This is a genomic window from Collinsella aerofaciens (assembly GCF_015554145.1).
Lineage (GTDB): Bacteria > Actinomycetota > Coriobacteriia > Coriobacteriales > Coriobacteriaceae > Collinsella > Collinsella aerofaciens_AA.
This window is the reverse complement of the sequence record NZ_JADNHZ010000002.1, coordinates 1-57,671: the sequence shown is the minus strand read 5'-3', so window position 1 is coordinate 57,671 and position 57,671 is coordinate 1. Positions and strand designations below refer to the sequence as shown.

Genomic DNA, 57,671 nt, shown 5'->3' with positions numbered 1-57,671 from the left:
CCGAGGACAAGTTCTCCGCCTGCCAGGTCGACGCCATTGCCGACCAGGTTTGGGCCGAGGGCGAAGTCGAGCGCCAGTACACCGAGCTCAAGCAGGCTCTGGTCGACGCCGCCGCTCCCCAGGACGTTGAGCCTGGCGCCGCCAAGTTCGACGACGAGACGCACGTGAACCAAATCGTGTAGTCCCGTTCTCGTTGGCTTTTTGGGCCGGGCGTCCCGTACGTTCGGGAGCCCGGCCCGTTATTTTGAAAGGAAGTGGGGATGAACCGCTTCATCGACATCAACCCGGAGAGGTGCATCGGCTGCGGAACATGTCAGTCCGCCTGTGCCGACGCCCACCGGATGCAGGGTCTTCAGGATACGCCGCGCCTGGCGCTCGTGAAGACCGGCGGTATTTCGGCCGCCCTTGCCTGCCACCATTGCGAGGGTGCCCCCTGCGCCGAGGTCTGCCCGGTGAATGCCATCGAGCACGATGGCGATCGCATCCACGTCAAGGAGCAGGAGTGCATCGGGTGCAGGCTGTGCGCCATCGCGTGCCCCTTCGGAGCCATCCACCCCGATGGCACGTCTATCGCCGGTGTCGCAGGCATGTGCGACCCGACGCCTTCGTATCCTAAGTCCCTGAGCAGCCTTCTTACGTGGGCTCCCGGCCAGTACACCTGCGCTGTCAAGTGCGACCTGTGCGCCTTCGATCCGGACGGCCCGCATTGTGTGGCGGCGTGCCCCACCAAGGCGCTGACCGTCATGGGCGGCGCGGCCGATCGCGAGCTCGACGAGGCCAAGCGCCTGCGCTCGATCGAAAACGGTCCGGTCGTCGACGTTACCGCTGTGGCCCAGGGCCTGTCCGAGAAAGCAGAAGGGAGCGTAAACAATGGATAGCATGACGCTGTTTATCGCATCGCTTGCCGTCTCGTGCATCGGTGCGCTCGCCTCGGTTCTGCTGATCAAGGCCGATAACGCCGCCAAGACCGCCGGCTGCCTTATCGGCGCCGTCGCCGCGGTGCTTTCGTTCATCGCGGGCCTCGAGGCCGTGCTTGGCGACGTTTCGTCCCTCAACACGGTCTTCTTCTTCCCGTTCGCCCGTCTCGAGCTCTTGCTCAACGGCCTTGCGGGCCTGATCGTGGTCCTCATCTCGATTCTCGCCTTTGCGGGCTTCATCTACGGTCTGTCCTACTTCGACGAGTACCCGGGCAAGGTCGGGCGCGCCGGCTTCTTTATGAACACCTTCGTCGCCTCGATGATGCTCGTCATCACCGCCGACAACGTGTTCTGGTTCCTGGTCGCCTTTGAGCTCATGTCCCTTACGAGCTACTTCCTTGTCGTTATCGAGGAGAACAAGAACTCCATTAGGGGCGGTTGGCTCTACTTCGTCATCGCGCACGTGGGCTTCGTTCTCATCATGGCGAGCTTCCTGCTCATGACCAACGGCGTGGGCGGTTCCTTCAGCTTCAGTGATTTCCGTACGCATGACTTTGGACCCGCCGTCTCCTCCGCGTGCTTCGTCCTCGCGTTCTTCGGATTTGGCGCGAAGGCCGGTATCATCCCGCTGCACTCCTGGCTGCCCCAGGCGCACCCCGAGGCGCCGTCCAACGTGTCCGCCCTCATGTCCGGCGGCATGATCAAGATCGGCATCCTGGGAATCCTCAAGGTCGGTCTCGACCTGCTCGCGGGTTCGGGCGTCCAGCTCTGGTGGGGCCTCATGGTCCTGGTCTTCGGATCCATCTCGTCGGTCCTGGGTGTCGTCTACGCCCTCCACGAGCACGACATCAAGCGCCTGCTTGCCTATCACTCCGTCGAGAACATCGGCATCATCTTGCTCGGTGTCGGCGCGTCCATGACGGCGCACGCCCTGGGCAACGACGTCATCGCGACGATCGCGCTCATGGCCGCCCTCTACCACACGCTCAACCACGCCATGTTCAAGGGCGAGCTGTTCCTCGGCGCGGGCTCCCTGCTCTATGCCACGGGTACGCGCAACATGGAGAAGATGGGCGGTCTGTTCCGCCGCATGCCGGTCACGGCCGTCTGCTTCCTCATCGGTGCCCTTGCCATCTCGGCCATCCCGCCGCTCAACGGCTTCGTTTCCGAGTGGTTCACCTACCAGTCCCTGTTCAACATCTCGACGCTCTCCGACCCGGTCGTCATGGTGTTCGCCGTCGCCTCCGCGGCCGCCCTCGCCATCACCGGTGCCCTGGCCGTCACGTGCTTCGTGAAGGCCTACGGCGTCTCGTTCGCGAGCAGCCCTCGTTCCCAGGAGGCCGCGAACGCCAAGGAGTCCCCGGCTCCGATGTTGTTCTCGCAGATGCTCCTCGCGGCCATCTGCGTGGTACTGGGAATCGGCTCCCCGGTCATCGCCCCGGTTCTGGGCGACGTCGCCCAGAGCGTGCTTGCCGGCTCCGCCGTCACAGCCACCTCGGGCGTGTCTCTCGTGAACGAGATTTCCGGTGCCGCCACCTCCACCCCCGCGATCGCCATCGCGCTCGTGGTCCTCACCGACCTCGCGTTCGCGCTGAGGTCCTGCCTCGGCGCCAAGGCCCCCGCTAAGAAGACCGACCCTTGGGCGTGCGGCTACGAGCCCAACGAGCACATGCCCGTCGTCGCCACGAGCTTCGCGTCCGACGTCGAACTCTTCATGGGCCCGCTCTACACCCTGCGCGAGGTATGCACCAAGATCTGCTGGTCCATCGCGCACGTGTTCCAGAAGCTCACCGGTGTCGCCCAGGGCGTCGAGCCCCTGCCCGACCGTTTCCTGGTCGATGCACCGAGCGAGGGTGCCGACAAGCTGGCCGGCCTCGCCTCCAAGATCGAGGGCGGCAACTACTCCGTATACATCTGCTACATCGTCGCGGCGCTCGTGGTCTTCCTCGTGCTCGCCGTGGTCATGGTCTAGAGAGGGGAGAGGATATTATGAACATCGTTCTTGCGATGGCGCAGGGCCTCGTGGTCATGCTGGTCGCGCCCTTCTTCTCCGGCCTCGCCCGTGTGATTCGCGCGAAGATGCACAATCGCCGCGGTCCGTCCATCCTTCAGGATTACCGGGACCTCGCGAAGCTCATGGCGCGTCCCGAGTCCGTGAGTTCCGACTCGAGCTTCGTGCTGCGCATCATGCCGCCGCTGTTCCTCGCGGTGTCGTTTATGCTCGCCATGGGCCTGCCCATGTTCACGCTCCAGAGCCCCATGCCCGTCTTTGGTGACGCCATCACCATCATGTACGCGCTCGCGCTGTCCCGCTTCTTCTTCGCGCTGTCCGGCGTGGATTCCTCCAACGCCTACGCGGGCTTCGGCGGTATCCGCGAGCTCCTCATGAGCGTGCTCATCGAGCCGTCCATGCTCATCGCGCTGTTCACCGTCGCCATCGTGTGCGGCTCCACGGACATTGCGACCATGGGTCAGCACATCGTTACGGGCAACGTCTCGAGCGTCGTCGCCGTTATCCTCGCCGGCGTCGCCTTCGCGGCCGCCTGTTACATGGAGCTCGGCAAGCTTCCGTTCGATCAGGCCGAAGCCGAGCAGGAGCTCCAGGAGGGCCCGCTCGCCGAGCTCTCCGGCCCGTCCCTGGCCATGATGAAGCTCGCCATGGGCATGAAGCAGGTCGTGGTCGTCGCTTGGTTCACCTCCATCTTCATCCCCTGGGGAGAGCCCGCGACCATCGGCGTCACCGCTCTCGTGGGCGCCGTCGTCTTCCTCGTCAAGTGCCTGGTCGATTTCGTCGTCTGCGGCGTGCTCGAGAACTCCGTTTCCCGTTCGCGCTTCAAGGTGCTCGGTAACCAGACCTGGGCCGTCGTCGGCATCGCGGTCCTCGCGTTCGTCTTCGTCGTCGTAGGCGTGTAGGGAGAAGGGAGAAACTATGTCAATCGAATCGAGCTTGTCCCTCTTTGCCATGGTGGCGATCGCCGTCCCCATGCTGGGCTCCCTGCTCATCGTCATGCTGCCGCGTCCCTACGCTAAATGGATCTGCGCCTTTGCCGGCGGCATCGCCACGGTCGCTTCCGTTGGCTTGGCCGCGACGTTTGCCGGAAACGGCATGAACGCGGTCGATGTAACCTGGGCGAGTATGGGCCAGACCTTGGTCATGGGCTTCATATTCGACCGGATGAGCACGCTGCTCGCACCCGCGTTCGTCGCTATCGGCCTGCTCGTCGTCATCTATTCGTTCCCGTACATGAGCGATAAGAATAAGGAGCATCCCGACGCGCCCCGTCGTCGCTTCTACGTGTACTTCTCCACGTTCATCGGCGCCATGGCCGGTCTCGCCTACAGCTCCACCATCGTCGGCCAGCTCGTTTTCTTCGAGATCACCGGTGTGTGCTCCTGGGGCCTCATCAGCTACTACATGACGCCCACGGCCAAGAAGGCCGGTATGAAGGCGCTCATCATCACCCATATCGGCGCTCTGGGACTCTACATCGGCGCGGCCTTCCTGTTCGCCGGAACCGGCACGTTCGCGCTGAGCGCGATCTCCCAGCTCGATTCCGGTATGAAGACCGTCGTGCTGCTGCTCATCCTGTTCGCTGCTTGGGCCAAGTCCGCCCAGTTCCCGCTCTACATGTGGCTGCCCTCCGCAATGGAGGCCCCCACGCCCGTTTCCGCCTACCTTCATGGCGCGTCCATGGTTAAGGTCGGCGTGTGCGTGTTCGCCCGCGCTCTTGCGAGCGCCGGCGATATCCCCGAGATCGTCGGTTGGGTCGCCATCATCGACGCCGTCGTGACCATGCTCTTCGGCTTCCTCATGTACCTGCCCCAGAAGGATATGAAGCGCCTGCTCGCCTTCTCGACGATCGCGCAGCTCGCCTACGTGTTCTTTGGCCTGGGCCTCTCCGTGTTCGGAAGCCAGATGGCGTTTAACGGCGCCGTCGAGCACATCTTCAACCACGCGTTCACCAAGACCCTGTTCTTCCTCATCGCTGGCTCTCTCAGCTTCACGCTGGGAACCCGTATGCTGCCCAAGATCCAGGGCCTCATGAAGAAGTACCCGGTCACGGGCGTGGGCTTTGCGGTCGCCGCGACCGCTATCGCCGGCGTGCCCCCCATGAGCACGTTCTTTTCCAAGTTCCAGATCATTTCCGGTGGCTTCGCGGTTGGTGCTACCAACACGGTCATCTTTGTCCTCGTGTGCGTCATGGTCGTCGAGACCGTCGCCACCTTCGCATGGTTCCTGCGTTGGATGGGTAAGGTCCTGCCCGGTGAGCCGAGCGAGACCGTGGCCGCCGGCCAGCCCCTTCCGCGCGCCATGGCGTTCGTGTTCGTCGTCCTCATGATCATGGTCGTCGTCGCCGGTCCTCTGTCCTCTAGTTGGATGGGTTAGGAGGTAGGACATGGGTTATTCGTTAGTCAATATCCTGGCCGGTCTTCTGATCGTGACCTCCACCATGGTGGTCGTCTCGAAGACCATCCCGTCCGCCATCAAGTGGTACGCGATCCAGTCGGTTGTCCTGGTGGGCGTGCTGCTCACCCTGGGCCTCACCACCGGTGCCACCGAGCTTCTCATGTGGGCCGCGTCGGCCTTCGTCACCAAGGTGATCCTCGTTCCGTTCATTCTCAACCGTGCCTACAAGAAGATGGGTTCGCCTGCCGATAGCACGCTGACCTCCTCCATCAAGCCGGCCTGGACCATCATCCTCACCGGTCTGGAGGTGGCCGTCTGCTTCGCGGTGGTCACGCGCCTGAGCCTGCCCACCGCCGAGGTGGCCACTCCGGCCCTCGCCATCAGCTTCGCGCACTTCTTCGTCGGCCTCACGTGCATCATCTCCCAGCGCAACATCCTCAAGCAGATCTTCGGGTACTGCCTTATGGAGAACGGTAGCCACGTGACGCTCGCTCTGCTCGCGCCCACGGCCCCCGAGATCATCGAGATCGGCATCGCCACCGACGCCATCTTCGCCGTCATCATCATGTCCGCCGTCGTCGTGAGGATTTGGAACGACACCAAGTCGCTCGACTCCCACGACCTGACCGAATTGAAAGGGTAGGCCATGGATGTTTCAATGCTGACGGTCGCCCTGCTCGCTTGTCCTCTCGTGTTCTCCCTGATTATGGCTGCGCTCCCCAAGACGACGTCCTACAACGTCTTCGCGGGGCTCAACACCATCTCCGTCGCGGCGACCCTTGTCCTTTCGGTCGTCACCGCGGGAACCATGCTCTCGAGCGGGCAGAATATCGACGCTTTGGGCCTGTGGCTCCATCTCGATTCGCTCTCGTCGATCTTCGTCCTTCTGGTAGGCATCATCGGGTTCATCACCGGCGTGTACTCCATCTCCTATATCAAGATCGATATCGAGGAGAAGACCATGCCGGCCGAGCGCACCAAGCAGTACTACGCGCTGTTCAGCCTGTTCGTCTTCACGATGCTGCTCGCCTGCCTGTCCAACAACATCATCCTCACCTGGGCGGCGGTCGAGGCCACTACGCTGTCGACCGTGTTCCTCGTGGGCATCTACAAGAACAAGCAGGCGCTCGAGGCGTCTTGGAAGTACGCGATGGTCTGCACCGCCGGTGTGGCCTTCGGCCTGTTCGGCACGCTGCTCATCTACGCGAACGCCGCCGATATCATGCCCAACGCGCATGAGGCCGCCTTCCTCACCTCCATCATGCCCTACGCCGACCAGTTCGACCCGATGCTCGTGCGCCTCGCGTTCGCGTTCATTGTCATCGGCTTCGGCACCAAGGCGGGCCTGTTCCCCATGCACACTTGGCTGCCCGATGCCCACTCCCAGGCCCCGAGCCCTGTCTCGGCCCTGCTCTCGGGCGTGCTGCTTAAGTGCGCCATGCTTGTGATCATGCGCTTCTACGGCTTTACTATCCAAGCCGTTGGCGCCGAGTATCCGCAACTTTTGCTGCTGATCGTCGGCACGCTGTCCATTTTGGTGGCGGCACTTTCGATGTTTCGCCAGGACGACCTCAAGCGCCGCTTTGCGTACTCGTCTGTGGAGAACGTGGGCGTTATCGCCCTGTGCCTGGGTATCGGTGGCCCGCTGGGTATCGCCGCGGCCCTGCTGCACTGCGTGTTCCACGGCTTTACCAAGACGCTTGCCTTCTGCGTGTCCGGCAACATCCAGCACGCCTTTGGCACGCGTAGCCTGGCCAAGATCCAGGGCGTCGTCGAGGTTGCTCCCGCAACCGCCGCGCTCGCCATCCTGGCGCTGCTCGGTCTTGCAGCCTTCCCGCCCTTTGGCATGTTTATCTCCGAGTTCCTGACTTTTGTCGCCGGTGTTACCGCCGGTCCCATGTGGCTGGTCGTCGTGGTCGCCCTCGGTCTTACCGTGGCCATCTCCGCGCTCACCCGCATCGCACTCAAGTCGGTATTCGGCCATGCGCCCCAGGGCATGGGCAAGCATGAGGCCCCGGCGCTCATGCTTATCCCCGAAATCATCCTGGCTGTCATGATCTTGTGGTTTGGCATCGCCACCCCGCTGCCTCTCGTGCACGGTGTGGAGACCGCGACCGGCATCGTGCTCGAGCAGAGCACCGAGGAACTTCACGCGACGCCGATGTACCGCGCTGTGTTCGGTACCGAGACCGCTCAGAGCGAGGTGGAGTAACGAATGATTGAAACTGAGAACAAGGTGTATGCCCGTCGCTGCGAGAGCCATGTCGAGGCCCTGCGCCGCGCCGTTCCGGGCTGCATCGAGAAGGTCGAGTGGCAGTGCGAGGACCAGCTGACGATTACCGTCAAGCAGGACAAGCTACCCGAGGCCGTCCACTACCTGTACTACGAGCGCTACGGCTGGATCCCCGTGATCGTCGGCAACGATGAGCGCAGCCTGTGCGGCCGTTACGCCGTGTACTACGTCATCTCCATGGAGGGGGAGGACCCCGGCTGGGTGACCGTGCGCACCGAGGTCGATCCCGCCAAGATGACGTTCCCGTCCGTGACGCCGTTCGTCCCCGCCTGCGTGTGGGGCGAGCGCGAGCTTCGCGACATGTTCGGCCTGATTCCCGAGGGCCTGCCCGACCGTCGCCGCCTGGTGCTGCCCGATGATTGGCCCAGCGGCCTGTACCCGCTGCGCAAGGACTCCATGGACTACCGCTTCCGTCCCGCTCCCGCGAGCGACATGGAAAACTACGAGTTCTTGGCCGATACCAAGGGCAAGGAGACCACACTCGTCCCCATGGGCCCGTTGCACATCACCTCTGACGAGCCCGGCCACTTCCGCCTGTTCGTTGAGGGCGAGACGATCGTCGACGCCGACTACCGTCTGTTCTACGTGCACCGCGGCATGGAGAAGGTTGCCGAGACGCGCCTGAACTATGACGCCGTGACGTTCCTCGCCGACCGCATCTGCGGCATCTGCGGCTGCGCCCACTCGGTGGCCTATGCCGAGGCCGTCGAGCGCGCCCAGGGCATTCATGTTCCGCCGCGCGCCCAATACATCCGCGCCATCATGCTCGAGGTCGAGCGTCTGCACTCGCATCTGCTCAATATTGGCCTCGCATCGCACTACACGGGCTTCGACTCCGGCTTCCAACAGTTCTTCCGCGTCCGCGAGAAGTCCATGGACCTGGCCGAGAAGCTCTCCGGTCACCGCAAGACCTACGGTCTCAATGTGATCGGTGGCGTGCGTCGCGATATCCTGGCCGAGCAGAAGCTTTCCACGCTCACGACCATCCACCAGCTGCGCTCCGAGGTCACCGAGCTCGTCGACGTCTTGCTCTCCACGCCCAACTTTATTGAGCGTACGAGTGGCATCGGCATCTTGGATCGCAAGATCGCACGCGACTTCTCGCCGGTTGGCCCGCTCATGCGTGGCTCGGGTTATGCTCGCGACGTGCGCTTTGACCATCCCTTCGACGGCTACGCCGATCCGGACATCCAAAAGATGCATGCCGCCACGGCCGACACCTGCGATGCCTTCGGCCGTACCGCCGTCCGCATTCAGGAGGTCTACGATTCGATCGACATGATCGAGACCATGCTCGAGAACTGCCCGTCGGGCCCCATCCTCACCACGGATTGGGAGTACACCCCGCACAAGTACGCCATTGGTGCCACCGAGGCGCCGCGCGGCGAGGACGTACACTGGGCCATGCTCGGCAACAACCAGAAGTGCTACCGCTGGCGCGCCAAGGCAGCTACGTACAGCAACTGGCCGGTCCTGCGCTACATGTTCCGCGGCAACACCGTGGGCGATGCGGCGCTGATCGTCGGCTCGCTCGACCCGTGCTACTCCTGCACCGACCGCGTGACGGTGACCGACGTCGCCGCCAAGCGCGACCATGTGCTCGACAAGGAGCAGTTCGAGAACGTCTGGCGCGACAAGTCGCCGCTTGCGGGCGAGGGCACCATGGCCGCCCCGCTCGATGAGGAGGCGCTCTAATATGCTGAAGCTTTGGAAGATTAACGCCAAGGCCGGCGACGCGACGGTCAAGTACCCGTTTGCGCCGTTCCCCACCAACAAGGACATGCGCGGCAAGCCCGAGCACAATGCCGAGCTCTGCATCGCCTGCGGTGCCTGCGGCGTGGCGTGCCCGGCCGATGCCATTCGCATGGACACCGACCTTGCGGCCGATACCATCACCTGGTCGATCGACTACGGTCGCTGCATCTTTTGCGGCCGCTGCGAGGAAGCCTGCCCCATGGAGGCCATCAAGCTCACCGAGGAGTTTGAGCTGGCCGTCATGAGTAAGGACGACCTCACCAGCAAGAGCGTCTACACGCTCGAGCACTGCTCGCGTTGCGGCAAGCCGTTTGCCCCGCACAAGGAGATCGACTACGCCAAGCGCCTGCTGCAAAAGGCCGGCGGCATGGAGGCCGAGCAGGCCGCCCGTACCGTCGGCATGTGCCAGGAGTGCAAGCGCGAGCTCGACGCTCTGCGCGCCGCCTCGGCCGTCAAGACCGGCAACGCGCGCGGCATGGCTGCCAACGAGACGCTTGCGTCCGGTGAGCCCCAGGGCCCCGGCATGGAGTATCTGGGCGGCCACGGCGTGAACCCGGAGTATATCGACCGCGAGCTCAACCCCGATGCGCCCGAGATTCCCGCCGGTCCTGCACCGGTCGAGGGCATCATCATGGATTTTGATACGAAGGAGGAGTAACCATGGCCGAACCCACGCTTTTGCCCGAGCGGCTTCAGTACCGCCCGACCAAAATCGAGCTCGACGAGAGCATCGAGAAGGCCAAGGCGACCCTTCTTAAGAAGATCAAGCGCTCGGTGTACGTCTACCGTGTTGACTGCGGCGGCTGCAACGGCTGCGAGATCGAGATCTTTGGTTCCATCACGCCCGTCTTCGACGTCGAGCGCTTTGGCATCAAGGTCGTGCCCTCGCCCCGTTACGCCGATGTGCTGCTGTACACCGGCGCCGTGACGCGTGCCATGCGCATGCCGGCCCTGCGCGCCTTTGAGGCCGCACCCGATCCCAAGATCGTGGTGTCCTATGGCGCGTGCGGCTGCACCGGTGGCATCTTCTACGACAACTACTGCGTCTGGGGCGGCACGGACAAGATTCTGCCGGTCGATGTCTACATCCCCGGCTGCCCGCCCAGCCCCGCGCAGACCGTCTACGGCTTTGCCATGGCACTTGGCCTGCTGGACCAAAAGCTCCATGCCGAGACCACGGTGGAGGCTACCGGCGAGCAGGCCGATATCCTGCACCCCGGCGTGCCGTACAAGCTGCGTGTTGCCATTGAGCGCGAGGCTCGCGCCATGAGCGGCTACCGTTACGGCCGCGACCTGGCCAACGAGTTTATGGATACGCTCGAGGGCGCACCCAAGGGCGATATTCGCGGTGCCATGGCGCTGCTCATCGACAAGCAGGACGATCCGCGCCGCGTTGAGGTCTACTCGGCGCTGCAGGATCTGGTGCTGGCCGGAGGTCGCTAGATGGAGCTCACGGACCGCTCTGGTTACTTTGCGGGCCCCGGCATGCTCGGCGGCTCTTTTGGCGATGCCTCGCGCGCAAGCGACGAGGCTGCCGAGGGCGTCGCCGACCCCTGTCTGGGCCATGCGCCCGGTCAGGTGGTCTTTTACGAGCTCACGCGTAAGTTTGTGGAGACCGAGGAAGACGTTCCCCAGGAGGCCTGCGACGTGCTGTACTACACGCTCGCCGTGGGCCACCACACCGGCGTGCTCGACTGCTTTGAGCCGCGCCTGTCGGTGCCGGTGAACGTCTTCTATTCGCTCGTCGACGCGCTGCCGGAGGGGGAGACCAAAACCAAGTTTGAGGCCATCCGCTCCTTTGGCGAGTGCCAGCTCGACAAGGCGGCGGTGCCGTCGCTGCTCGAGGCCTGCGATGCGTTGCTCGACGAGCGCGGTTTTCGCGGCTCGGCCAAGGCCGGCATCTCGGTGTTCGACGACGACTTTGGCCTGCATGCCCAGCAGGTCGCGTTTTTGATGAAGTTCCGCGATCTGGTTGAGCGCGTGCGCGATGTGTCGGGCGTGTATCTGACGGGAAGGTTGCAGTAATGGGTCGCGTTGTGGATGGACGTGTGAACGGCGCCCCGTTTGCGGGTATCGTGCTCACGGCGGGAAGCGTGCTGCGTGCCGACGATGCCGCCGGCCCCGTGCTCTCCAAAAAGATGGAAGACGCACCCATCGCCGGTTGGTACACCATCGACGGCGGCCAAACGCCCGAGGACGACATCATCGAGGTCAAGCGCGAGCGTCCGCCGCGCCTGGTCTTGGTCGATGCCGCCGACATGGCGCTGCCCGTCGGGTCCATCCGTTTGCTCGACAAACGCGATGTGGCCCGCAAGTCGATGTTCACCACGCATTCGCTTCCCTTGTCGATTCTGATCGAAGAGATTGAGCAATCGTGCGATGATATCGTCTTCGTCGGGATTCAGCCGGGCGACACGGAGTTCTACAACCCCATGTCCCCGGAAGTCTTTGACGCCGTCGACGCCGTGTACGACGCCGTGGCCGCCAACGACTTTTCCCACTTTGTCCGCTTGGGGCAAGAGCAGTAGGAGCACTTGTTCCATTTTGTTAGGAAAGAAGTGATTGACATGGCAGATTCCAAGGTGGATTACCCCGCTCCCGATTGCCTGGCGCCCGCCGCGATCGAGGCCAAGACCGAGGCCGCCGGCGTGACCAAGGCCAACCTGCCGGTCGCTAAGGCCTTTCTGTTGGCAATGTTCGACGGTGCGTTCATCGCCTTCGGCGGCCTGTTCTTTACGGTTTTCTTGAGCGATAGCACACTCGGCTGGGGCGCTCAGCGCGTCGTGGGTGGCCTGTGCTTTTGCCTGGGTCTGGTGCTCGTGTTGGTGTGCGGCGCCGAGTTGTTCACCGGCAATTCGCTTATGGTCTGCGCGCTCAAGAGCAAAAAGATCACCCCGGCTCAGATGCTCAAGGCCTGGGTCGTCGTATGGGTCGGCAACTTTGTCGGTGCCCTGTTCATCGTCTTTTTGGTGTACATGGCCGGCATTTACAAGCTCAACGGCGGGGCGGTCGCCAATTCCATGGTGAGCGTCGCCGCCGGCAAGGTGACGATCGACTGGGTGACGATCTTCTTCCGCGGCATCCTGTGCAACATTTTTGTGTGCCTGGCCGTGTGGATCGGTACCGCCGGCAAGACCGTGGTCGATAAGGTCGTGGGTATTCTGCTGCCCATTGCCGCGTTTGTGGCCTGCGGTTTTGAGCACTGCGTTGCCAACATGTACTTTTTGCCCATGGGTGCCGTGATGCATGCATGCGGCTACGGTGCCGACGTCGCCGGCGCCGATGCACTCAACGCCGCGGGCATTGCGTTTAACCTGTCCGCCGCCACGCTGGGCAACATCGTGGGCGGCGCGGTTCTGGTTGCGCTCGGCTACTGGTTTATCTACGCCAAGAAGTCCGAGGCGTAAGGTACCGTCTGTTTGACGTCGGGCCTCCCGCGGGGCGTTGCCGTGCGGGAGGCTTTTTTGGTCTGGGGCTCGTTGCCGGGCTTTTGGCCTGTTGTGCATGGCTGGTGAAAGGGGTAATCGAGATGGCATCTGCTGTGAAGCGTGACGGTCGCGCCGTGGTGACCGCATGCGGGGGATGCTATGCCGATTGCGCCTTTGCGGCACGCGTTGAGGACGGTCGTGTGGTGGCCGAGTTGCCGGTGCCGGGGCATCCATGCGCGGCGCGTGCCCTGTGCGCCCGCGGGCGGCATCGCCTGTCCATGCCGTTTGATGAGCGCGATCGGATTTTGCATCCCATGCGCCGCCGAGCTGATGGCTCGGGGTTTGATGCGATTTCCTGGGATGAGGCGTTTGCCCAGATTGCCGAGTGTCTTTTGGGGATTGTTGACGCGCGCGGGCCCCGTGCGCTGGGCATGACGCTCGGCGTGCCCTCGTTCGACCGCTACTGGGGCTATCGTCTTATGCACGCGCTGGGTTCGCCCAACGTGTACGGTGCCGACGGTGCCTGCGAGGTAAGCCGACTTACCGGCTGGGAGCACAGCCTGGGCTACAGTCCCGCCTCCGACCTGGCGCATACCGATTGCATTATGTACCTGGGGCGTTCCATTGTCGATTCGTCGACGATGGGGGCCGTTGACGCGCTCAACGATGCCCGTCGCCGTGGGGCGAAGATTATCGTGGTTGACCCCCGGCGCAGCGGCTCGGCTGCACTTGCCGACCGCTGGTTGCGCGTGCGCCCGGGCTGCGACTTGGCGCTGCTGTTGGGTATTGCGCATGTCTTGATTGCCGAGGACCTGTATGACCACGAGTTCGTGACCCGCTATACCACGGGTTTTGACGAGCTGGCGCAGGCGGCCCGTGCTTGGACGCCCGAGTGGGCCGAGTCGATGTGCGACGTGCCGGCCGCAGAGATCGCCGCCACGGCGCGCGATCTAGCTGCGGCCGCGCCTGCTGCCGTGGTGGACGCCGGCTTTCATGGCGGCATTGGCATCGCGTATGCCAATAGCACCCAGACCGCGCGCGCTATCTGCTTGGTCGATGTGCTGCTGGGCTGTATTGGACATGTGGGCGGCGCGCTCAATCCACCCACACCGCTTGCGCTGGGCGACCTTGATCCCGCACGCTTTGCGACGCCGCCGGTGTCGCACATGTCCAAGCTGGGATCCGAGCGCTATCCACTGGTCGATCCGGTGCGCGGCCTGTGTACGACCATCGGTCAGTCGATTCTTGCCGGCGATTTGCGTGGGCTCATCGTCTATGCCAGTAACCCCGGTGCGGGCTATGGTAATGCACAAGCTTGGTTGGGTATTTTGCAGCAGCTCGACTTGCTCGTGACGATTGATATTCGCTGGTCCGAGACGGCGCGTGCTTCTGACTTCGTGCTGCCCGACGTGACGTATCTGGAAGCCGACCGCGGCGTGGGCACGGTCGTGGGCGCCAACGATTCGCGGGTGTTCTACCGCAACGCCGTGCTGCCTGTGCAGCATGACGACACACGTCCCGGTCGGGAGATTTTTGCCGGTCTGGCGCAGGCGTGTGGCGCGGGCGAGTACTTCCAGTTTACGTCTGACGATCTGGCGGCTGCCCAGGTGGCGCCTTTTGGGATCAATCTGGACGAGCTCAAGGAGCGCGGCTGGGCCGACACGGGTGTTGCGTTGCCGTCGCGTACGGGCGAGCCGGCGATTCCCTTGGATGGCGGCAAAATTGCGCTGGCAAGCGACGTATGGGAACGAGCCGGTCTGGGTCGTGTGCCCAACTGGATCGCTCCCATGGTGGAGCCTGGCCCGGGGATGTTTCGCCTCATTAGCGGCAACCGTCCCTTTGAGTCGCATACCTCGCGAAGGCTTGCAGCCCAAGGTGCCGCTGAGGCTGGGTCGGACCTGGATGCCGTGCAGATGAATGCCGATACTGCTGCGCACATGGGCATCGCCGACGGCGAGATCGTCGAACTCGTGAGCGATATGGGCCGCGACCGCGCGCGTGTGGAGACGACGCCGTATCTGCATCCGGCGTGCATCTTCACCTCGGCCGCCCCCGGTGGGCGTTCGTTTGACGCCGATGCCGGTGGCGCTCAAGGCTTGGGCGTGGGCCCGCTCGACCATACGCCGTTGCGTTGGGACCCGTTGACGGGTGCCGCGCTCACCCAGGAAAACGCCGTTCGCGTGGAAAAGATCGTCGCGTGCGGGGATAATGACGAGTAATTGACTCAGCTGATGTATTCGACTGATCCACGTTTCTTTTGAAAGGCCGCACATGAGCGATAGCCAGAACATGTCCGATGAGGTACGCGCCCGCCTTCGCGCTATTCCTTCCGTCAACGAGATGCTCGCAGAGTGGCCGGTTGTGAAGGCGGCGGGGGAGACCTGCGACGCGGTGGTGCATGCTGCCGTGACGGCCGAGCTCGACGAGGAGCGCGCCGCCATTCGCGCCGGTGCCGCCCCGCGCTCTAAGCGCGACCTGGCCTCGGCCATCGAGTGGCGTGCGCATCGATCCGCACTGCCGAGCCTGCGTCCTGCCGTCAACGCCACGGGTGTGGTCATCCATACCAACTTGGGTCGCGCCCCGCTCGCGGAGTCGGCGGCAAAGGCCGTGGCCGAGGTCGCGCGTGGGTACAGCACGCTCGAGTACAGTGTGGACACCTGCTCGCGTGGGTCGCGCAAGGAACATGCCGCGCAGCTGATCCGCTCGCTTATCGGTGCCGAGGACGCGCTGGTCGTTAATAACAACGCCGCCGCTGTGCTGCTGGTGCTGGCGACCCATGCCGCAGGCAGGGAGGTCATCGTCAGTCGCGGCGAGCTTGTCGAGATCGGCGGCAGCTTCCGCATCCCCGATGTCATGGCGGCTTCGGGCGCCAAACTCGTCGAGGTCGGGGCCACCAACCGCACGCACCTGTCGGACTACGAGCGCGCCATCACGCCCGATACGGCCATGATCCTCAAGGTCCATCCTTCCAACTATCGCATCGAGGGCTTTCACGAGGAGGTGGGCTCTCGGGAGCTTGCCGCCCTGGCCCACAAGCATGGTCTGCTGTTCTACGAGGACCAGGGCTCGGGCGCGCTGTTGCCCGACGACATCCTGGTGCGCGGCGGTGAGGAGCCCACGCCGGCTTCGGTCGCGGCGGGGCTCGATATCGTATCATGCTCGGGCGATAAGCTGCTCGGTGCCGCACAGGCGGGCATTATCATGGGCCGCCGCGAGCTGGTCCAGGCCTGCGGGTCGCATCCGCTTATGCGTGCCCTGCGTCCTGGCAAGCTGGCTCTGTCGGCGCTCGAGGCCACGCTGCGTATCTACATGGACGGCGCCGATGTTGCCCATCGCGATATTCCGGTACTCAGCATGCTTACGCTGCCGCAGGCCCATTTGGAGCGACGTGCCCGCAAGCTTCGCGATCGTATGGTCGCCGGGCTCGATAAGGCCGGTTGCCCTTGTGCCGTTGAGTTGGAGATTGTCGAGGAATCGTCGACCCCCGGTGGCGGCTCGCTGCCTACCGTGGAGCTGCCCACGATGTGCGTTGCCGTGTGTCTTGTTGACGAGCGCCTGACGGTCGACGCGCTCAAACGCTCGCTCGTTCAAGACTTCGATACGCCGGTCGTCACGCGCGCCTCGCACGACCGCATTCTGTTTGATGTGCGCACGCTCGTGGGCGACCGCGATATCGAGACGGCGGCATCGACGCTCGTCGCGTGCGTTGAGAAGGCGATTGTTCGATGAGTGAGGTTCAGGCGCTGGTGGAGTGTCCCGTTATCGTTGGCACGGCGGGCCACGTTGACCACGGTAAGTCGGCGCTCATCGAGGCGCTGACGGGTAAAAACCCCGACCGCCTGGAAGTTGAACGTCGTCGCGGCATGACCGTGGAGCTTGGCTTTGGCGAGCTGGCGCTGCCGAGTGGCAAGATCGTCGGCCTGGTCGACGTGCCGGGCCACGCGCATTACCTGCGCGCTATGGTGCAGGGCGCCACGGGTATCGACGTGGCCGTGCTGGTGGTTTCGGCCGTCGAGGGCGTGATGCCGCAGACCCGAGAGCACGTGCATGTGCTGGAGCTGCTGGGCATCACACACATGGTGGTCGCGCTGACGATGTGCGACCTGGCTGATGCCGAGATGACCGAGCTTGCCGAGCTTGATGTTGATGACTTTTTGTCGGACACCGTGTTTGCGGACGCGCCGATCGTGCCTGTGTCGTCCAAGACAGGCGAGGGGATCGAACGACTGCTCGCCGTGCTCGACGAGCAGGTGGGTGCCTGCTGGGATGCCTGTCGCGAGCGTGCCGAGCGGAGCGATGCCGCGCCGCGCCTGCCGATTGACCGCTGCTTTACGATCAAGGGCGTCGGCACCGTCGTGACGGGAACACTGCACGATGCGCCGGTTGCGGTGGGCGACGAGCTGATGGCTTTGCCGTCGCGCACGGTCTGTCGCGTGCGCGGGATTCAGGTGCATGGCGATACGCCGCGAGCACTGCCTGGACAGCGCGTGGCACTCAACTTGGTGGGCGATGCCGTCACCGCGCTCGATCGCGGTGAGATGCTCGGTGTGGCGGGCCGCTTTGGCCAGACGATGCGTTTTATGATGACGTTTACGTATTTGGGCCGCGAGGGCGCCAAGCCGCGCGTGCTCGAGTCGGGCGCGCGTGTGCATGTGATGGCCGGCACGGCCGAGGTCGTCGGCCGCATCATGCTTTTGGAGGGCGAGGCCCCCATGGCGGTGGGCGAGACCCGTACCCTACAGGTGCGCTTGGAGGAGCCGCTGCCGCTGCGAGCCGGGGACCATGTTGTGGTGCTGTCCTATTCGCCCGTGATGCTTATTGGCGGCGGGCGCGCGCTGCTTTCGCGCTGCCGTCGCTCGCGCGAGCTTTCGGCCGGCGAGCGCGCGCTGTTTGCGGCGCTCGAGTCCGGCGATATCGCGGGCGGTGTGGGCGCTTGGCTGGCGCTGCAGACGCTGCCGGTTACGCCGGTTGATGTTGCCGAGGCTTTGGATCTTGGTGTCGGCGAGGTCGATGCCGCACTGCGCGGGTTGGTGGCGCAGGGCTCCGTTCGAAAGCTTGCCGTGGGTGATGCGGGCCTTTTGGCGGACGCCGTGGTGCTCGACGCCGCGATGGATGCACTGGCGGCGACCCTGTCAGCCATGCACGCGGCGGCTCCCAAGGAGACAGGCTTTACGCCCGGCGCCGTTGCCCATGCTGCGTGGCCTGCCGCTGATGAAGGCGTTGCCGCGGCCCTGATTTACGAGGGCTGCTCGCGCGGCGTGTGTGCCTCCGAGGGCGCCGAGGTGTTCGACCCGCACTCCGCTGCCGCCGCGGCGCGTGTGGTGCGCGAGGCCTGCGAACGTATCGTTGCCTTGCTGGACGAAGCCGGCCTCGATGCACCGGCGCTTCCCGAGGTTGGCGAGCAGTTGCAGCTCGATCGCGACACCATGACGCGTGCCCTGCGCGAGCTTTCGCTCAACCGTTTTATCGTGAAGGTCGAGCGCGACGTTGCCCTGTCCGCTGCCGCCGAGGCCCATGCGCGCGAGCTCGTTGCCGCCGCTATCGAGGCTGCCGGCGGTGCTGCCACCACGAGTGTGTTGCGCGAGGCCCTGGGTGTGTCGCGTAAGCGTGCCATCAGCATCTTGGAGCACCTGGATGCCGTGCGCTTTACGGTGCTCGACAAGGAAGCCGGCGGCCTGAGGTCCCTACGCTAGGCCGGTCACCTGCCCCCGCCTCCTCAGTTGCGGTGAAATAGTCCCTGTTTTCCGGTTTAGATGCCTCTTCCAGGAACTATTCCACCGCAACTTTGAGGATGGCCAGCTGAAGTTGGCCACCTTGAGCCTTGAATCGGGTCGGTCGCCACGAAAGGGGCCTATCTACTACGTTTAAGTGACCACCCTCGACCATGCCAAAATCAGCAAAAGTAAAACCGCAGGTAGACGACTTGCCGTTTATATGAAAAAGCGGGTATGGTCAATCCCTGCAGGTTAAACGTAGTAGATGGGCCGTTTTCATGGCACGACACCGGGGTAGTCTTTTTGGGACGGGGCTTTTTTTAGCTACCTTATGTCAAATATGTCTTAAGCTTTGAGGGCTCCGGATGGGGCAGCTAAAAAGCCCCGTCCCAAAAAGACTACCCTGCTAGTTTGGTAAAATACCGCCGCACTTGGGAACGGATGGGCTCCGGTGGGCTCCGCGGTCCTCAAAACCGTTGCGAGGCGTGCAAAACGTCTTGGATGTGTTCGATTCACATACGTTCCCGCCATACGCTACCAGCGCTTTTGTGCTCGCGGTCTTACTGCGTGCCGCAAAGGCGCTGTTCTGTTTTTGCACGAGCTTTTCGTAGCGCCGCTATTTCGGCGGCGGTATTTAGCTTCGTACGCTGGGTTTTGAACGTGCCGATGGAGGTGTTTTGCCGTATGACTACCGTAAGACGAGCCGATCTTTCTTGTGTCGTCCAGGCGGGCGGGTTGTCGTCGCGCATGGGTTGCGACAAGGCGCGGATGTTGTTTTGCGGCGAGCCGCTCATCGAGCGCGTGCTGGGGCGCCTGGCTCAGGTTGCCGACGAGTTGGTCGTGACCACGTCGCGACCCAGTGAGCTGGTCTACCTTGAGGAGCTTATGTTTGATGGCCTGCGCCCCCGCGTAGTCATGGACGTCGAAGGCCCCGCCGGTGCCATGCGCGGCATCGCGAGCTCGTTGGCCGCGGCCCGATTGCCGCTCGTGGCGATCGTCGCCTGTGATATGCCATTTGTCTCGCCGGAACTCATCGGCGTGCTTACCGATCGTGTTGAGGCCGAGGCGCTCGACGTGTGCGTCCCGCGCGAGGAGCGGGGGATTGAGCCGCTGTGCGCCGTGTGGCGCCGCCAGGCTTGCGCGCCGGTTGCCCGTGAGTTGCTCGACCAGGACCGCCAACGCATCCGCCGTTTGATTGACCGGGTCCATGCCGGCTATCTGGATGAGCCCCAGATTGTCGAGATTGCCGGCTCCACGCTCTGCTTCGAAAACGTCAATACACCCGAGGAGTTTGCGGCAGCCGAGCTGCTCGCCTAGACGATGGGAGATGCCATGCCTCACGATATCTGTCCCGATACCGGGGAACCTTGCACTTGCGATGGGTCCGAGCCTTGTACTTGCGGCTGCGGTGGCTGTGGACATACTGCGGAAGAGGAAGCGGCCGCCGCGGCGTATCGCGAGGCACACCGCGAAGACCCGTCCGGTGATGCCCTCGACCACGAACGCAAGATCATCGTATCGTTTGACAGCACCTTTGATGTGATGGAATGCGAGCAGCTGTGCCTTGCCGCCGGTGTGCCCGGGCGCATCATGCCATTACCGGGCTCCATTACCGCCGGCTGCGGGCTGTGCTGGGTCATGCCGTTCTCCGGCGATGCGCTCGCTGCCTTCCGCGCTGCCACCGAAGGCCGCGTAACCCCCGCCGACTACCACCAGCTCGTCCTCTAACCACCAAAACCACCACAAAGGTGCCCATTGTGGTGGTATGGACCATATGGACGAAACAGCTTCGAAACACGCGATTTGTACGTCGGGTGCTCAAAAACGCTTCTACCTGCATCGTAATCAAAACGAAACATCCGCCCGTCGGCTTATGCGAAACTTTGCTGCAACGGTGCGATATTATCCATAGTCGATAAAGCTCACGGCGCATGGGGCGCCGCGAACGACACCTTTCTTTTCCATCAATTGGAGGAAGCATGAGCTACACGCAGAAAGTTCTCGAAGAGCTCAAGGCCCGCTATCCCGAGCAGCCTGAGTTCATCCAGGCCGCGACCGAGATTCTCGGCACCATCCAGCCGGCGCTCGACGCCCACCCCGAGTACGAGGAGGCCGCCCTGCTGGAGCGTCTCGTCGAGCCCGAGCGCATCGTCATGTTCCGTGTTCCCTGGGTCGATGACCAAGGCAAGGTCCAGGTCAACCGCGGCTACCGCGTCGAGTTCAACTCTGCCATTGGACCCTACAAGGGCGGCCTGCGCTTTAACCCGACGGTCACCCTGGGCATGCTCAAGTTCCTGGGCCTGGAGCAGATCCTCAAGAACAGCCTGACCACCCTTCCCATGGGCGGCGGCAAGGGCGGCTCCGACTTTGACCCCAAGGGCAAGTCCAACAACGAGATCATGCACTTCTGCCAGTCCTTCATGACCGAGCTCTATCGCCACATCGGCCCCAATACCGACGTTCCTGCCGGCGACCTGGGCGTTGGCGGCCGCGAGGTTGCCTACCTGTTCGGTCAGTACAAGCGCCTGACCAACGAGTGGACTGGCGTCCTCACCGGCAAGGGCCTCTCCTTTGGCGGCTCGCTCGCCCGTACCGAGGCCACCGGCTACGGCCTGGTCTACTTTGTGGACGAGTACCTCAAGAGCCGCGGCGACTCCTTCGAGGGCAAGAACGTCGTCGTTCATGGCTCCGGTAACGTCGCTATCTACGCGGTCCAGAAGGTCTCCCAGCTCGGCGGCAAAGTGCTGGCCTGCTCCGACACCCACGGCTGGGTCGAGGATCCCGACGGCATCGACTACACCGTGCTCGAGCACGTCTACAACAAGAAGCGTTCCGGCCACGACAAGGGCGTCACGCTCGCTATGTATGTCGACGAGAAGCCCAACGCCGTGTGGCACGAGGGCGACGGCCGTGGCGTGTGGCAGCTTCCCTGCGACATCGCGCTGCCCTGCGCTCGCGAGAACACGCTGCTGCTCGAGGATGCCCAGGCGCTCGTCGCCAACGGCTGCAAGGTGGTCGGCGAGGGCGCGAACATGCCCACGACCATCGAGGCCACGACCTACTTCCAGGAGAACGGCGTCGCCTTTATGCCCGGTAAGGCTGCCAACGCCGGCGGCGTGCTCGTGTCCGGCCTGGAGATGAGCCAGAACGCCGAGCACCTGTCCTGGACCTTCGAGGAGGTCGACGGCAAGCTCGAGCAGCTCATGCGCGGCATGTTCCACAACGTGGACGACACCGCCAAGGAGTATGGCCAGGAGGGCAACTTCGTCATGGGCGCCAACATCGCCGGCTTCCTGAAGGTCGCCGACGCCATGCTCGCCCAGGGCGTCTGCTAAATCTTCGCTCGACATAGCATGTGATGAGGCTCCCAGCTATCCAGCTGGGAGCCTTTTTCTATGGTGGCGAGGGCTGTGCGCCCTCCTTTGGTACACTTAGAAGTACTGGACAAGTGAAGAGATGGGGGAGAACGTGCTCAAGTTCGGTACCTACGTCCGTGTTGGAAACGCGGCCGAAGCCTATGAGCTCTTACAGAAGAACCGCAACAACAAGATTGTGGGCGGCGGCATCTGGATGCGCCTGGGTTCGCGTCGTGTGGCGACGGCGATTGACCTTTCGGCCTGTGGACTTGATCAGATCGAGGAGACCGAGACCGAGTTTCGCATCGGTGCCATGTGCCCCCTGCGCCAGCTCGAGCGCCATGCCGGGCTCAACGCGCTTGTCAACCACGTCTTTGAGTTCGCCGTCCACGATATCGTGGGCGTGCAGCTGCGCAATACCGCCACGGTGGGCGGCAGCATCTACGGCCGCTTTGGTTTTTCGGACGTGCTCTCGGCTTTTCTCGCGCTCGATTCCTATGTTGAGCTGACGGGCGCCGGTCGCGTGTCGCTCGCCGAGTTCGTGGACATGGGCTACGTGCGCGACGTGATCGAGCACGTCGTGGTCGTTAAGCACGATTGCCGCGCAAGCTACGAGGCCGTGCGCAAGGCCGCGACCGACTTCCCCTCCTTAAACGTTACCGCCGCCTGGTGGGACAACAGCTGGCATGTTGCCGTGGGCGCCCGTCCGCTGCGCGCGACCCTGCTGCAGGGCGAGGCGTGCGGCCTTGTCGGCGAGCAGCCCTCCGAGGACGAGCTGCACGCCCTGGCCGCGTCCGTGCGCGCGCTGAGCTATGGCACCAACTTGTGGGGCTCGGCCGAGTACCGCCGTCGCATCTCGGCACCGCTTGCCGTCCAGGCCGTGCGCCGCGCCGCCGGCATCGAGCTTTCGGCCGCGCTTGCCCGCGAGCTCGAGGGCGTGCGGATCCCTAAGTTTGCCACGGACGAGTATTCCTGCCGCCGCGTGCCCGGCGTCGATTCTAGCGAGGTGCGCTAATGGCTGCCAAACTCATCGATCTTTCCTTTACGCTCAACGGCCGCAAGGTTAAGGTTCAGATTGCCCCCGACACCATGCTCTTTTCGCTTTTGCGTGAGCAGGGCTGCGCGTCGGTGCGCTGCGCCTGCGAGACCACCAACTGCGGTCTGTGCACGGTGTGGCTCGACGGCGACCCGGTGCTGAGCTGCTCGGTTCCCGCTGCGCGTGTCGAGGGCCACACCATCACCACGCTTGAGGGCCTTAAGGCCGAATCTGAGGCACTCGCCCGCGCGATGGCTGCCGAAGGCGCTGAGCAGTGCGGTTTTTGCGCCCCCGGCCTCATCATGAACGTGCTGGCGCTCGCCCGCGCCGCCAAGGAGGACCCGAGCCTCGTCGCCACGCGCGAGGAACTCTCGCGCCAGCTCGCCGGCAACCTGTGCCGCTGCAGTGGCTACGAGAGCCAGCTGCGCGCCATCGTGCGCTTTCTCAACGAGTCCGGCGTGCAGGTGGGCTTCGAGATGCCCGAGCTGCCGGTCAACGACACCAGCTGCGACGGCGTCTCCTACAAGCAGATTACCCACAAGCAGCCCAAGAAGGACTCGAAGGCCCTGCTCGAGGGCCGTCCCGTCTACACGGGCGATATGGTGCCCGCCGGTGCGCTCATCGTTAAGCTCAAGCGCAGCCCGTATGCGCGCGCCAAGATCCGCTCCATCGATACGTCGCGCGCCCTGAAGGTGCCCGGCGTGGTGGGCGTTTACACCTACGAGGACGTGCCCAAGCGCCGCTTTACCATCGCCGGTCAGAGCTATCCGCAGCCGAGTCCCTACGACCGCCTGATTCTCGAGAACCTCGTCCGTTACCAAAACGAGGAGGTGGCGATTGTCGCCGCCGAGACCGAGGAGGCCGCCGACAAGGCGCTCAAGCTCATCAAGGTCGACTATGAGGTGCTCGAGCCCTTGATCGACTTTACCCAGGCACTCGATAACGACATCGTGGTCCACCCCGAGGGCGACGTGACCTTTATGTTCCCGCAGGGCGGCGACGTTGCTCGCAACCTGGTGTGCAGCGGTACCAGCGATTATGGCGATCTGGACGAGGCGTTCGCCCAGAGCGACATCGTCTTTGAGCGCACCTACACCAGCCAGGCCACGCAGACCGCGCCCATGGAGACCTTCCGCGCCTTCGCGACGACCGACGCGTTCGGCCGCATTTCGGTGACCTCCTCCACGCAGGTGCCCTTCCACGTGCGCCGCATGGTCGCGCAGTCGCTCGACATTCCGCAGTCGCAGGTGCAGGTTATCAAGCCGCGCATCGGCGGCGGCTTTGGCTCCAAGCAGACGGGCTGCTGCGAGATCTTCGTTGCGTTCGTGACCCAGCAGACTGGCCGTCCGAGCTACTGCTGCTACACCCGCGAGGAGACTATCACCGCGGGTAACTCGCGCCACCAGATGCAGATGACCGTTAAGCTGGGCGCCATGAACGACGGCACCATCACGGCCATCGACTTGCACACGCTGTCCAACGCGGGCGCGTACGGCGAGCACGCCACCACGACGATCGGGCTTTCGGGCCATAAGAGCCTGCCCATCTACAACCATGTGAAGGCGAGCCGCTTTAGGTGGGACGCCGTCTACACCAACACCAACCGCGGCGGCGCGTATCGCGGCTACGGTGCCACCCAGGGCCAGTTTGCCGTGGAGAGCGCCGTCAACGAGCTCGCCGACATGCTGCACATGGACCCCGCCGACCTGCGCCTTAAGAACATCGTGCGCGAGGGCGAGGTCATGCCGCAGTACTACAACGAGAAGCTCAACGCCTGCGCGCTCGACCGCTGCCTGCTGCGCGCGATGGACATGATCGGTTGGCGCGACAAGCCGCTGGCCGTGGACCTGGGCGACCGCGTGCGCGCTCTGGGCTGCGCGCTCACCATGCAGGGCTCGGGTATCTCCAACGTGGACATCGCCGGCATCGACATGCGCCTGGAAGAGGACGGCTTCATTACCATCGGCACCGGCGCCACCGATAACGGCATGGGCGTCGACACGATTCTGGCGCAGATTGCCGCCGAGGAGTTGGGCGTGGAGAGCTCGCTGATCGTGGTGCGCGGCGTGGATACCGACGTGTCGCCGTTCGACGCCGGCTCGTATGCGAGCTCGGGCACGTACGTGACGGGTCTGGCAGCCAAGAACGCCGCGGCCGAGCTGCGCGAGAAGATCTGCGCCAAGGCCGCCCAGATGTGGGACGTTGACGCCGCCGACGTGGTCTTCGACGGTCAGTACGTGCGCCTGTCCGACGAGCGCGCCGCCCGCGAGCGCGGCCGTTACCTCACGCTGCGCGACTTTGCCAACCTGTGCGTTAAGAACATCGAGGGCGGCGACGCGCTGACCTCGCATGCCTCTGCCTGCCTGCCCGTTTCGCCTCCGCCGTTTATGGCCGGCATTGCCGAGGTCGAGGTCGACAAGGCCACCGGCAGGGTGACTGTTGTGGACTACGCGGCTGCCGTCGACTGCGGTACCGTGATCAACGAGGCACTCGCGCGCGTCCAGGCCGAGGGCGGCATTGCCCAGGGTATCGGCCATGCGCTCTATGAGATTGTCGAGCATGACGATCGCGGCCGCCTGCGCACCGGCAACTTTATGAGCTACAAGCTGCCCACGCGCCTGGATATCGGCAGCATTCGCGTGGCCTTTGAGCCGAGCTACGAGCCGACGGGCCCGTTTGGTGCCAAGTCGATCGGCGAGGTCGTCATCAACACGCCGCTCGCCGCCGTGGCCTCGGCCGTCGCACACGCCACCGGCCACCAGGTCCGCTCGCTGCCCATCACGCCCGAGAAGGCTCTGCTGGGGGAGTAGCGGGTCAGCGAACAAGTCGTAATTGGCGGGGCGGGGCAACTCGTCCCGCCTTTTGCACTCGTGGTGAGGTCGTGAGCCTGTAAAAGGTGTGCGTGCGCTTGCCGTTCGTATCTGCTATCATTCCTAGTCTGTGCGCTCATGCGGGCGTGGCGGAATTGGTAGACGCGCCAGATTTAGGTTCTGGTGGGATTCCCGTGAAGGTTCGAGTCCTTTCGCCCGCACCAACGCATCTGCGTCGGCTTCGGCCGTCGCGACTCTTTGTTGCATAAAGGTACCAGCACCTCAGATAAGCTGGGCAGTATGAGGAGGAACGTGTTGAACATCACCGCTTCTGACGTCAAGGACGCCAAGCTCACCGCTACGGTCACCATCCCGGCCGCCGACGTCGACGCCGCGATCAAGAAGGCCTACAAGGACACCGCCAAGAAGTACCGTTTCCCGGGCTTCCGCGCCGGCAAGGCTCCCCGTCCGGTCATCGATTCCGCCCTGGGCGCCGAGGCTACCCTCGCCCAGGCTACCAACGACCTGATCGCCGCCAACGAGCCCGCTGTCCTCAACGAGCTGGACATCGTCCCCACCAAGAACGGTGACTACAAGGAGCTCGACCTCGCCAAGGATCACGAGGACTACACCTACACCGTCGAGTTCTCCCTGCGTCCTGCTGCCGAGCTCTCCTCCTTCGACGCCGTCGAGATCGAGATGCCTCCCGCGGAGGTCACCGAGTCCGAGATCAACAACCAGGTCGAGATGCTCCTCAACTACCGTGCCACCTTCGAGGACGTTGAGGGTCGTGCCGTCGAGGCTGACGACTACGTGACCGTCGACCTCAAGGCCGTCGAGAACGCCGACAACTTCGCTGCCGAGGGCCGCATGCTCATCGCCGGCAGCGACAGCAACCCCGCCGAGTTCAACGAGGCCCTGATCGGCGCTAACGTCGACGACGTCAAGACCGTCACCTGGACCGACGAGGTCGAGGAGGGCGAGGAGGCCGAGACCCACACCGTCGAGGTCACCGTCAAGGGCATCAAGGTCCGCAACACCCCCGAGCTCACCGACGAGCTCGTCAAGTCCGACTTTGGCTTCGACAGCATCGACGCCATGCGCGACGCCATCAAGATCGAGATCGAGCAGGACAAGGCTTCCCGCCTCCCGGCCGAGAAGGAGAACCGTTGTGTCTCCGCTCTCGCCGAGCGCCTGCAGCTCGACGAGATGGACGCCGACTACGAGCAGTCCGTCTTTGAGGAGCTTGGCCAGAACTTCCTGTCCAACCTCGCTGCCCGCGGCATGACCCTGGACACCTGGCTGCCCGCTTCTGGCCTGACCATGGAGCAGTTCATCGGCGACCTGCACAAGCAGGCCAACGACGTTGCCCGTGAGTCCCTGGCGCTCGACGCCCTCGCCCGCGAGCTCAAGATCGAGGTCACCGAGGACGACATCAACGCCGAGTTCGAGAAGGCCGGCGTCAAGGACGTCGAGGCTTCCAAGGCCGAGTTCATCGCCGATGGCCGCATGCCTGCCGTCCGCGAGTCCATCCGTCGCTCCAAGGCCGTCGACCACCTGGTCGAGAACGCCAAGGTGACCGAGGTCGACGAGACCGCCAAGGACGCCGAGTAATTCTCGCCACCTTGCCCACGAGCGCTTGCGTGCGCCCGTGATGGGGTAAAGTTATACACCGGTTATCCGGTTGCTTCGTACGGTGCCAGCCAATGCATAGCATGCGGGCACCGTACGTTTGTCTAGAACCACTATTGGTCCGTAAGAGAAATGGAGATGCGTATGATCGCTAAGTTCGATTCCGCCCTCGTGCCATACGTTATCGAGCAGACGCCGCGCGGCGAGCGCAGCTACGATATCTATTCGCGCCTGCTCAACGACCGCATCATCTTCTTGGGCGAGGAGATCAACTCCGTCAGCGCCAACCTGGTCGTTGCCCAGCTGCTGCATCTTGAGAGCCAGGATGCCGAGAAGGATATCTCGCTCTACATCAATTCGCCCGGTGGCGAGGTCTACTCCGGCCTGGCGATTCTTGACACCATGAACTTTATCAAGCCGCAGGTTTCCACCATTTGCGTCGGTATGGCCGCGTCTATGGCCGCCGTGCTGCTTTCGGCCGGCGCCAAGGGCAAGCGCTTCTGCCTGCCGCACTCCAAGGTCATGATTCACCAGCCCAGCGGCGGTGCCCAGGGCCAGCAGACCGAGATCGAGATTGTGGCCGAGGAGATCAAGAAGACCCGCCGCGAGCTCAACCAGATCCTGTCCGACGCCTCGGGCCAGCCCATCGAGAAGGTCCAGGCCGATACCGAGCGCGACAACTACCTGACCGCTGCCGAGGCCCTCGACTACGGCCTGATCGACCGTATCGTCACCTCGCGCGATCTTGCCGCGAAGGACGCCTAAGATGGCAGGTAACATGCAGGACAACTTTGACGAGAACGGCAACCCCATCCGCTGTTCCTTCTGCGGAAAAGAGCAGGGCCAGGTCCGTCGTCTCGTAAAGGGCCCGACCAACATCTTTATCTGCGACGAGTGCGTCGCCGCCTGCTCCGAGATCCTTGAGGAGTCGCTGGCTTCGGACTTTATGGACGCCGCCCGCAACGGCAATCTGCCGGGCTTCCTCAACGACCACGGCCAAGCTGCGTCCCAGCCCGCCGTTGACCCCGAGACCGAGGGCTTTGAGCTCGAGGACGACCGTCAGGTCATCACGCACGTGCCGACGCCGCACGAGATCTATGACGAGCTTTCGGCCTATGTCATGGGCCAGGAAGACGCCAAGCGCGCCATGTCGGTTGCCGTGTACAACCACTATCGCCGCGTGATCGAGGGCGGTGCCGCGGTGTCCGCCTTTGACGAGGCCTCGGGTATGGGCGGCCAGTTTGACGACGATATGGACGAGGTGGAGCTCGCCAAGTCCAATATTCTGCTGCTCGGCCCCACCGGTACCGGTAAGACGCTGCTGGCCCAGACGCTCGCACGCATCCTCGAGGTGCCGTTTGCCATCGCCGACGCCACCGCGCTCACCGAGGCTGGCTACGTTGGCGAGGACGTTGAGAACATCCTGCTCAAGCTCATCAACGCCGCCGATGGTGACATTGAGCGCGCACAGGTGGGCATCATCTACGTGGACGAGATCGATAAGATCGCCCGCAAGGCAGAGAATCTCTCCATTACCCGCGATGTTTCGGGCGAGGGCGTTCAGCAGGCGCTGCTTAAGATTCTTGAGGGCACGGTGGCAAGCGTTCCGCCCACCGGCGGCCGCAAGCATCCCCAGCAGGAGCTGCTGCAGATCGACACGACCAACATCCTGTTTATCTGCGGCGGTGCCTTTGTGGGTCTGGATAAGATCATTGCCGATCGCGTGGGCAACAAGGGCGTGGGCTTTAACTCCGAGATCGCCGGCCCCACCTCGGTCGACGAGAATGACCTGCTGCGCCAGGTGCTCCCGCAGGACCTCAACGCCTTTGGCATGATCCCCGAGTTCGTGGGCCGTACGCCCGTCGTCACCCAGACGCAGGCACTCGACGAGGACGACCTGGTGTCGATCCTGACCGAGCCCAAGAACGCCGTGGTGCGCCAGTACCGCAAGATGTTCCAGCTCGAGGATGTCGATCTTGAGTTTGAGGACGCTGCCCTGCACGAGATCGCCCGCATGGCGCTTGCCCGCAAGACCGGCGCCCGCGGCCTGCGCGCCATCTGCGAGGACGTGCTGCAGCAGACGATGTTCGACCTCCCCAGCGAGGAGGGCGTAGCCAAGGTCGTCGTAACCGAAGCCGCCGTCAAGGGCGAAGAGCAGCCCCAGCGCATCTACGGCTAGACCTGCCTAAAACGTGTTTGCAAATAGCCTCTGACCACCTGCGGTCGGAGGCTATTTTATATATACGCAATAACCCCAACTACCTGTGTTATTCTGTGTGTTTGTTTAAGCCTCAGCGAAGTCATTCAGACTGAAGTAATCGATACCTAAGGGGAGGAATGTAGGCCCGATTTTCGTAGATTCCGCACGAGCCGAAGACCACTTAATGTGGTCTTCGAGCGAGCCCAGGACTTGACCGAGCGAAAATCGGACCTACATTCCTCCCCGATGGGACAGGGAGAGATATATGGAAGAAATGCCCAAGAACTACGATCCGTCGACCAACGAGCCGGCGATCCTGCAGAAGTGGCTTGACGGCGGCTACTACAAGCGCCGTGAGGGCGTGGGCGACTGCACCGTCACCATTCCGCCTCCCAACGTGACCGGCAAGCTCCACATGGGTCACGCCACCGACGACTCCATCCAGGACGCCATCATCCGTATGGCCCGCATGCGCGGCAATTCCACGCGCTGGGTGCTGGGCACCGACCACGCCGGTATCGCCACACAGACCAAGGTCGACAAGAAGCTCAAGAGCGAGGGCATCAGCCGCCTGGAGATTGGCCGCGATAAGTTTGTCGACGCTTGCTGGGACTGGACCCACGAGTATGGCGGCATCATCGTCGAGCAAATCAAGCGCATGGGCTGCTCCGTCGACTTTGACAACGAGCGCTTCACCATGGACGAGGATTACGCCCAGGCCGTGCGTAAGGTCTTCTGCGACTGGTACCACGACGGCCTGATCTACCGTGGCAAGCGCATCGTCAACTGGTGCCCCAACTGCACCACCGCCATCTCGGACGACGAGGCCGAGTACAAGGACGAGAAGGGCCACCTGTGGCACCTGCGCTACCCGCTGACCGAGCCGGTCAACGGCCAGGACTACATCGTCGTCGCCACCACGCGCCCCGAGACCATGCTCGGTGACACGGGCGTCGCCGTCTCCCCGAAGGATCCCGAGAAGGCCGCCTTCGTGGGCAAGACCGTCATGCTGCCGATCGTCAACCGCGAGATCCCCATCTTTGAGGATTGGCACGTTGATGCCAACTTTGGCTCCGGCTTCGTTAAGGTCACCCCGGCTCACGACCCCAACGACTACGCCATGGGTCAGGCCCACGACCTGCCGCAGATCAACATTTTCGACGAGCACGCGGTGGTCGTCGAGGGCTATGGCGAGTTTACCGGCATGAACCGCGACGAGTGCCGCGAGGCCGTTGTCAAGTGGTTTGAGGAGCACGGCCTGCTCGATCACGTCGAGGACCACGACCACTCCGTCATGCACTGCTACCGCTGCGACGCCGCCCTGGAGCCGTGGCTGTCCGAGCAGTGGTTCGTCGCCGTCGACAAGCTCAAGGGGCCGGCGCTCGACGCCGTCAACTCCGGCAAGGTCACTTTCCACCCCGCGCGCTGGACGCAGACCTACACCACCTGGATGGAGAACCTCAAGGACTGGTGCATCAGCCGCCAGCTGTGGTGGGGCCACCGCATCCCCGTGTTCTATTGCGAGGACTGTGGCTGGGAGGACGCCCTTACCGAGGACACCGACGTGTGCCCCAAGTGCGGCGGCCATCATGTGCACCAGGACGAGAACGTGTTGGACACCTGGTTCAGCTCGCAGCTGTGGACCTTCGCCACGCAGGGCTGGCCGCAAAAGCCGGAGCTGCTCGAGGGCCATCACCCCACGACGGCGCTCGTCACCGCGCGCGACATCATCGCGCTGTGGGTCGCCCGCATGGTCATGAGCTCGCTGTACTTCCTGGACGAGGTGCCGTTTAAGGACGTCGTCATCTACCCGACAATTCTTGCCAAGGACGGCAGCCGCATGTCCAAGTCCAAGGGCAACGGCGTTGACCCCATGGATCTCATTGGCATGTACGGCGCCGACGCCATGCGCTTCAACCTGCTCACGCTGTGCACCAACAACCAGGATGTTAAGTTCGACGCGAACATCGATAAGAAGACCAAGAAGCTCATCGACAGCCCGCGCACCGAGCAGGCTAAGTCGTTTGTGACTAAGATCTGGAACGCCAGCCGCTTCCTGCTTATGAACATGGAGGGTTACACGCCTGGCGAGCCCGTCGTGGAGACACCGGCAGACGCCTGGATGTTCAGCCGCCTGGCCAAGGCCGTCAAAATGGTCACCGAGGGCATCGAGAACTACACCTTTGGCGACATGGCCCGCGGCGTGCAGCAGTTCTTCTGGAACGAGGTCTGCGACTGGTACGTCGAGGTCACCAAGGCCCGCCTGAAGGGCGAGGGCCGTCTGCAGGCGCAGCGCAACCTGATCTTTGTGCTCGATACCTCCATTCGCCTGATGCACCCGCTCATGCCGTTTGTCACCGAGGAGATCTGGGACAACATGCCGGCGAGCGTGCTCGACCTGGACGCCGAGGGCAACGTGGACCGCGCCGAGGCACTCATGATCGCCAAGTGGCCCGAGCCCGCCGACTACGCCAAGTATATTGACGAGGACGCCGAGCGCGCGTTTGAGCTGTGCCGCACCGTCGTTTCCGCCGCCCGCGCCACGCGTTCGCGTTATCGCTTGAGCCCCAAGGCCGAGCTCGACGTGGTCGTGCGTGCCGGTGCCGAGGATATCGAGAAGCTTGAGAGCCTGCGCTCGACCATCGAGCCGCTGGCAAACACTGCCTCGCTGGTCATGGGTACCGATGTCGAGAAGCCGGCTGCGAGCATCGCCGTGGTCGACAGCGGCGTCGAGGTCTTTGTGGTGCTCGAGGGCAAGGTTGACCTTTCGGCCGAGAAGGCGCGCCTGGAGAAGGAGATTGCCGCGGCCCAGAAGGAGCTCGCCGGCTGCGAGAAGACCCTTGCCAACGAGGGCTTTGTGGCTAAGGCCGCGCCTGCCGTGGTCCAGAAGAAGAGGGACCGTGCAGCTGAGCTCAAGGAGATCCTGGTGGCGCTGACTGCACAGGTTGCCGACTTCTCGTAGGCGTTACTGGGGGGCGCGGTTTGGGGCTTTGCTCGCTACTGCGGACAGTCCTGCTCGCACGAAGGCCACATTAAGTGGCCTTCGGCTCGTGCGGAACTTGTATCGAGCAAAGCCCCAAACCGCTCCCATAGCGTTTACGGGGGCGTCCGCTGCCCGACGGTTAGGGTCACTTGGTTGTGGCCTTGATCTCGCTGCAATCGGGTAAAGGCTGATATTGTCAACGCGAGGGGCTCATTCTTATTGGTGGGCCTCTTTTTCTGTTATGGGAGACTTTGGGTTATGGCGAAGCGCTCTGGGTTGTATTCGGTGCCGTTTGAGGTTCCGGAGCTTTCTTTTGATGAGGCTGTTGCACTTGCGGCCGATACGGGCAAGATTGCGCGTTATTCCACGCCGCTGCTCGAGACCGTCGTCGAGATGCTCGATGAGCTTGGTCGTCCTGACGAGTTCTATGATTGCGTCCAGATAGCCGGTACCAATGGAAAGACCTCGACGACGCGATTCTCGGCTGCAATTCTTCATGGTGAGGGCCTTATGACGGCACTCTTTACGTCGCCTCATCTGGTGCGCTATCCCGAGCGTATGGAGATTGATGGAAAGGTTGTCTCAGACGAGGTCTTTGCCCATGGTGTCTCTGCGGCGTATGAGGCAGGTCGTCGTCTCAACGCACGTCGTGAGGCGGCGGGCCAGGAGCTTCGTTCTATTACGCCCTTCGATCTTTTGTCCGTGGCTGGTTTGACTATGTTTGCCGAGGCTTGCGTGGACGTGGCCGTGCTTGAGGTTGGCATGGGCGGACGATGGGATGCTACGAGTGCGACCGATCCCGTGGCCGTCGCCATTACGGGCATTGGACTCGACCATACGAAGGTCCTTGGCGACACGCTCGAGGCCATTGCGGGGGAGAAGGCTGCGGTTATTAAGCCTGGGCGCCTGGTTGTTTTGGGCGAGGGCACGCATGAGGCGAGTGTTCAGCGCGTAATGGATGCCCGTTGCCGCGAGTGCGGCGTCGTGCCGCTCGTGGTGAGCCACGCCACGACTAAGGTGCCGGCTCACGTGGGCGATACGGTGGAGTTTAGCTGCACCACGCCGCGCGCGATCTATACGTCGACTATGGTCAAGCCGGCGTATCAGCCGCAGAATGCCGCGTGCGCGATTATGCTGTGCGAGGGCTATCTGGGTCGCGAGCTCGACCATGAGGCGCTCGACGCTTCTCTTATGGGCTGCCCCACGCCGGGTCGCTTTGATGTGCTGGGAACCGATCCGCTCAAATTGATCGACGCCTGCCATAACCCCCAGAGCTGCGAGAACTTTGTGAGCGCACTGGACGAGATCGATTCGTGCGTAGAGAATCGCCCCACGCTGCTGTGCGCCGCGCTGGCCGATAAGGACGTGGCGGGTATCGTTGACGTTCTGGTTCCGGCGTTCCCCCGCGTGGTCGTAACCCAGACCGATTCCGATCGCGCCTTGCCCGCACAGGAGCTCGCCGCCCTAGTGGACGCCGACAAGCTCGCGGGTGTGTATCCCAGCGTGCCCGAGGCCCTCGCGGCCCTCGATGCCGCGGGCGAGGCTTTCGTTGCCGCCGGCACCATCACCCTGGCCGGCGAAGTAGCGGGCCTGCTCCGTTAACCCATCCCCACATCAGTTGCGGTGAAAACGGACTGTTTTACAAGCAAGAAGCCTCAAACAGTCCGTATATCACCGCAACTCAAAAGCAGTCAATTTGGGACGGGGCTTTTTGGCTGCCCTGTGCCCCGAGTTGACTCGCTTGCCACGAAATGGGCCTATTTACTACGTTTGACCGGTAACCCTCAACCATACCGAGAATTGCGAAATCAAAACCGCAGGTAAAGGGCTTGCCAGTTTTGCGAAAACACGGGTATGGTCGACCCACGCGGGCTAAACGTAGTAGATAGGCCGTTTTTGTGGCGGCATTCATGTGATGCGGCAAAGGGACAGCCCCTTTGCCGCATTGCCTAGTCTAAGCGGACCGGATCGTGGGGGTAGGCGTTGAGAATCTCGACGCCGTTCTCGGTCACCAGGGCTAGGTCCTCGATGCGGACGCCGGTGTGACCGGGGAGGTATATACCCGGTTCGATGGAGAACGTCATGCCTGGCTCTACGACTTGCTCGTTGACCAGCGAGACGTCGCCCGGCTCGTGGTCCTGCAGGCCGATCGAGTGTCCCAAGCGGTGCGTAAAGTACTGCCCATAGCCTGCGTCCTCGATCACATCGCGTGCGGCGCGGTCCAGGTCGCACATGCGCACGCCCGGTGCGATGAGCGCTTCGGCGGCCTCGTTGGCGCGGCGCACGATGTCGTAGATGCGTGCCGTCTCCTCGTCCGGCTCGCCCCAAAAGAACGTGCGCGTCATGTCCGAGCAATAGTTGCAGCGGCGTCCGCCAATGTCGAACAGCACCACGTCGCCGCGCTTGAGCACGGTGTCGTCGGGTTCGTGATGCGGGTCGCCGGCGTTGGCGCCAAAGCTCACGATGGGCGGAAAGCTAAAGCCCTCGCAGCCGTGCTTGCGATACAGGCCGAGCATTTGGTCGGCGATTTCGCGCTCCGTCACGCCCTCGTGGACGAGTTTGATCGCGTCGGCCATCACGGCGTCGTTGACTGCCGAGGACACGCGCATGAGCTCCTGCTCGGCGGCGTCTTTGTAGGTGCGCGCGGCGGTGACGGCAAAGTCGCCCAGGAAAAACTCGCTCGCGGCGTGGCGCTCCATGAGCGGCATCAAAAAGCCGGAACGCATGACAGTGTCGATGCCAAGCGGCTTGGCTGGGTCGATCTCACTCGCGATGGCGTCGGTCACGACATCGGTATCGGTGTGGTAGGCGACGCGGGCATTGTCGTACTCGGGCAGCTGATGCAGGGCATTGACCAAGATCACGGGCTCGTCATCGCGCGCGAGCAGCACGCCGCAAAAACGCTCGAACATATCGGCATAAAAGCCGGTCAGGTAATAAATCGACCACGGGTCGTTTACGAGCAGCTGCGCGCCGGGGTGCTGAGCCTCGAGCGCATCGAGCACGCGCACCACACGCTGGTCATCGATATGTGCCATACATCGTCCTTTCGCTAGGCTGCCACCATGGTATCCCAAGCCCGGCACATAGGGACGTTCCTTTTATGACGGCACCGGGGGACACTCCTTGCAAAAGCAGCTAAAAGAGCCCCGTCCCAATTTAGCTACTCGATGTCCATGCTGGCGATTAGGTTGATATTGGTGTTGAGGAGGTCCTTCAGCACGACGTCGCCCATGCGGATGGGGGCGTTGACGACTAGGCCTCGGATGAGGGCCATGGCTTGGGCGTGGAGTTCTAGCGGGATGGCTTCGGCCGTGCGCACGGGGAGCAGGGCTTCGTCGCCGCCGGAGACGGCCACGGTCGTCGTGAGCACGCGCATGGGGCAGGTGAGCTCCTGATGTGCGAACTTATCGCCGCGCGGGCAGTTGTTACCGGTTACGGAGCGCACTTCCACCACGGCGCCATTGGCGTCGCGCTCCACCTCTACGGTCAGAAGGCATTCGGATGGGCAGGTCGTACAGTTGAACTGCAACGTTTCGGTCGCATTCGTGCTCATGAGCTATGCCTCCTCAATGGGATCGACGGACAAGACAATCTTGCTGGCACCCAGGTCGAGCGCCTGCTTGATGACCTTTGCCGGCAGTGGGAAGCTTTCCATTACACTCGGTTTAAACGGGCGGACCTTGCCTGCAAACAGCTCCACGCCGCCAGCAAGAATGCGCACGCGGGCGGCATCGACTGGTCGGCGCACACGGAAGTTGAGTTTGGTGAGCGCCACAGCCGTAATGCGTCCCGGCAGTGCGTATCCCGCAATGCCGGCAGGGGAGACGGTGAGCTCGCAGTCCGGAACGGCGCCCGCGCCGGTTCCCAGCGCGTACGCCGCCGCAGCTGCGCCAGCTCTCTCGGACTCGGTCGTTACGTTGTCGGCCAGGTCGTGCACGTGCAGCACGTTGCCGCAGGCAAAGATGCCTGGTACGCCCGTCTGCAGACTCTGGTCCACCACGGCGCCGCGCGTGCGCGGGTCAAGCTCTACGCCCGCGGCAACCGAAAGCTCGTTCTCGGGAATCAAGCCCACCGAAAGCAGCAGCGTGTCGCACGGAATAATGCGCTCGGTCCCCGGAATGGGCGCTAGGCGTTCGTCGACTTGGCTCACCTCCACGGCTTCCAGGCGGTCATGCCCGATCACGCGCGTTACCGTGGTGGACAGATGTAGCGGAACGCCAAAGTCGTCCAGGCAGTTCTTGACGTTGCGGCGCAGACCGTTGGCGTACGGCATGAGCTCGTACACGCCCTCGACCGAAATCCCCTCGAGCGTGCAGCGACGTGCCATGATCAGCCCGATATCGCCCGAACCCAAAATGACGGCGCGCGAGCCGGGTTTGAGGTTCTCGATATTGATGTATCGCTGCGCCAGGCCTGCCGTAAACACACCGGCGGGACGGCTGCCGGGGATCTTGATCTCGCTGCGGGTGCGCTCGCGGCACCCCATGGCAAGGACGACCGCCCGTCCGGTGAGCTGCAGCATGCCGGCGGGGCTCATGAGCGTGACGGTATGGACCGCGGTGTCTTCCGCAGGCTCGCCTGAATCAATCCCAAGCACCATGCTGTTTAGGAACAGCGCAATGTCGGTTGCGTGCACCTTGTCGATAAAGCGCTGCGCGTACTCGGGACCGGTGAGCTCCTGTTTAAAGTGCGACAGGCCAAAGCCGGGGTGGATGCACTGGCGGAGGATTCCACCCAGGTGCTGCTCGCGCTCCACGATGGCCACGCGCGCTCCGGCCTTATGCGCGGCCAGCGCGGCAGCCATGCCGGCAGGTCCGCCGCCGATAACGGCCACGTCGAAGGCTCGCGTTTGTACGGCTTCCACGACGCCGCAATCAATCGCGTTCGATTTGAATTCCGCCATCCTAGCGCACCCCCTTCAAAGGCCCCTCGACCAGCCAGGAGCCGGCGTCCTCCAGTAATACCTCGCTGGGGTCGCAGCCCAGCTCGCGGGCAAGAATCGTCACCAAACGGCTCTGGCAAAAGCCGCTCTGGCACCGACCCATGCCGGCACGACAGCGGCGCTTGACGCCCTCGACCGAAACCGCGCCCGGTTGGCGTCGAATCGCGGCCACAATCTCGGCCTCGGGCACCGTCTCGCAGCGGCAAACAATCTGTCCCCACGCGGGATCGGACTCGATCAGCTCCTCCTTGCGCGCCAGCGGTGCGCGGTCAAAGTCGTCCGGCTCGCGGCGAATTGGGTTCCAGTCCGCCCGCTCGTGCAGCTCCACGCCCGCCTCACGCATCACAAGCTCCATGCGCTCGGCAATGGCCGGTGCGCTCGCCACGCCCGGCGACTGGATGCCCGCCGCCTGGAACAGCCCCGGCACCACGGCCGACTGCCCAATAAAGAAGTCGTTCGTTCCCTGAATGACCGGACGCCCGCCGGCAAATGCGCGCACCACACGTCGCGTATCCAGATCGGGTACTAGCTTGTGCGCGCCGGTCAGCAGCGCGTTCACATCGCTTGCATAGGTCTGCGTGTCACCCGGCTCGCGCACGGCGGCCGTCGCGGTGATCACGGTGTTGCCGTGCACGGTGCCTGTCACGATAACGCCCTTCGACACCGGCGTCGGCACGGGGTAGAGCGGCATGAGCGTGCGCGGTTCCTTGTCCAGCACCACGATGTTGCCCTGGCGCCAGACCATCTGGAACTCCTCGGCGCCCGCCATATGCGAGATGTCGGCGGCGCCGTTGCCCGCGGCGTTGATCAGGTAGCGGCAGCGCACGTTGCCAGCGGGGGTCGCCAGCGTAAAGCGCGCGTCGTCGCCCGAGCTCGCGACTTCAATCGCTTCCACCGTAGCGGACCGCATAAACGTCGCCCCGTTGGCGATAGCGTTCTCCAGCGCGGCGATGGCAACCTCAAACGGGTCGACAAACCCAGTCGAGGGGCACCACAACGCGCACGTTGCGTCGGCACTGGCGCGTGGCTCTAATTCGTGGATGCGGTCGGGTCCGACGATTGACTGCTCGGGCACACCGTTGACATAGCCGTTGCGCCGCAGCTGCTCCAGATGCGCGCGGTCCTCGTCGTTAAAGCCCAGTACCATCGACCCAGTGCGGCAAAACAAAAAGCCCAGCTCCTGGGCCCACGTGCCATATAGCTCGCAGCCACGGGCGTTGACCTGCGCCTTAACCGTGCCCGGTGTCGGATCGTAGCCGGCGTGCACCAGGCCGCCGTTGGCCTTCGACGCGCCCAGCGCAATATCGTTAGCCGCCTCGACTACGCAAATGGACAGGTCAAACCGCGCGAGCTGCCTCGCGATGGCGCATCCGGTGATGCCCGCGCCCACGATCGCAATATCAAACGTTTCTGTCACAGTGCCTCCCAGACGAGTTGACAGGCTGTCAATAAAACCATCCTACGGTCTGCGCGCCCCTAGTGCGGCGGCAATGCGGTGAACAGCCCTGCAACACCCGCCAACGGCAGGCGAGGGGAGACCCGGCACGGATGTTGGCCTCGTCTGCCGACAGCTACGGCAACCGTTCGTCTCGACCTGTAACAGTTAGACGAGGATTTGGATTCCAGATGTTACAGTACTGACTCGAAAGAACGACAAAAACGAACACACTGCTTACCTGCGGGTTTAAGTACGGCAACAACGGCACAAGCGCGTAAAAACGGGTTAGCACTCGCACTTGGGATAATTTGGGGATATGAAAGCCACGCGGGCGTGCACCCCGAATATCCCAATTTATTAACTCAAAGATCACCATGCCGCCCAGGTTCGTGATGTCGTCGGGCAGCTCGTAGTTCCTCCCGGTCATCCCTCTTCCTCCATTCCTATGCGGTCTCATCTGTGTTCCAGCCCATCAGGTCGTTGGGCGGACAACCAAGAACCTGCGAGATGGCCAAGAGTTTGTCGGCTCCAGGAATGTAATCGCCGCTCTCGTACTTCGCGAAAATGCTGACGCTCACTCCGAGCTTGGAAGCGACCTCAGCCTGAGAAAGGTCAGCTCGGGCGCGTACGGCGCGGATATTCCCCGCCAGCTCCTTACTGAAATCCGTTCGTTTCTCCTTAGAGATGTTTTTCTGTATGTTGAATTAAATGACGAACAGTCTTATGTCCCTATCAATCGAATAAGCAACATTTTTTTGCGTAAAGACATTTTTTGTTTACTATTCGCTTAACGTAAAGAAAGGAGCGAGGATGAACCTTCGTCTAAGAGAGCGCCGAGAGGCCCTGGGGCTAAACCAAAAGGAGCTTGCACAAAATGTCGGCAAGTCATTCCGAACTATTCAGTCTTGGGAGCGCGAGGAGAGGTATCCGAATGCAGAGCTCGTAGGTGCGCTCTGCGAAGTATTCAACACCGATCCCAACGACCTGCTCGGCTGGTACGAGGAGCATCCCGAGGACAAGCCGACGGCGCCGGCGGGCGCGGAGGGCGAGCTGATCACCTGCTACCGGCAGAGCACCGAGAAGAGGTGCTCGAAGATCCTGGAGACGGCACGCGACCAGGCCGAGCTGTCCCAAGCTCAGGCTGCAGCGCCTGAAGGCGAAGGGCTGGAGGCGGATCAAGTAAGGTCCGCGTAGGCCGCGTTATTCAATTCATTTATGGGAAGGAGTAATAACAATGTCTCAATCATTAGCGGAGACGCACGTGGAGGATCTCATCTACGAGTGTGACTGCATCACTGCGGGAGATTATGGTGAGAGCACCCAGGAACACATCGACGACCTCATGCTGCAGATGGAAGGGTTTTCCTTCCCGCTCAGGTGCACCGGATCGCTAACAATTCCCAGAGACAAGACTCTGGATGGCGTAAAGCGCGCAAAGGGATGGCTCGTGGCAAACATGGCCACGCTCACGAACAGCGGAAACGGCACGACGGTTAGCTCCAGCAGCGTCTCGCAGGCCACGGCGACGGCAGACGTTTCGGTAGAGGTAAGCCAGGCGGTGACCGAAATCGGCAACGACCCCGTTCTCGACAACGAGACGAAAGAGGCACTCGAGCTGGCGCTGTCGCGGGCACGCATGGCAGCCGAGGCGAAGAACAGGGCAGGGTTCGCCGAACACGCTGTAAGGGTCATCGACCTTGCAACGAAGAGCGTGGATCTCGTACCCAAGGCGTTGGTGGCCCTCGGTGTGCTCGCGAAGCTCTTCGGCGCCTAGGTGCGGTGCCGCGAATCAAATCGTTAGCACCGCGATATCTGATACAAATTTGGCAATCCGAAGAAGGGCGCGATCACATGAGACCGCTAAACACGAATGATGTCCGGGCGAACTGCGAAGCAGGAAGTGATGCCGCGCATATAAACGAGGAGCGCACGACCTACAACGTTTATTGTGACGAAAGCTGCGTCACATCTTCTCTTGCAGACGATTTTATGGCCATAGGAGGCATCATGTGCCCCTTGGACCAAAAGAGAGAGATTGTAAGGACGGTTGACCGACTCAGGGCCTATTACAACGTGCAGGGAGAATTCGGGTGGAAAACGGTGTGCCCGTCCAGACTTTCCTTCTTTCAGGCTTTGGTTGACCTGTTCTTCTCAAACTCCGAGCTGAGATTCCGCGCAGTCGTTGTCAGTAGGCGCGAGACAAACTTCGATGATACTGAGGAAATGTTTCAGAAGGTCTACTACCAGGTATTTAACAACTGGCTTGACAGGAGAGACTCATACCGCCTATTTATCGATCGCCGCATTGACGAACGTGACCGAGTGGACACATTGAGGAGGTGCCTGATCGACACATTCCAATTTGGCAACTCGGTAAAATTTGTCGAAGAAGTCGAGTCACATGAGAACGACCTCATACAGCTCGCAGACTTATTCATCGGAGCCCTTGCCGCCTCAAGGAATGGACACCTGCAGCTCGAAGGGTCAAGTGCCGCAAAATTGCAAATATGCCGAGACATCTGTCGAAATTTAAATACAAGTACCCTCGCGAGCTATGAGACATGGCCTTCCGAGCAGAAGTTCAACGTGTTCCACTTTCGTGGACGAAGGAATATGTGATGCGAACAGGATACTCACTCGACCGCGACGGGCATCTCGACCTTGGGCCCTGCTACCAAGGCCTTACATGCGATATGCTGCGCGCGTCACATCTCTCAAGAGAATACTATGACGACAATCTGCTGGACCTTGTTGCATGGGATGGGTTCCCCGTGACAAACATGCAATACGAGTCGACATGGCTACATCTCGTCTCAAAGCACGGGAAGAGCAGAGAGCAATTCAACCCATTGGTCAATCTTGATCTCAACAGGGTTGTGAGGCTTCCGGTCCTAAAAGCAACAGTGGAGGGCAGGGTGCCCGCCAACGTTTACCTTCAAAGGCAAAGGGGCCGCGAAGACAAAGTTCAAGTTGTCGCATCCGGAATCGATCAAGACTATGTCGTTATCCTCGGCGTAACGAAAAAGGGCTATGTCCTCAGAACAGCCTATCCAGGGGACAAAAAATATTCCTGCAAGATTAGCGAAAGAGGAGAGCTGGTGGAGAAAATCCGCCCATAAAAAAGGCCCCGGATTTCGGCTCCGAGGCTGGCCACGTCCTGAGCTTTAAGCAAAGGGCTACCCATATTATGCCGCATTGCAACAAAATGTAAACCGAACACGTTATGGAGATTGGAGACCTTAAACGAAAAGAAACCCCACCGCGCACGGCTGGAACCTTGGCGCGTTGGGGTGATAGCAAGGATGCCGGAGTAACACGGAGATACCTCCGGGCAACCTTGGAACATTATATGACACGCAAGCAGAGGCGCCGCGCGTGGGGCTCAATCACCGAGGCCAAGCGTGGCAAGAAATACATCCTCCGATGGCAGTAGAACACGCCGTGCGGACGCAAACGTAAGACCAAGACGGTGTACGGCACCTATCGCGAGGCATGCGCCGAACTCGACCGCATCCACGTCGAGCGTGCCGATGACAAGCCGGTGCCGACCATCGCCCAGGCATACGGCACATGGCTCGAGCCGACCATGGCGGCGCAGGTCGCCGTGGGCAAGCTCACGCTGAACACCCGCAGCCTCGTCTCAAGGTCGTGGACAAACTATGTCGGCCCCGCGTGGGGCTCGATGCCGGTCGACCAACTGCGCCCCATGCACCTGCAGGAATGGCTCCTGACTCTCCCCGCAGCAACGGCAGACACTGCCCTACTCACCTTGCGCAAGATTTACGGCACCGTGTCGGGCTTTGTCGTGCTGCCCATCGACCCGTTTGCCGCCACCGTGAAATACACCATGCCCACGCGCAAGACGCGCGAGCGCTCCAAGCGCCTGTACGCGCTCGCCGAGGCAAAGGGCATTCTGGGGCGGCTACACGGGACCTCGCTCGAGGCGCCGTTCATCATGGCGTGCTTTGGATCGTGTCGCTCGGGCGAGTCGCTGGGCATCCGTACCGATGAGGTCTTGCCATTCGCGGCAGGATCAACAACGCTCGCAACGGTCGACCTCGTGCGCCAGATGGAGCAAGCGGGCATCGAGTCCACGGCGGACGGCGTACTCAAGACGCGGAAGTCCATACGCACCGTCGTGGTGCTGCCGGATGCCGCCGGGCGCCTGCTCGAAATTGCAGGCGAGCGCCGCGCGGCAGGCTCCGAGTGGCTAGCAGATTGCGGGGACGGGCTGCCCATGAACCGAGGGATGTGCAATCATAGATGGAAGAAATGGTGCGAGGCCGAGGGCATCGAGCACATCCCATGGTCGAATCTCCGCAACTCGTGGCGAACCATCTGCGTGATGGAGCTGCACATGCCCTGGGACCTCATGGAGATGCTCATGGGCCACTCCCTGCCGGGTGTGTCGGGGCGACACTATATTCGCTCCTCCCGTGAGCAGGTAGCGCGTTCCGTTTGCGACGCGCTTGGGATAAATTGGGATATTTCCCAACAAACCAGCAGGTAAAACGGGCGCAGTTAATAGTGGCAGATCAAGACAAACCCTCCGGCGGATTTTGAATGTCTCGATCTGTAACAGTAAGAGGGGTTTTGGGGCCCAAGATGTTACAGATCGAGATTGAAGTCGGGGAGGGACCCCTATGTCTCGATCTGTAACATCTAGGCCCGGATTTCGCCTCCACCTGTTACAGATTGAGATGTTTCTATCCGCCCATGCCTGCGACCTGCCAAATCGTTAAACCCCGTGGTAAACTTGACCGGACTGTTAATATCCCGAAAGGTACCCGTAATGTCCAAGTACATCTCCGAGCTCATGTCGCCGCAGCTTATGGGCGTCGTCTATGCCTTCGTTGGCTTTATCATCGCCCTGTATGTGCTGTCGGTCGTCTATGTGTTCATCGATGCCCGCCGCCGCGGCGCCAGCGCCTACGTGGCATGGGGCATCATCGCCCTCATCCCGTTTGTGGGCCTCATTGCCTACCTGGTCCTGCGCCCGCACTCCTACGCGTCCGACCGCGAGGAGCAGGAGCTGGACATGGCCCTGCGTGAGCGCCAGCTTGCCCAGTATGGCACCTGCCCGCAGTGCGGCGCGCCCATCGAGAAGGACTTCGTTGTCTGCCCGGTGTGCGACACCCAGGTTCGCAACGTATGCCCCAGCTGCCATCGCCCGCTCGATGCGCACTGGAAGGTCTGCCCCTACTGCCGAACTCGCATCCAGTAACGCATCCATCGTCGGGTCGGCCGCAAGCCACGGGCGCCGCAAGCCACGCGCGCCCCACACTCCGCCCCCACACGATGAAGCATGCGTAGAAAATCGCCCGCCGTGCCATTAAGGTGCGGCGGGCGCTTGTATACCAAGGCAACCTGCCTATAATGATGCAAGTTAAAACGCCGAGCGCATCGCACGCACTTGCATCAGGCATCCGAGAGGAGAAAACATACCCATGAAGGCACTCTACAATGACGGTTCGGTGGCCGAGCTCCCGCAGGACGAGGTCACGCACGTCATCCGCCACTCCGCCGCGCACATCATGGCGCAGGCCATCAAGCGCCTGTACCCCGAGGCCGACTTTGCCTACGGTCCCGCGACCGACAACGGCTTCTACTACGACGTCGACCTGCCCGAGGGCGTCAAGATCAGCGAGGACGACTTCCCCGCGATCGAGGCCGAGATGAAGAAGATCGTCAAGGAGAACCTCAAGTTCTCCGTGTACGAGAAGCCCCGCGCCGAGGCCATCGCCCTTATGGAGGAGCGCGGCGAGAAGTACAAGGTCGAGCACATCGGCGACCTGGACGACGACGCCCGTATCACCTTCTACCAGCAGGGCGACTACATCGACATGTGCGTCGGCCCCCACATCTGCTACACCAAGGCCCTTAAGGCCTTTAAGCTCACCGGCGTCTCGGGCGCCTACTGGAAGGGCGATAAGGACAACAAGATGCTCACCCGCATCAACGGCGTCGCCTTTGCCACCAAGGAAGAGCTCGACGAGCACATGCACATGCTGGAGGAGGCCAAGAAGCGCGACCACCGCAAGATCGGCCGCGAGATGGACCTCTTTATGATGCGCGACGAGGCCCCCGGCTTCCCGTTCTTCCTGCCTAACGGCATGATCCTTAAGAATACGCTGCTGGACTACTGGCGCGAGATTCACCACAAGGCCGGCTACGTGGAGATCTCCACGCCAATCATCATGAACAAGCAGCTGTGGAAGACCTCGGGCCACTGGGACCACTACAAGGACAACATGTACTCCACCGTCATCGACGACGAAGAGTACTGCATTAAGCCCATGAACTGCCCGGGCGGCGTGCTGGTGTACGCCTCCAAGCCGCACTCCTACCGCGAGCTGCCCATTCGCGCCGGCGAGATTGGCCTGGTGCACCGCCACGAGCTGCGCGGCGCCCTGCACGGTCTGTTCCGCGTGCGCTGCTTTAACCAGGACGATGCCCACCTGTTTGTGCGTCCCGACCAGCTGACCGACGAGATCGTGGGCGTGGTCAACCTCATCGACTCCGTGTACCAGAAGTTTGGCTTTAAGTACCACGTTGAGCTTTCCACCCGCCCCGAGGACTCCATGGGTTCCGACGAGGACTGGGCGCGCGCCGAGGAGGGCCTGCGTACCGCTCTGGAGAAGCTGGGCATGGACTACGAAGTCAACGAGGGCGACGGTGCCTTCTACGGCCCCAAGATCGACTTCCACCTGGAGGACTCGCTCGGCCGTACCTGGCAGTGCGGTACCGTGCAGCTCGACTTCCAGATGCCGCTCAACTTTGACCTGGAGTATGTGGACGCCGACGGTTCCAAGAAGCGCCCCATCATGCTGCATCGCGTGTGCTTTGGCTCCATCGAGCGCTTCATTGGTATTCTGATTGAGCACTTTGCGGGCAAGTTCCCCACCTGGCTGGCTCCGGTGCAGGTCAAGGCGCTTCCCGTCTCTGAGAAGAGCCGCGACTACGCCCACGAGGTGTGCGCCAAGCTGGAGGAGGCCGGCATTCGCGTGGTCTGCGACGACCGCGACGAGAAGATCGGCTACAAGATCCGCGAGGCCCGCAGTATCGACCGCGTGCCCTACATGCTCATCCTGGGCGAGAAGGAGGTCGAGGCCGGCAACATCTCCGTCCGCGATCGCTCCAACGAGACCGTTCAGATGAGCGTTGATGAGTTTGTTGCGAAGGTGACCGAGGAGATCAAGACTCGCGCCTAAGGCAAACTTCACAACAATTAACAAAGGCGACCGTCCACAGAGGGCGGTCGCCTTTTTCATGACGAAATAAGAAAAGCCGCTGGTTGAGCGGCTTTTTTTGTTGCACAAAAAGGTACAGGTTTTTGTAGAGGGGTATGGAGATGTATCTACCGGCAGGACATTTTGCGTAATCTGGGCAATCTTTGATTAATTGCTCCTATAATTGCCTATGTCGAAAGATACAAAAACCTGTACTTTTGCGACTGCGCCTAGCTGCGAGCGAGAAGCCTGTTCTAAACGCCCCTGCATTTGCGTGCATCGCAAAGCAAAAAGAGGGGGCGAGAGATGGAACAGACAATGCGGCGCCAAGAGCAGCTGCCTGGCGCATTTAACGGCGCCACCACCAACAGCCAGCACGGCCGCGTCCGCTGGTATCTGGTCCACACCCCCAACGGTAAAGAGCGTGAGACCTGCGAAAAGGTCCGTTGCATTATCCCACACGAGCTTATGCAGGACGCTTTTGTGATGCAAAAGGAGTTCTGGTTTAAGCGGGACGGCGCATGGTCGCTCCAAACCAAACCTATGTACAAGGAATACTTCTTCGTCGCCACGCACGATGCCGCTGCGCTCGATAGGGCCCTGGCCCAGTTGAGCTTTGGCTGCCGTATCGCCGGCAGTAGGGAGCGGGCGTACATGCCCATGCCGGACGATGCGCAGGACTGGTATCGCAGCGTGCTGGACGACGACGGCGTGGTGCGCAACAGTGTCGCGCGCATAGAAGACGGCGTGTTGCACATAGAACAGGGGCCCTTGGTGGGGCAAGAGACCCGTGTAAAGAAGATAGACCGTCATAAGCGCTGGTGCCTGGTAGACGTGGGCGAGGGTGACTCCACATTTAGGGAGCTGCTTCCGCTAGACGTGCCCAGCAAAACGTAAGGGAGACGTTGCGCCGGCAAATTACTTGATTTTGGATTCATAGATGGGGGGGGGGTTCCTGGGGACAGGAACGTAAGTTTGACTGTGGCTGCTAAAGAAGTAACAGAGAGCTGTGTATCTGTGGAGGATGCACTGGCTATTAAAGAGATTAAACCGAGCGGTACGCTTGGCTACCGCTTATTTAAGAGGCTGTTTGACCTTGTATTCAGTCTTTTGATGAGTGTATTGCTGCTTATCCCCATCGCCATCGTGTGCGCGCTCATTTGCCTTGAGTCGCCTGGCAACCCTATGTATACGCAAGAGCGCGTTGGCAAGGGCGGAAAAACAATCAAGATTTTAAAGCTTCGTAGCATGGTTGCCGATGCGGGTGATGTGCAGAAGTATTTAAGTCCTGAGCAGCTACATCAGTGGGAAGTCGAACGCAAAGTCAACGATGATCCCCGCATTACCAAGATTGGTCAATTCATTCGTAAATGCTCCATCGATGAGATGCCTCAGTTTCTCAATGTGCTGAACGGCGATCTTTCAGTCATTGGTCCCCGTCCCATTACAAGGGATGAGCTTGAACAGCATTTTTCGGATGAAGAAAAGGCTGAGCTGCTCTCAGTTCAGCCTGGAATTACTGGACTTTGGCAAGCGACTGATCGTAATGAAGCGACCTTTGAGAGTGGTCTGAGGCAAAAGATAGAACTTCGCTACGTTCAGAACCGCTGCTTCCGCATGGATTTGAAGTGCTTTACCGGCACCTTCGGTGCCATGTTCGGCAAGAAGAGAACGGGGCGATAGATGCAGACAAACCTTACTTCTTCTTATAGTGTGTTGATGAGCATTTACAAAAAAGAAAATCCTGCCTATTTAATTCAGGCTTTAGACAGCGTGCTGAATCAAACGGTTTCTCCTGCTGAGATCGTCATGGTCAAGGATGGTCCGCTTACGCATGAGCTTGAAGATGTGCTCCAAGATTATGACTCCCTGCATCCTGGACTGTTCAATTTTGTTTCGTATGAAAAAAACCATGGACTTGGGTATGCATTGCGCCAAGGCATGCTTGCTTGCTCTAACGAAATTGTTGCACGCATGGACACTGATGATATAGCTCGTCCGGATCGTATGGAGAAACAGCTTGCCGCTATTGATGGCGGGCTCGATATGGTCGGAAGCGATGTTATCGAATTCGTCACGTCTCCCAATGAACCTGTTGCGGCCACGGACCTTCCCAAGGGCATCGATGCTATACGTTCTTATTCCAAAAGGCGAAATCCCTTCCGTCATCCTCCCATGACGTTTAAAAAGTCGAAAGTTATGGAGGCTGGTAACTACAGTTCCGACTTTCTCTACTTTGAGGATTGGGATCTTTTTAACAGGATGCTCGCATGTGGCTGCAAGGCGGATAACCTGAAGGAACCGCTTGTTGCGATGCGCGTTAGTGAGGATTTCTATGCTCGTAGGGGCGGCTCGCAGTATCTTAAGTACGCTAAAGCATTTAAGCAGGCTCAAGTTGAGCGTGGCTATTTCACAAAACGTGATTATATCTGTTCTTATTTGCCGCATGCCGTTGTCTGTCTGATGCCAAATTCCGTTAGAGCGTTGATATATCGTCATTTTCTCAGGAGGTCCTAGATATATGGCTTCTGATATTGATAAGCCTCTGGTTAGTGTCATTGTCCCCGTGTACAACGTGGGTATGTTCGCGCTTCCTTGCGTAAACTCATTGCTTGGTCAGACTTATTCGAATATCGAATATATTATCGTAGATGATGGATGTACTGATAATACTATCGACCTTATTGAAGATGCCGTTGGGTCAGACACGCGATTTAAGATTTTGCATAAGGAGAACGGCGGTCTTTCTTCTGCGCGTAACTTTGGTACTCAAAGGTGCCACGGTGATTATGTCATGTATGTTGATGGGGACGATTTGATCGATTCGCGAACTGTTGAGTTGATGGTCGAAGCGGCTGACAAGTATCAAGTTCCGCTCGTTATCGGCTCCTTTGCGAAGACGCCTGTCCTTGATAACTATAAGATAGGTCAGAATGTAGAATTCCATGTTGAATCTGGAATTGAGCATTTTCGAAAACTTCTTTTATTAACCGGTGAGAGTGGTTCTGCTTGCGGAAAGCTCTTTGAACGATCTCTTATTAGCGACCTTGTCTTTCCTGAGGGGCAGCTCTTCGAAGACATGGGTGTAATTGCTAACATTTGTTCCAAAGTTCAAAAGGTTGCATTCTCTGATGCGTGCTTCTATGCATACGTGACGAGACCTGGCTCCATTACGACGCTCAAGAACCAGGGTTCCAAGCATGCTAAAGACATGGACAGGGCTATTGAGACCGTTCGACAATTTGCCGAGCCTGAATTTCAGGGCGAGTTTGAGTGCTTCCAGTCATTCTGTACGCTCCGCGTTGCAATGAGGGTTGATCCGGACGGATTTGATGATAAGGCTGAGGCCCAGAATTATTTGAGGAATGCTCGAGGGCTTGCTTGGAGGGCATCGAAGAACCCATATGCTTGTTCAAAATGGAGACTGCGTTGTGCTCTCTTTTCTATCTCTCCTAGGGTTCATAACGCTTTCTATGCGTTATATGCTGCAATTTCTGGTAAGGCAATCGGGTAACTCCTATAATCAAAGGTTGATAAGATGATTTTTTCGACTAGCGCGCATTTGTTTAACGTTACTGAATGCCACGGCGGCTTTTTGTATAACATTTACTTTCAAGATGGTTTTAACTGTTATGTTGGTGTTTTCGACACGGTTTCAACCGGAGGAAAATCAACAGTTTACAAACGATATACAAAGCAGGTGTAGAGATGCCAATCTACTTCATTGCCTTTGTGTCCCATATTGTATTGCTATATTTTTCGGTAAAGATAACTAATAAGCACGTCAGTTTTCTTCTTGCGGTTATTTCGGTTCTCCCCCTTTCCTTGGTGGCGGGGTTGCGTGATGCATCTGTCGGTACCGATACCTCGGCATATCCCCTCAGGTGTTTTTATGCCTCGCAGTATTATTCGCTCACAGGTGCTATGGGTGCTTGCTCAGATCAAGAGCCGCTATTCGTGATTCTCTTCTGGATTCTGGGAAGACTGACTGGTGATTTCCACGCTGTTCTTTTTCTTTGTGAAGCCATCGTTCTCCTTCCCTATATTTTAGTTGTTAGAAAGTTGTATCCTCGCGGGTATCCTATCGTAGGTTTCTTTCTTTGTTTCGTTGTGTTTGGTTATACGTTAAACATAATTAGGCAATGTATTGCTACTAGTATGCTCGTCATGATGGTCTATGAGCTGTTCCGCGAGAAACGCGGCCCCGCTATTGTTTTTTTGTTTCTTGCAGTTGGCTTTCACAAGATGTCTATCATGGGACTTTTTATTTGGATTATTTATATTTCATGCTTCAACCGCGGGCGCGAACGTTCGTATAAGACCGTTGCACTTCTTGCATGCGTTGGCGTTATCATTTTTTCTATTTGTGTGATTATGATTGGCCCGGATGTAATGGAGCTCGTATCTCTATTTACGTCGTCATATAGCTTTCAGATCAAACACGCTGGAATGGGCTCATTTAATACCACAATGCTTATTTATTTTCTATTTTGCCTTGCTATATGGATGTTAGGCAGCAAGGGTTTGATCACGAGCTTCGATCGATGGACGCTTAATTTCTATACGAGCAGCGGCATAATTTCTTCCCTATTCGCTCAACTTGCGAGCATCAGTCCTGAGCTAATTCGACTGAGTTTCCCTTTTCTTTTCATTTCAGGTTTTGTTTACCCCTTTTTGTCTGAAAACCTTGGCAGAGAGCGGTTTCTAACTGGGGCACTGGGTGTTTTATTTTTCGTGTTTTATTTTGTCATTACGTTTGTATATGGCGGCAGTTGCGATCTTTTTCCGTATTCGTCGGCACTATTAGGAGTTATTTATGCATGACGAAACGCCTGACATCAGTATTGTTGTACCGGTATATAACACCGAGCGTTTTCTCCCCGCTTGTCTGGAATCTATTGATATTCAAGGAACCGGCTCTTTTGAGGTGATTCTTGTGGATGATGGTTCCACCGATGGATCTCCTGAGATCTGCGATGCTTATTGCAACAAGCGCGAGAGAGCTTTCGTTATTCACAAGGACAACGAAGGTCTTCTCGCTGCACGACGAGACGGTCTTCGCGAGGCAAGTGGGCGTTATATTCTTTCGCTCGACTCCGATGACGCTCTTCTTGAAGGTTGCATTAAAAAGGTATGCGATGTAATTGCCTCGACTGGTGCTGATATCATTTCATTTGATTTCACTATGGGATTGATGCCTATAAAACCCTCGTTAAAAGTTGATATCTGTTCTGGTATGCATACGGGTGAATCATTTAATGCTGTTAAAAGCCTGTTGTGCGGATGCGATTTCAATAGTGTTTGGAATAAGGTCATTCGGAGAGATTTATTTGCCAGTGACGAGTGGTACTCGAAACGAGTTGGCCTTATGCACGGTGAGGATCTTTGCCAACTTCTTCCTGTTTTCGATATTGCAAAGAGTTTATTTCACATTGACGAACCGCTTTACTACTATCGTCAGCATGACGCTAATAGTACGAAGCAGTTTAAAGAAGATCAGATAACTGATTGGAGCTTTGTAAGCGACGAATTGATTCGCTATGCGAGTGAATGGTCGAGCGATTCAGTCAAAAATGCCAATAGGGGTATCTGTCGACACTATTGTGATCTTGATGAAGTTCTTTGGCATTGTGAAGTGGATAAAGAGGTGAAAAGACAATTTGATAAAACAATTAAAAGCGAGTATCAGAGGCGAATCAGCAATTGTCCGGACTATATTCATAGTCTTGTTTTGTCAAATTGCAGTATCGTTTCTTTTGCTGCTCGGCACATACTAAGCAGCTTTAAATACCTCCGTCGTCTCTTTCTATAATGCAGGTCATTATTGCTTTTTACTAATATCTTTAGATGGAGCATTATTATGCTTGACCAAGCCTGTCCTTAGCTTTCGACTAAGAGCGAGCATTTACGATTGAACCGACATAGAGGACTTGGTTCTGTCGTGCAGTGTATTCATTCCTAGGGCTTTAGTTATTTCGGTTGATGCTTAGAAGCTGGTCTTTGCACTTTTTCAAAGAAGATCTCCAACGTCCCCATGTTCTGGGTGAGGCCATAGACGCTTACGTTTGTGATTTATTGTTTGTAGCCTATTCCTCTATGGGGTGCTGTCTGCGATTGGTCTTGTTGATTGCATGATAGGGCATCATGACTAAAATGTCCGAATCGATGGAAACGCATCTTTATTCGACTTTAAAGATGGGAGGAGTCAATTGTTGCAGATTCTTAATTCAATTAAGAAAGTCATAAAACTTTTACTTTCAAGCCCTATTTATGATGGTTTACTCAGGTTAAGTCGTCGTTCCGATGCTATAACCTATGCGTCTAAGGCGAAGCTGAGTATGGTTTCCCAGAGACCGTCCAATATGTTCATGCCGATTGTTTTTAAGGAAAGCGTATCTTACGACATTTCTATTATTGTGCCTGTGTATAACGTTGAGAAATACCTCAAACCCTGTCTAGGCTCCATTGTGACTCAGGAGTTTTCTGGCAAGTTTGAGGTTATTATTGTCGATGATGGGTCTAAAGACGATTCTGGTGCTATAGCCGATTCGTATGGATTAATGCCCAATGTTCTTGTAATTCACCAGGTAAACGGCGGTCTTTCCGCAGCGCGCAATGCGGGTCTTAGGGTTTCTCGCGGTAAGTACATCATGTTCGTGGATTCTGATGACATGATCGGGCCAGGGTATCTTGAGGCTATGTGGAGCAGGCTCGTTCAAACATCTGCGGATTTCGTTACATCGACTTTTAGATATATGTCTGATGATGGTTTGATTGGCGAGATAGAGAACGATAGAGCTAGTTGGATGGTGCCGTGGGGCAGACTATATCGTCGTGAAGTCTGGAATCGACTAGGTTTTCCCGTAGGCGCATGGTATGAAGATCTGATTCATCCGTTATGGATTGATTCTTTCTTCAAGGATGAGCCTTGTTATGATTTGAGCGGCTATTATTACCGAATCCGTCCTGGATCCATTATGCAGTCTACCCCTACTAATGTTAAGGGCCTTGATTCGTATTGGGTTCTCGATGAATTGATTTCTTATCGTTCGGAGCTTGGAATTTCTTACTCTCAGGAAGACTTCGATCGTATTCTTCCTCTGTTCGGGCCGCTTTTGCTTGGGAGAACCGTTACCTTGGACAACAGCGCGCGTAAAACAATGTTTGCTTGTTGTTGCGACACGTTTAATTCAATTGATGATTTTAAGACGAAGAACACATCGTTAAACGGCAGATGGAGGGATATCGAGAGATCTCTTCGTTCTTCGGATTATAACCGTTATCTTCTCGCTTCTCTTGCCCTTGCGGCGCAGGGGGGTTCTGGGCTTAGTGTTTCAGATGCAATTAATATTTGGGTGAACAGGAACAGATAAATAATGAAAATCGGAACGATTACTTTTCACGGCGCATTGAACTTCGGGTCTGCGCTTCAGTCTCATGCGCTTCAAGTGGTTTTGGAAAATATGGGACATGAAGTGCAAATTATCGACTACCGTTCTCACGATTATGAACAGTATAAGCTGCTTCAGCTCCGGCATCCAAAGGCAACGCTGCGAACATTGCGCTGTTTAAATAGGTATTTGTCAAGAAAGACTGCATTCGAGGATTTTTCAAATAAATATTTCGTCATGACGAAGAAGTCTTATCGCTGGCAAAATGAAGAGGAGATGTGCGAGCTTGCGGATCAGTTTGATTGCTTTATTTGTGGTAGCGATCAAATATGGAATCTCGATTGTACACAAGGTGTTGTTGGCCCCTATTTCCTTTCATTCGCTGGAGATAGACGTCGAGTCGCTTACGCTCCCAGTCTTGCGCACACTAACTTTAGACCTGAGAATTTTGATGAACAGCTTGTATCCGAGTTGCTCTCAAGGTTTGATTTCCTGTCTGTTCGCGAGGAGGAGACGGTTCCGTTATTTCAGACCCTTGTCGATGCGCCTATAGATGTTGTCTTAGATCCCACACTTTTGTTGGATTCTGACGACTACGCAGATATGGCATCTAAAGATGTTTTGCAGGGTGAATATATATTTATGTATCTACTACGCGAGTGCCCCGAACTTATTGAGAGCACCGTCGCGATGACGGAAGCAACGGGCATGAAGGTTGCTTACATATCTGATAAAAACCTAGATATCCCAAATTCTATTAACCTGTTTGGTGTTGGCCCTGAGGAGTTCGTCTCGCTTATTGCGCACGCAAGCCTTATTCTTACCAATTCCTTTCATGCAACTGTATTCTCAGTTCTCTTTCATAGGCCCTTCCGCGTATATGCGACTGATAAGTCTGGTGCGCGTATGCGCGACTTGCTGAGTAATATCGGGCTGTCTGACCGTTGCGTCGATGTTATGTGCGCCGACGATATTGCCCCTTGTGAGTGGAGTGACGTGGACTCTCGCCTGGATTCTCTGCGGGAGCATTCCTGCGCTTATCTTAGAAAGGCGCTTTCGTAATGGGGGAGACGCGTCGACTTATTAAGAACACTGGCATTATTGCGGTGGGCGGAATGGCAACCAAGCTTGTTTCGTTTCTTCTGCTGCCGCTCTATACCTCAGTTCTTTCCACTGGCGACTATGGTACCGTCGACTACATCAACACTATCGCCCTGTTCTGCGTTCCTGCTGTCTCCCTACTTATGGATGAAGCACTGTTTCGGTTCCTCATCGATTGTCGCACCGATGGTGATCGGTCTAAGGCCGTGACCGCGTCTTGCGCTGTTCTTCTTGCTGGCTGCGCGTGCTTTGCGGTCTTGGCGATTCTGGTCTGGTTGCTATTTATGCCAGAAAATCTTGGCTGGGTCGTGGGCCTTGTTGTCGCTGGCGCGCTTCTGCAGATGGCTTCTGCGGTCCTACGTGGTTTCGGGGATACCGTGGGTTACTCCGTCATGAATTTCACTGCGAGCGCTCTTACCATCGTGCTAAACGTTTTGTTTATCGCTGTTCTGCGTTGGGGCGTTGTGGGCATGCTTTCCGCCACGGTTATTGCGCAGGGCGGTGTTGCCCTCGTGTTCATGGTCATGCGGAAGCTCTGGCGCTATATCGATCCGTCGGCTTTCTCCATTTCCTATGCTCGAGAGCTCCTGCGGTATTCCTTTCCGCTCATTCCCAACAAGGTTTCCTGGACTATTAACAACCTGCTAGACAGGCTAATTATCATGAATACGCTCGGTGCTTCTGCCGCCGGCGTGTACGCCGTCTCTTACAAGTTCCCCGGTGTCATGGACCAGGTGTATGGCTTCTTCTATCAATCTTGGAAGGAGAGCTCGGCGCGCGTCCTCAACTCCGATGAGGACGAGTCGACTTTCTATAACTCTGTGTATCGTGCGCTAAGGCGTTTCATGATGAGCGTCGTTCTGCTTATGTCTGCGCTTATGCCCCTCGTGTACGGCATCCTGATTAAGGGTTCATTCGGTGAGGGCCTGCTGTATGTGCCGATATTGCTCCTGGCGACGTACTTCAGCAACATCTCCGGCTTTTACGGTGGCATCTTTACCGCACATAAGGAAACCGGAATTATGGGTACTACCACTGCGGTGTCTGCGGCCCTTTGCGCCGTTCTGTGTGTTGTGTTGATTCCGCACTTCGGTCTTTATGGTGCATCTGTTGCAACGCTCTTGGCGATGATCGTCGTGAATGAGTACCGCAGGATTAAGGTCGCTAAGTTTACGAAGCTTGTCGAAGACCGGGTTGAGCAGGTTTTAACTTTAGTTTCAATTGTCGGCGTATTCGTTTTCTATTATCTGTCCGCTTACGGTGCGGGCATCTTAAGCTCGATCGCCTGCCTGGCAATTGCGCTGGTTTTTTCCGTTTATATGAATGCCGATATCCTGCGTAAGATTGTTTCGGCTCGCAAATAGGGGGATAACTGCATGTCTACCGTGAAAAGGGGCGAAGTTCCCACACTGTTTGAGTCGCCATCGCATTGCTGCGGATGCGGGGCCTGTGCCGCTGGTTGCCCAAAAAGCGCCATCACCATGTCTGAGGGTAAGGATGGGTTTGTTCTTCCCGCAATTGATAGCGATCTCTGCATCGGCTGCGGCGCGTGCACGAGGGCGTGCGGCCTCAACCGGGGGATAGGCTCTAATTCCGCTGGACCGTTCTTTGCCGCTGCCGGTAGGGACGATGTCTCGGAGTCCGCTTCCGGCGGAGTTTTCGGCTCCGTTGCGCGTGAGCATATTTCTTCTGGCGGGGTCGTATACGGTGCTGCCTATGAGCGCGAGGGGAATACTCTTCGAGTGTTGCATCGTCGTGCTGTGAGTGTTGATGAGCTTCGCCCGCTTCTCAACTCAAAATATGTCCAGAGCGACGCTGGAGCTTGCTTTGCCGACGTGAAGGCGGACCTTCGTGATGGAAGGCGGGTCTTGTTCTGTGGAACGCCTTGCCAGGTCGCCGGCCTTAGGGGTTTCCTCGGGCGCGATTATGAGGGCCTTACAATTATTGACCTGGTCTGTCACGGTGTCCCTTCCGGCCGCATGTTCGCGGACTGCGTTGAGGGCTATGGCAAACAGCTTGGGTCTCCCGTGGTTGATTTCCGGTTTAGGTGCAAGCGCGAGGGGTGGGGTAACTCTCTCCTTCTTTTTCTTCTTCTTGAGGACGGAAGAGAGGTCACCATTCCTGCGGCGAAATCCCCCTACTACGACATGTTCCTGAACCTTAAGACGCTTCGCGATAGCTGCTATAGGTGTCCCTATGCAGGGAGATTTCGCGCCGGCGATCTTACTATCGGCGATTTTTGGGGCGTCGATGTAAACAGGCCCGACGTCCTGAAGGATGCCGAGAAGTTCAATCAAATGAAGGGCGTTTCCTGCCTGCTGGTGAATAACGACCGCGGCAGGGAGTTTATTGAATCCAGCAACGCTCTGGACTTGTACCCTGTCGAATTTGACGATATCGCTAAGGGCAACGATCAGCTCCGCCACCCGAGCGCTCTTCCAAAAGACAGACAGCTCTATATTGACGCATTTGTCGAAGGTGGTTGGCATTCCGTTGAGTGTATGTATAAAAGGCGAGAGCGTGGAATAATTTTCTATACCAAGAAATTAGTAAGAAGGCTTCTCCCTGAATCATGTCGGGAGATTGTCAAAATGTATTTAAAGGGTCTTGTAGGCTAGGTAAGGACCCACGCCTGGGCGGGCCCCCCGTTGGGCTCGTAGAGCCATACCGTGTTGCCCTCCGAGGTACGCTGCCCCCGGTCGTCCAGCGCCAGCCCGGAGGCGGACGTGAACGAGTGGCGGCCTCCGCCCAGGGCCGAGACGCGCCACAGCTGCGAGGCGGAGCCGTCCGCCTCGGCCAGCACCGCCCGGTTGCCCGACTCGGTCAGCAGGAGGCCGCCCGAGGAGATCCTGTAGAGGCCCGTCGCCCCGTCGCGCTCGAGGTAGAGGGCGCCCGCGTCCGAGGACAGCGAGCAGCCCGATGCGGAGGCCGACACGGCCATCCGGTCGTCGAGGGCGGTCGCGAGGCGGTAGGGGCCGTCGTCGACCGTGCGGGGGATCGCGGGGTCCGCGAGCAGCCACGCCTGGGCGGGCCCC

At 59.7% G+C, this 57,671-nt stretch carries 49 protein-coding genes and 2 tRNA genes (1 of these 51 running past the window's edge); 45 read left to right on the top strand and 6 right to left on the bottom strand.

What is annotated here, in order from left to right:
• The 28 genes from fdhF to I2E13_RS00985 all read left to right on the top strand — a co-directional run.
• Positions 1-182: the 3' end of a formate dehydrogenase subunit alpha gene (gene fdhF, locus I2E13_RS01120; RefSeq protein WP_118449535.1), read on the top strand. It extends 2,041 nt beyond the left edge of the window; only the last 182 of its 2,223 coding nucleotides appear in the window; the start codon falls outside the window, past its left edge; its stop codon occupies positions 180-182.
• A gap of 78 nt (positions 183-260) precedes the next feature.
• Positions 261-878 (top strand): 4Fe-4S dicluster domain-containing protein, encoded by a 618-nt coding sequence (locus tag I2E13_RS01115; protein ID WP_022095203.1) that lies wholly within the window; start codon positions 261-263, stop codon positions 876-878.
• Positions 871-2,889, top strand: a complete 2,019-nt coding sequence (hyfB, locus tag I2E13_RS01110; protein WP_118449537.1) for a hydrogenase 4 subunit B — start codon at positions 871-873, stop codon at positions 2,887-2,889. The genes I2E13_RS01115 and hyfB overlap by 8 nt, the downstream gene beginning before the upstream one ends.
• A gap of 17 nt (positions 2,890-2,906) precedes the next feature.
• Complete coding sequence (locus I2E13_RS01105; RefSeq protein WP_006234113.1) at positions 2,907-3,830, top strand: respiratory chain complex I subunit 1 family protein; 924 nt, start codon at positions 2,907-2,909, stop codon at positions 3,828-3,830.
• A gap of 16 nt (positions 3,831-3,846) precedes the next feature.
• Entirely contained in the window at positions 3,847-5,304 is a 1,458-nt protein-coding gene (locus I2E13_RS01100) for a hydrogenase 4 subunit D (protein WP_006234112.1), read from the top strand.
• 10 nt (positions 5,305-5,314) lie between these two features.
• Complete coding sequence (gene hyfE / locus I2E13_RS01095; RefSeq protein WP_195403951.1) at positions 5,315-5,968, top strand: hydrogenase 4 membrane subunit; 654 nt, start codon at positions 5,315-5,317, stop codon at positions 5,966-5,968.
• A gap of 3 nt (positions 5,969-5,971) precedes the next feature.
• Entirely contained in the window at positions 5,972-7,537 is a 1,566-nt protein-coding gene (locus tag I2E13_RS01090) for a hydrogenase 4 subunit F (protein ID WP_195403950.1), read from the top strand.
• 3 nt (positions 7,538-7,540) lie between these two features.
• Positions 7,541-9,313: a hydrogenase large subunit gene (locus I2E13_RS01085; protein WP_195403949.1), complete on the top strand. Its 1,773-nt coding sequence runs from the start codon at positions 7,541-7,543 to the stop codon at positions 9,311-9,313.
• Position 9,314: 1 nt separating this feature from the next.
• A complete protein-coding gene (locus tag I2E13_RS01080; RefSeq protein ID WP_195403948.1) occupies positions 9,315-10,031 on the top strand; it encodes a formate hydrogenlyase complex iron-sulfur subunit in 717 nt (238 codons plus the stop codon).
• Between the two features lie 2 nt (positions 10,032-10,033).
• Positions 10,034-10,816 (top strand): NADH-quinone oxidoreductase subunit B family protein, encoded by a 783-nt coding sequence (locus I2E13_RS01075; protein ID WP_195403947.1) that lies wholly within the window; start codon positions 10,034-10,036, stop codon positions 10,814-10,816.
• A complete protein-coding gene (locus I2E13_RS01070) occupies positions 10,817-11,398 on the top strand; it encodes a formate hydrogenlyase maturation HycH family protein (protein ID WP_195403946.1) in 582 nt (193 codons plus the stop codon).
• Entirely contained in the window at positions 11,398-11,901 is a 504-nt protein-coding gene (gene hycI, locus I2E13_RS01065; RefSeq protein WP_055286177.1) for a hydrogenase maturation peptidase HycI, read from the top strand. Before I2E13_RS01070 ends, hycI begins: the two co-directional genes overlap by 1 nt.
• Before the next feature lie 39 nt (positions 11,902-11,940).
• Positions 11,941-12,780, top strand: coding sequence for a formate/nitrite transporter family protein (locus tag I2E13_RS01060; protein WP_195403945.1), 840 nt, complete (start codon positions 11,941-11,943; stop codon positions 12,778-12,780).
• Between the two features lie 122 nt (positions 12,781-12,902).
• A complete protein-coding gene (locus I2E13_RS01055) occupies positions 12,903-15,020 on the top strand; it encodes a molybdopterin-containing oxidoreductase family protein (protein WP_195403944.1) in 2,118 nt (705 codons plus the stop codon).
• A gap of 52 nt (positions 15,021-15,072) precedes the next feature.
• Positions 15,073-16,530 carry an L-seryl-tRNA(Sec) selenium transferase gene (selA, locus tag I2E13_RS01050; RefSeq protein WP_229057766.1) on the top strand — a complete coding sequence of 486 codons (1,458 nt, stop codon included), beginning with the start codon at positions 15,073-15,075 and terminating at the stop codon, positions 16,528-16,530.
• The gene (selB, locus tag I2E13_RS01045; protein ID WP_195403943.1) at positions 16,527-18,494 is read left to right on the top strand and encodes a selenocysteine-specific translation elongation factor; all 1,968 of its coding nucleotides are present in this window, start codon (positions 16,527-16,529) and stop codon (positions 18,492-18,494) included. Before selA ends, selB begins: the two co-directional genes overlap by 4 nt.
• A 454-nt stretch (positions 18,495-18,948) precedes the next feature.
• A tRNA-Sec gene (locus I2E13_RS01040) sits at positions 18,949-19,045 on the top strand.
• A gap of 154 nt (positions 19,046-19,199) precedes the next feature.
• Positions 19,200-19,832 (top strand): molybdenum cofactor guanylyltransferase, encoded by a 633-nt coding sequence (gene mobA, locus I2E13_RS01035; protein ID WP_195403942.1) that lies wholly within the window; start codon positions 19,200-19,202, stop codon positions 19,830-19,832.
• A 15-nt stretch (positions 19,833-19,847) separates the two neighbouring features.
• Positions 19,848-20,243 (top strand): DUF3343 domain-containing protein, encoded by a 396-nt coding sequence (locus I2E13_RS01030; protein ID WP_195403941.1) that lies wholly within the window; start codon positions 19,848-19,850, stop codon positions 20,241-20,243.
• A gap of 251 nt (positions 20,244-20,494) precedes the next feature.
• A complete protein-coding gene (gene gdhA / locus I2E13_RS01025) occupies positions 20,495-21,850 on the top strand; it encodes an NADP-specific glutamate dehydrogenase (protein ID WP_195239674.1) in 1,356 nt (451 codons plus the stop codon).
• A gap of 133 nt (positions 21,851-21,983) precedes the next feature.
• Entirely contained in the window at positions 21,984-22,886 is a 903-nt protein-coding gene (locus I2E13_RS01020) for an FAD binding domain-containing protein (RefSeq protein WP_271817558.1), read from the top strand.
• Entirely contained in the window at positions 22,886-25,717 is a 2,832-nt protein-coding gene (locus I2E13_RS01015; RefSeq protein ID WP_195403939.1) for a molybdopterin-dependent oxidoreductase, read from the top strand. The genes I2E13_RS01020 and I2E13_RS01015 overlap by 1 nt, the downstream gene beginning before the upstream one ends.
• Positions 25,718-25,857: 140 nt before the next feature.
• Positions 25,858-25,941 (top strand) — tRNA-Leu (locus I2E13_RS01010).
• 88 nt (positions 25,942-26,029) lie between these two features.
• Entirely contained in the window at positions 26,030-27,331 is a 1,302-nt protein-coding gene (gene tig, locus I2E13_RS01005) for a trigger factor (RefSeq protein ID WP_271817557.1), read from the top strand.
• Between the two features lie 162 nt (positions 27,332-27,493).
• Positions 27,494-28,114, top strand: coding sequence for an ATP-dependent Clp protease proteolytic subunit (locus tag I2E13_RS01000; RefSeq protein ID WP_022095182.1), 621 nt, complete (start codon positions 27,494-27,496; stop codon positions 28,112-28,114).
• Between the two features lies 1 nt (position 28,115).
• Positions 28,116-29,528 (top strand): ATP-dependent Clp protease ATP-binding subunit ClpX, encoded by a 1,413-nt coding sequence (gene clpX, locus I2E13_RS00995; protein WP_195403938.1) that lies wholly within the window; start codon positions 28,116-28,118, stop codon positions 29,526-29,528.
• A gap of 286 nt (positions 29,529-29,814) precedes the next feature.
• Positions 29,815-32,511 (top strand): valine--tRNA ligase, encoded by a 2,697-nt coding sequence (locus tag I2E13_RS00990; protein ID WP_195403937.1) that lies wholly within the window; start codon positions 29,815-29,817, stop codon positions 32,509-32,511.
• 279 nt (positions 32,512-32,790) lie between these two features.
• Positions 32,791-34,134: a bifunctional folylpolyglutamate synthase/dihydrofolate synthase gene (locus I2E13_RS00985; RefSeq protein ID WP_195403936.1), complete on the top strand. Its 1,344-nt coding sequence runs from the start codon at positions 32,791-32,793 to the stop codon at positions 34,132-34,134.
• Positions 34,135-34,481: 347 nt separating this feature from the next.
• Here I2E13_RS00985 and I2E13_RS00980 read toward each other — a convergent pair whose 3' ends face one another.
• The 5 genes from I2E13_RS00980 to I2E13_RS00960 form a co-directional block, all read right to left on the bottom strand.
• On the bottom strand, positions 34,482-35,570 hold the full coding sequence (locus I2E13_RS00980) for a M24 family metallopeptidase (protein ID WP_229057764.1): 1,089 nt from the start codon (positions 35,568-35,570) through the stop codon (positions 34,482-34,484).
• A 125-nt stretch (positions 35,571-35,695) separates the two neighbouring features.
• Positions 35,696-36,088: a DUF1667 domain-containing protein gene (locus I2E13_RS00975; protein ID WP_195403935.1), complete on the bottom strand. Its 393-nt coding sequence runs from the start codon at positions 36,086-36,088 to the stop codon at positions 35,696-35,698.
• Between the two features lie 3 nt (positions 36,089-36,091).
• Entirely contained in the window at positions 36,092-37,438 is a 1,347-nt protein-coding gene (locus I2E13_RS00970) for an NAD(P)/FAD-dependent oxidoreductase (RefSeq protein WP_195403934.1), read from the bottom strand.
• 1 nt (position 37,439) lies between these two features.
• Positions 37,440-38,894, bottom strand: coding sequence for an FAD-dependent oxidoreductase (locus I2E13_RS00965; protein WP_195403933.1), 1,455 nt, complete (start codon positions 38,892-38,894; stop codon positions 37,440-37,442).
• A gap of 464 nt (positions 38,895-39,358) precedes the next feature.
• Positions 39,359-39,565 (bottom strand): helix-turn-helix domain-containing protein, encoded by a 207-nt coding sequence (locus tag I2E13_RS00960; protein ID WP_229057772.1) that lies wholly within the window; start codon positions 39,563-39,565, stop codon positions 39,359-39,361.
• Positions 39,566-39,725: 160 nt separating this feature from the next.
• Between I2E13_RS00960 and I2E13_RS00955 the strand changes: the two genes are divergently transcribed.
• From I2E13_RS00955 to I2E13_RS00875, 17 genes are all read left to right on the top strand, one after another.
• Entirely contained in the window at positions 39,726-40,109 is a 384-nt protein-coding gene (locus tag I2E13_RS00955) for a helix-turn-helix transcriptional regulator (protein WP_195403932.1), read from the top strand.
• A gap of 67 nt (positions 40,110-40,176) precedes the next feature.
• On the top strand, positions 40,177-40,689 hold the full coding sequence (locus I2E13_RS00950) for a hypothetical protein (RefSeq protein WP_195403931.1): 513 nt from the start codon (positions 40,177-40,179) through the stop codon (positions 40,687-40,689).
• Positions 40,690-40,766: 77 nt separating this feature from the next.
• Complete coding sequence (locus tag I2E13_RS00945; RefSeq protein WP_195403930.1) at positions 40,767-41,534, top strand: DUF3800 domain-containing protein; 768 nt, start codon at positions 40,767-40,769, stop codon at positions 41,532-41,534.
• Complete coding sequence (locus tag I2E13_RS00940) at positions 41,534-42,034, top strand: hypothetical protein (protein WP_195403929.1); 501 nt, start codon at positions 41,534-41,536, stop codon at positions 42,032-42,034. The genes I2E13_RS00945 and I2E13_RS00940 overlap by 1 nt, the downstream gene beginning before the upstream one ends.
• 350 nt (positions 42,035-42,384) lie before the next feature.
• A complete protein-coding gene (locus I2E13_RS00935; RefSeq protein WP_195403928.1) occupies positions 42,385-43,425 on the top strand; it encodes a site-specific integrase in 1,041 nt (346 codons plus the stop codon).
• 282 nt (positions 43,426-43,707) lie between these two features.
• Positions 43,708-44,139 carry a double zinc ribbon domain-containing protein gene (locus I2E13_RS00930; protein WP_055251579.1) on the top strand — a complete coding sequence of 144 codons (432 nt, stop codon included), beginning with the start codon at positions 43,708-43,710 and terminating at the stop codon, positions 44,137-44,139.
• A 223-nt stretch (positions 44,140-44,362) separates the two neighbouring features.
• Positions 44,363-46,126 (top strand): threonine--tRNA ligase, encoded by a 1,764-nt coding sequence (gene thrS, locus I2E13_RS00925; RefSeq protein ID WP_195403927.1) that lies wholly within the window; start codon positions 44,363-44,365, stop codon positions 46,124-46,126.
• Positions 46,127-46,450: 324 nt separating this feature from the next.
• The gene (locus I2E13_RS00920; protein ID WP_195403926.1) at positions 46,451-47,041 is read left to right on the top strand and encodes a hypothetical protein; all 591 of its coding nucleotides are present in this window, start codon (positions 46,451-46,453) and stop codon (positions 47,039-47,041) included.
• Between the two features lie 84 nt (positions 47,042-47,125).
• Positions 47,126-47,827 carry a sugar transferase gene (locus I2E13_RS00915; protein WP_271817556.1) on the top strand — a complete coding sequence of 234 codons (702 nt, stop codon included), beginning with the start codon at positions 47,126-47,128 and terminating at the stop codon, positions 47,825-47,827.
• Positions 47,828-48,661: a glycosyltransferase gene (locus I2E13_RS00910; protein ID WP_195403925.1), complete on the top strand. Its 834-nt coding sequence runs from the start codon at positions 47,828-47,830 to the stop codon at positions 48,659-48,661.
• A gap of 4 nt (positions 48,662-48,665) precedes the next feature.
• Complete coding sequence (locus I2E13_RS00905; RefSeq protein WP_117798192.1) at positions 48,666-49,658, top strand: glycosyltransferase family 2 protein; 993 nt, start codon at positions 48,666-48,668, stop codon at positions 49,656-49,658.
• A gap of 194 nt (positions 49,659-49,852) precedes the next feature.
• Complete coding sequence (locus I2E13_RS00900) at positions 49,853-50,968, top strand: EpsG family protein (RefSeq protein ID WP_195403924.1); 1,116 nt, start codon at positions 49,853-49,855, stop codon at positions 50,966-50,968.
• Positions 50,961-51,956, top strand: a complete 996-nt coding sequence (locus tag I2E13_RS00895) for a glycosyltransferase family 2 protein (protein ID WP_195403923.1) — start codon at positions 50,961-50,963, stop codon at positions 51,954-51,956. Before I2E13_RS00900 ends, I2E13_RS00895 begins: the two co-directional genes overlap by 8 nt.
• Positions 51,957-52,356: 400 nt before the next feature.
• Positions 52,357-53,517 (top strand): glycosyltransferase family 2 protein, encoded by a 1,161-nt coding sequence (locus tag I2E13_RS00890; protein WP_195403922.1) that lies wholly within the window; start codon positions 52,357-52,359, stop codon positions 53,515-53,517.
• 3 nt (positions 53,518-53,520) lie between these two features.
• Positions 53,521-54,597 (top strand): polysaccharide pyruvyl transferase family protein, encoded by a 1,077-nt coding sequence (locus I2E13_RS00885; RefSeq protein WP_195403921.1) that lies wholly within the window; start codon positions 53,521-53,523, stop codon positions 54,595-54,597.
• On the top strand, positions 54,597-56,000 hold the full coding sequence (locus I2E13_RS00880) for a lipopolysaccharide biosynthesis protein (RefSeq protein ID WP_195403920.1): 1,404 nt from the start codon (positions 54,597-54,599) through the stop codon (positions 55,998-56,000). Before I2E13_RS00885 ends, I2E13_RS00880 begins: the two co-directional genes overlap by 1 nt.
• Positions 56,001-56,012: 12 nt before the next feature.
• A complete protein-coding gene (locus tag I2E13_RS00875) occupies positions 56,013-57,254 on the top strand; it encodes a Coenzyme F420 hydrogenase/dehydrogenase, beta subunit C-terminal domain (protein WP_195403919.1) in 1,242 nt (413 codons plus the stop codon).
• Here the strand turns inward: I2E13_RS00875 and I2E13_RS00870 are convergent.
• Positions 57,251-57,671: RICIN domain-containing protein (locus I2E13_RS00870; RefSeq protein ID WP_195403918.1), on the bottom strand; the 421-nt coding region annotated here is incomplete at its 5' end. The two genes, I2E13_RS00875 and I2E13_RS00870, sit on opposite strands and share 4 nt — an antisense overlap.

Bases quoted from the DNA above. Each gene is read 5' to 3' on its own strand.
- I2E13_RS01115 (WP_022095203.1), top strand. From the start codon at position 261: ATGAACCGCTTCATCGACATCAACCCGGAGAGGTGCATCGGCTGCGGA.
- hyfB (WP_118449537.1), top strand. From the start codon at position 871: ATGGATAGCATGACGCTGTTTATCGCATCGCTTGCCGTCTCGTGCATC.
- I2E13_RS01105 (WP_006234113.1), top strand. From the start codon at position 2,907: ATGAACATCGTTCTTGCGATGGCGCAGGGCCTCGTGGTCATGCTGGTC.
- I2E13_RS01100 (WP_006234112.1), top strand. From the start codon at position 3,847: ATGTCAATCGAATCGAGCTTGTCCCTCTTTGCCATGGTGGCGATCGCC.
- hyfE (WP_195403951.1), top strand. From the start codon at position 5,315: ATGGGTTATTCGTTAGTCAATATCCTGGCCGGTCTTCTGATCGTGACC.
- I2E13_RS01090 (WP_195403950.1), top strand. From the start codon at position 5,972: ATGGATGTTTCAATGCTGACGGTCGCCCTGCTCGCTTGTCCTCTCGTG.
- I2E13_RS01085 (WP_195403949.1), top strand. From the start codon at position 7,541: ATGATTGAAACTGAGAACAAGGTGTATGCCCGTCGCTGCGAGAGCCAT.
- I2E13_RS01080 (WP_195403948.1), top strand. From the start codon at position 9,315: ATGCTGAAGCTTTGGAAGATTAACGCCAAGGCCGGCGACGCGACGGTC.
- I2E13_RS01075 (WP_195403947.1), top strand. From the start codon at position 10,034: ATGGCCGAACCCACGCTTTTGCCCGAGCGGCTTCAGTACCGCCCGACC.
- I2E13_RS01070 (WP_195403946.1), top strand. From the start codon at position 10,817: ATGGAGCTCACGGACCGCTCTGGTTACTTTGCGGGCCCCGGCATGCTC.
- hycI (WP_055286177.1), top strand. From the start codon at position 11,398: ATGGGTCGCGTTGTGGATGGACGTGTGAACGGCGCCCCGTTTGCGGGT.
- I2E13_RS01060 (WP_195403945.1), top strand. From the start codon at position 11,941: ATGGCAGATTCCAAGGTGGATTACCCCGCTCCCGATTGCCTGGCGCCC.
- I2E13_RS01055 (WP_195403944.1), top strand. From the start codon at position 12,903: ATGGCATCTGCTGTGAAGCGTGACGGTCGCGCCGTGGTGACCGCATGC.
- selA (WP_229057766.1), top strand. From the start codon at position 15,073: ATGAGCGATAGCCAGAACATGTCCGATGAGGTACGCGCCCGCCTTCGC.
- selB (WP_195403943.1), top strand. From the start codon at position 16,527: ATGAGTGAGGTTCAGGCGCTGGTGGAGTGTCCCGTTATCGTTGGCACG.
- mobA (WP_195403942.1), top strand. From the start codon at position 19,200: ATGACTACCGTAAGACGAGCCGATCTTTCTTGTGTCGTCCAGGCGGGC.
- I2E13_RS01030 (WP_195403941.1), top strand. From the start codon at position 19,848: ATGCCTCACGATATCTGTCCCGATACCGGGGAACCTTGCACTTGCGAT.
- gdhA (WP_195239674.1), top strand. From the start codon at position 20,495: ATGAGCTACACGCAGAAAGTTCTCGAAGAGCTCAAGGCCCGCTATCCC.
- I2E13_RS01015 (WP_195403939.1), top strand. From the start codon at position 22,886: ATGGCTGCCAAACTCATCGATCTTTCCTTTACGCTCAACGGCCGCAAG.
- I2E13_RS01000 (WP_022095182.1), top strand. From the start codon at position 27,494: ATGATCGCTAAGTTCGATTCCGCCCTCGTGCCATACGTTATCGAGCAG.
- clpX (WP_195403938.1), top strand. From the start codon at position 28,116: ATGGCAGGTAACATGCAGGACAACTTTGACGAGAACGGCAACCCCATC.
- I2E13_RS00990 (WP_195403937.1), top strand. From the start codon at position 29,815: ATGGAAGAAATGCCCAAGAACTACGATCCGTCGACCAACGAGCCGGCG.
- I2E13_RS00985 (WP_195403936.1), top strand. From the start codon at position 32,791: ATGGCGAAGCGCTCTGGGTTGTATTCGGTGCCGTTTGAGGTTCCGGAG.
- I2E13_RS00980 (WP_229057764.1), bottom strand. From the start codon at position 35,570: ATGGCACATATCGATGACCAGCGTGTGGTGCGCGTGCTCGATGCGCTC.
- I2E13_RS00975 (WP_195403935.1), bottom strand. From the start codon at position 36,088: ATGAGCACGAATGCGACCGAAACGTTGCAGTTCAACTGTACGACCTGC.
- I2E13_RS00970 (WP_195403934.1), bottom strand. From the start codon at position 37,438: ATGGCGGAATTCAAATCGAACGCGATTGATTGCGGCGTCGTGGAAGCC.
- I2E13_RS00955 (WP_195403932.1), top strand. From the start codon at position 39,726: ATGAACCTTCGTCTAAGAGAGCGCCGAGAGGCCCTGGGGCTAAACCAA.
- I2E13_RS00945 (WP_195403930.1), top strand. From the start codon at position 40,767: ATGAGACCGCTAAACACGAATGATGTCCGGGCGAACTGCGAAGCAGGA.
- I2E13_RS00940 (WP_195403929.1), top strand. From the start codon at position 41,534: ATGCGAACAGGATACTCACTCGACCGCGACGGGCATCTCGACCTTGGG.
- I2E13_RS00930 (WP_055251579.1), top strand. From the start codon at position 43,708: ATGTCCAAGTACATCTCCGAGCTCATGTCGCCGCAGCTTATGGGCGTC.
- thrS (WP_195403927.1), top strand. From the start codon at position 44,363: ATGAAGGCACTCTACAATGACGGTTCGGTGGCCGAGCTCCCGCAGGAC.
- I2E13_RS00920 (WP_195403926.1), top strand. From the start codon at position 46,451: ATGGAACAGACAATGCGGCGCCAAGAGCAGCTGCCTGGCGCATTTAAC.
- I2E13_RS00910 (WP_195403925.1), top strand. From the start codon at position 47,828: ATGCAGACAAACCTTACTTCTTCTTATAGTGTGTTGATGAGCATTTAC.
- I2E13_RS00905 (WP_117798192.1), top strand. From the start codon at position 48,666: ATGGCTTCTGATATTGATAAGCCTCTGGTTAGTGTCATTGTCCCCGTG.
- I2E13_RS00900 (WP_195403924.1), top strand. From the start codon at position 49,853: ATGCCAATCTACTTCATTGCCTTTGTGTCCCATATTGTATTGCTATAT.
- I2E13_RS00895 (WP_195403923.1), top strand. From the start codon at position 50,961: ATGCATGACGAAACGCCTGACATCAGTATTGTTGTACCGGTATATAAC.
- I2E13_RS00885 (WP_195403921.1), top strand. From the start codon at position 53,521: ATGAAAATCGGAACGATTACTTTTCACGGCGCATTGAACTTCGGGTCT.
- I2E13_RS00880 (WP_195403920.1), top strand. From the start codon at position 54,597: ATGGGGGAGACGCGTCGACTTATTAAGAACACTGGCATTATTGCGGTG.
- I2E13_RS00875 (WP_195403919.1), top strand. From the start codon at position 56,013: ATGTCTACCGTGAAAAGGGGCGAAGTTCCCACACTGTTTGAGTCGCCA.